This window comes from Pedobacter sp. CFBP9032 (assembly GCF_034045265.1).
GTDB lineage: Bacteria > Bacteroidota > Bacteroidia > Sphingobacteriales > Sphingobacteriaceae > Pedobacter.
Genome location: NZ_JAXCWE010000003.1, coordinates 403,699 through 461,369 on the forward strand (window position 1 = coordinate 403,699; position 57,671 = coordinate 461,369).

The 57,671-nt window shown below is 38.2% G+C and carries 50 protein-coding genes and 1 other RNA gene (2 of these 51 only partly in view); 22 read left to right on the top strand and 29 right to left on the bottom strand.

Translation table 11 applies throughout. The features are described 5' to 3' along the window. A protein-coding gene (locus SOM16_RS08315) for a peptidase domain-containing ABC transporter (protein ID WP_320463534.1) crosses the window boundary here: on the bottom strand, positions 1–1,486 show its 5' portion. 716 nt of this gene lie to the left of the window's left edge; only the first 1,486 of its 2,202 coding nucleotides appear in the window; the start codon lies at positions 1,484–1,486; its stop codon lies off the left edge, out of view. 84 nt (positions 1,487–1,570) lie between these two features. Between SOM16_RS08315 and SOM16_RS08320 the strand changes: the two genes are divergently transcribed. From SOM16_RS08320 to SOM16_RS08330, 3 genes are read left to right on the top strand one after another with little or no spacing between them, the layout of a single operon-like run. Further along, positions 1,571–3,016, top strand: coding sequence for an ABC transporter permease subunit (locus SOM16_RS08320; protein ID WP_320463535.1), 1,446 nt, complete (start codon positions 1,571–1,573; stop codon positions 3,014–3,016). After that, the gene (locus SOM16_RS08325; RefSeq protein WP_320463536.1) at positions 3,003–4,427 is read left to right on the top strand and encodes an ABC transporter permease; all 1,425 of its coding nucleotides are present in this window, start codon (positions 3,003–3,005) and stop codon (positions 4,425–4,427) included. Before SOM16_RS08320 ends, SOM16_RS08325 begins: the two co-directional genes overlap by 14 nt. A 33-nt stretch (positions 4,428–4,460) precedes the next feature. Further along, the gene (locus SOM16_RS08330) at positions 4,461–6,713 is read left to right on the top strand and encodes a TonB-dependent receptor (RefSeq protein WP_320463537.1); all 2,253 of its coding nucleotides are present in this window, start codon (positions 4,461–4,463) and stop codon (positions 6,711–6,713) included. Between the two features lie 69 nt (positions 6,714–6,782). Here the strand turns inward: SOM16_RS08330 and lysA are convergent, their stop codons facing one another. Further along, on the bottom strand, positions 6,783–7,955 hold the full coding sequence (gene lysA / locus SOM16_RS08335; RefSeq protein WP_320463538.1) for a diaminopimelate decarboxylase: 1,173 nt from the start codon (positions 7,953–7,955) through the stop codon (positions 6,783–6,785). A gap of 318 nt (positions 7,956–8,273) precedes the next feature. Beyond that, positions 8,274–9,587 (bottom strand): aspartate kinase, encoded by a 1,314-nt coding sequence (locus SOM16_RS08340; protein WP_320463539.1) that lies wholly within the window; start codon positions 9,585–9,587, stop codon positions 8,274–8,276. 262 nt (positions 9,588–9,849) lie between these two features. On the opposite strand from SOM16_RS08340, the gene SOM16_RS08345 reads away from it, so the two are divergent. After that, the gene (locus tag SOM16_RS08345) at positions 9,850–11,586 is read left to right on the top strand and encodes a phospho-sugar mutase (RefSeq protein WP_320463540.1); all 1,737 of its coding nucleotides are present in this window, start codon (positions 9,850–9,852) and stop codon (positions 11,584–11,586) included. Positions 11,587–11,679: 93 nt separating this feature from the next. On the opposite strand, the gene SOM16_RS08350 is transcribed toward SOM16_RS08345, so the two are convergent. Next, the gene (locus SOM16_RS08350; RefSeq protein ID WP_320463541.1) at positions 11,680–12,411 is read right to left on the bottom strand and encodes a hypothetical protein; all 732 of its coding nucleotides are present in this window, start codon (positions 12,409–12,411) and stop codon (positions 11,680–11,682) included. Between the two features lie 318 nt (positions 12,412–12,729). Between SOM16_RS08350 and SOM16_RS08355 the strand changes: the two genes are divergently transcribed. The 9 genes from SOM16_RS08355 (at position 12,730) to SOM16_RS08395 (ending at position 19,772) form a co-directional block, all read left to right on the top strand. Further along, on the top strand, positions 12,730–13,014 hold the full coding sequence (locus tag SOM16_RS08355; protein ID WP_320463542.1) for a hypothetical protein: 285 nt from the start codon (positions 12,730–12,732) through the stop codon (positions 13,012–13,014). A gap of 146 nt (positions 13,015–13,160) precedes the next feature. Next, complete coding sequence (locus SOM16_RS08360) at positions 13,161–13,931, top strand: MbnP family protein (protein WP_320463543.1); 771 nt, start codon at positions 13,161–13,163, stop codon at positions 13,929–13,931. After that, on the top strand, positions 13,931–14,968 hold the full coding sequence (locus SOM16_RS08365) for a cytochrome-c peroxidase (RefSeq protein ID WP_320463544.1): 1,038 nt from the start codon (positions 13,931–13,933) through the stop codon (positions 14,966–14,968). Before SOM16_RS08360 ends, SOM16_RS08365 begins: the two co-directional genes overlap by 1 nt. Then, positions 14,958–15,908: a hypothetical protein gene (locus SOM16_RS08370; protein ID WP_320463545.1), complete on the top strand. Its 951-nt coding sequence runs from the start codon at positions 14,958–14,960 to the stop codon at positions 15,906–15,908. The genes SOM16_RS08365 and SOM16_RS08370 overlap by 11 nt, the downstream gene beginning before the upstream one ends. A 10-nt stretch (positions 15,909–15,918) precedes the next feature. Beyond that, positions 15,919–16,374, top strand: coding sequence for a hypothetical protein (locus tag SOM16_RS08375; RefSeq protein WP_320463546.1), 456 nt, complete (start codon positions 15,919–15,921; stop codon positions 16,372–16,374). A gap of 142 nt (positions 16,375–16,516) precedes the next feature. Next, entirely contained in the window at positions 16,517–17,167 is a 651-nt protein-coding gene (locus SOM16_RS08380; protein ID WP_320463547.1) for an SCO family protein, read from the top strand. Between the two features lie 89 nt (positions 17,168–17,256). Beyond that, the gene (locus SOM16_RS08385; protein WP_320463548.1) at positions 17,257–17,679 is read left to right on the top strand and encodes a cytochrome c; all 423 of its coding nucleotides are present in this window, start codon (positions 17,257–17,259) and stop codon (positions 17,677–17,679) included. A gap of 45 nt (positions 17,680–17,724) precedes the next feature. Continuing rightward, positions 17,725–18,112, top strand: an RNA gene (gene rnpB, locus SOM16_RS08390) — RNase P RNA component class A. Between the two features lie 250 nt (positions 18,113–18,362). Continuing rightward, the gene (locus tag SOM16_RS08395; RefSeq protein WP_320463549.1) at positions 18,363–19,772 is read left to right on the top strand and encodes a sigma-54 dependent transcriptional regulator; all 1,410 of its coding nucleotides are present in this window, start codon (positions 18,363–18,365) and stop codon (positions 19,770–19,772) included. Between the two features lie 149 nt (positions 19,773–19,921). On the opposite strand, the gene SOM16_RS08400 is transcribed toward SOM16_RS08395, so the two are convergent. The 6 genes from SOM16_RS08400 to SOM16_RS08425 all read right to left on the bottom strand — a co-directional run bounded on the left by SOM16_RS08400 (position 19,922) and on the right by SOM16_RS08425 (position 26,774). Then, on the bottom strand, positions 19,922–21,712 hold the full coding sequence (locus SOM16_RS08400) for a chloride channel protein (RefSeq protein ID WP_320463550.1): 1,791 nt from the start codon (positions 21,710–21,712) through the stop codon (positions 19,922–19,924). 37 nt (positions 21,713–21,749) lie between these two features. Further along, positions 21,750–22,472, bottom strand: coding sequence for an RNA pseudouridine synthase (locus SOM16_RS08405; protein WP_320463551.1), 723 nt, complete (start codon positions 22,470–22,472; stop codon positions 21,750–21,752). A 415-nt stretch (positions 22,473–22,887) separates the two neighbouring features. Continuing rightward, entirely contained in the window at positions 22,888–23,577 is a 690-nt protein-coding gene (locus SOM16_RS08410; protein ID WP_056870373.1) for a response regulator transcription factor, read from the bottom strand. Between the two features lie 103 nt (positions 23,578–23,680). After that, on the bottom strand, positions 23,681–24,793 hold the full coding sequence (locus tag SOM16_RS08415; RefSeq protein ID WP_320463552.1) for a TlpA disulfide reductase family protein: 1,113 nt from the start codon (positions 24,791–24,793) through the stop codon (positions 23,681–23,683). After that, the gene (gene gatB / locus SOM16_RS08420) at positions 24,793–26,250 is read right to left on the bottom strand and encodes an Asp-tRNA(Asn)/Glu-tRNA(Gln) amidotransferase subunit GatB (RefSeq protein WP_320463553.1); all 1,458 of its coding nucleotides are present in this window, start codon (positions 26,248–26,250) and stop codon (positions 24,793–24,795) included. The genes SOM16_RS08415 and gatB overlap by 1 nt, the downstream gene beginning before the upstream one ends. Positions 26,251–26,468: 218 nt before the next feature. Further along, entirely contained in the window at positions 26,469–26,774 is a 306-nt protein-coding gene (locus tag SOM16_RS08425) for a hypothetical protein (protein ID WP_320463554.1), read from the bottom strand. A gap of 294 nt (positions 26,775–27,068) precedes the next feature. Here SOM16_RS08425 and SOM16_RS08430 point away from each other — a divergent pair, with 294 nt between their 5' ends. From SOM16_RS08430 to SOM16_RS08445, 4 genes are all read left to right on the top strand, one after another. Further along, the gene (locus SOM16_RS08430) at positions 27,069–27,425 is read left to right on the top strand and encodes a response regulator (protein ID WP_320463555.1); all 357 of its coding nucleotides are present in this window, start codon (positions 27,069–27,071) and stop codon (positions 27,423–27,425) included. A 32-nt stretch (positions 27,426–27,457) separates the two neighbouring features. Continuing rightward, on the top strand, positions 27,458–27,745 hold the full coding sequence (locus SOM16_RS08435) for a hypothetical protein (RefSeq protein WP_320463556.1): 288 nt from the start codon (positions 27,458–27,460) through the stop codon (positions 27,743–27,745). 168 nt (positions 27,746–27,913) lie between these two features. Further along, entirely contained in the window at positions 27,914–29,119 is a 1,206-nt protein-coding gene (locus tag SOM16_RS08440; RefSeq protein WP_320463557.1) for a glycosyltransferase, read from the top strand. A gap of 8 nt (positions 29,120–29,127) precedes the next feature. After that, entirely contained in the window at positions 29,128–29,940 is an 813-nt protein-coding gene (locus SOM16_RS08445) for a galactosyltransferase-related protein (RefSeq protein WP_320463558.1), read from the top strand. On the opposite strand, the gene SOM16_RS08450 is transcribed toward SOM16_RS08445, so the two are convergent. The 5 genes from SOM16_RS08450 to SOM16_RS08470 all read right to left on the bottom strand — a co-directional run bounded on the left by SOM16_RS08450 (position 29,941) and on the right by SOM16_RS08470 (position 35,774). Next, positions 29,941–30,996 (bottom strand): glycosyltransferase, encoded by a 1,056-nt coding sequence (locus SOM16_RS08450; RefSeq protein ID WP_320463559.1) that lies wholly within the window; start codon positions 30,994–30,996, stop codon positions 29,941–29,943. It abuts the gene before it with no gap. Further along, entirely contained in the window at positions 30,996–32,324 is a 1,329-nt protein-coding gene (locus SOM16_RS08455) for a bifunctional PIG-L family deacetylase/class I SAM-dependent methyltransferase (RefSeq protein ID WP_320463560.1), read from the bottom strand. Before SOM16_RS08455 ends, SOM16_RS08450 begins: the two co-directional genes overlap by 1 nt. Then, a complete protein-coding gene (locus SOM16_RS08460; protein ID WP_320463561.1) occupies positions 32,311–33,462 on the bottom strand; it encodes an acyl-CoA dehydrogenase family protein in 1,152 nt (383 codons plus the stop codon). Before SOM16_RS08460 ends, SOM16_RS08455 begins: the two co-directional genes overlap by 14 nt. After that, entirely contained in the window at positions 33,459–34,553 is a 1,095-nt protein-coding gene (locus SOM16_RS08465) for a glycosyltransferase (protein ID WP_320463562.1), read from the bottom strand. The genes SOM16_RS08460 and SOM16_RS08465 overlap by 4 nt, the downstream gene beginning before the upstream one ends. Positions 34,554–34,874: 321 nt before the next feature. Continuing rightward, positions 34,875–35,774 carry an SDR family oxidoreductase gene (locus SOM16_RS08470; protein WP_320463563.1) on the bottom strand — a complete coding sequence of 300 codons (900 nt, stop codon included), beginning with the start codon at positions 35,772–35,774 and terminating at the stop codon, positions 34,875–34,877. Positions 35,775–35,994: 220 nt separating this feature from the next. On the opposite strand from SOM16_RS08470, the gene SOM16_RS08475 reads away from it, so the two are divergent. From SOM16_RS08475 to SOM16_RS08490, 4 genes are all read left to right on the top strand, one after another. Then, complete coding sequence (locus SOM16_RS08475) at positions 35,995–36,204, top strand: hypothetical protein (protein ID WP_320463564.1); 210 nt, start codon at positions 35,995–35,997, stop codon at positions 36,202–36,204. 113 nt (positions 36,205–36,317) lie between these two features. After that, a complete protein-coding gene (locus tag SOM16_RS08480; RefSeq protein ID WP_320463565.1) occupies positions 36,318–36,770 on the top strand; it encodes a PA2169 family four-helix-bundle protein in 453 nt (150 codons plus the stop codon). Between the two features lie 142 nt (positions 36,771–36,912). After that, a complete protein-coding gene (locus SOM16_RS08485; protein WP_320463566.1) occupies positions 36,913–37,173 on the top strand; it encodes a hypothetical protein in 261 nt (86 codons plus the stop codon). After that, positions 37,174–37,674 carry a 2'-5' RNA ligase family protein gene (locus SOM16_RS08490; RefSeq protein WP_320463567.1) on the top strand — a complete coding sequence of 167 codons (501 nt, stop codon included), beginning with the start codon at positions 37,174–37,176 and terminating at the stop codon, positions 37,672–37,674. A gap of 382 nt (positions 37,675–38,056) precedes the next feature. Here the strand turns inward: SOM16_RS08490 and SOM16_RS08495 are convergent, their stop codons facing one another. The 6 genes from SOM16_RS08495 to SOM16_RS08520 form a co-directional block, all read right to left on the bottom strand. Then, a complete protein-coding gene (locus SOM16_RS08495) occupies positions 38,057–38,692 on the bottom strand; it encodes a nitroreductase family protein (protein WP_320463568.1) in 636 nt (211 codons plus the stop codon). Positions 38,693–38,721: 29 nt separating this feature from the next. Beyond that, positions 38,722–39,144, bottom strand: coding sequence for an organic hydroperoxide resistance protein (locus SOM16_RS08500; RefSeq protein WP_320463569.1), 423 nt, complete (start codon positions 39,142–39,144; stop codon positions 38,722–38,724). Between the two features lie 36 nt (positions 39,145–39,180). Next, the gene (mdlD, locus tag SOM16_RS08505) at positions 39,181–40,500 is read right to left on the bottom strand and encodes an NAD(P)-dependent benzaldehyde dehydrogenase MdlD (protein ID WP_320463570.1); all 1,320 of its coding nucleotides are present in this window, start codon (positions 40,498–40,500) and stop codon (positions 39,181–39,183) included. Between the two features lie 88 nt (positions 40,501–40,588). Continuing rightward, positions 40,589–41,008, bottom strand: a complete 420-nt coding sequence (locus SOM16_RS08510) for a MarR family transcriptional regulator (protein ID WP_320463571.1) — start codon at positions 41,006–41,008, stop codon at positions 40,589–40,591. 2,005 nt (positions 41,009–43,013) lie between these two features. Continuing rightward, positions 43,014–47,675 carry a DUF3320 domain-containing protein gene (locus SOM16_RS08515; protein ID WP_320463572.1) on the bottom strand — a complete coding sequence of 1,554 codons (4,662 nt, stop codon included), beginning with the start codon at positions 47,673–47,675 and terminating at the stop codon, positions 43,014–43,016. A gap of 779 nt (positions 47,676–48,454) precedes the next feature. Next, complete coding sequence (locus tag SOM16_RS08520; RefSeq protein WP_320463573.1) at positions 48,455–48,748, bottom strand: hypothetical protein; 294 nt, start codon at positions 48,746–48,748, stop codon at positions 48,455–48,457. Positions 48,749–48,779: 31 nt separating this feature from the next. Between SOM16_RS08520 and SOM16_RS08525 the strand changes: the two genes are divergently transcribed. Beyond that, entirely contained in the window at positions 48,780–49,220 is a 441-nt protein-coding gene (locus SOM16_RS08525) for an Hsp20/alpha crystallin family protein (RefSeq protein WP_320463574.1), read from the top strand. A 72-nt stretch (positions 49,221–49,292) separates the two neighbouring features. Here SOM16_RS08525 and SOM16_RS08530 read toward each other — a convergent pair whose 3' ends face one another. The 8 genes in view from SOM16_RS08530 to SOM16_RS08565 are tightly spaced (at most 25 nt apart) and all read right to left on the bottom strand, a layout consistent with a single transcriptional unit that may run on beyond the window. Then, on the bottom strand, positions 49,293–50,231 hold the full coding sequence (locus tag SOM16_RS08530; protein WP_320463575.1) for a phosphatase PAP2 family protein: 939 nt from the start codon (positions 50,229–50,231) through the stop codon (positions 49,293–49,295). 1 nt (position 50,232) lies between these two features. Continuing rightward, positions 50,233–50,853, bottom strand: coding sequence for a sterol desaturase family protein (locus SOM16_RS08535; protein ID WP_320463576.1), 621 nt, complete (start codon positions 50,851–50,853; stop codon positions 50,233–50,235). Positions 50,854–50,857: 4 nt separating this feature from the next. Beyond that, entirely contained in the window at positions 50,858–52,141 is a 1,284-nt protein-coding gene (locus tag SOM16_RS08540) for a DUF4833 domain-containing protein (RefSeq protein WP_320463577.1), read from the bottom strand. Positions 52,142–52,150: 9 nt separating this feature from the next. Continuing rightward, a complete protein-coding gene (locus SOM16_RS08545) occupies positions 52,151–54,706 on the bottom strand; it encodes a DUF5686 and carboxypeptidase-like regulatory domain-containing protein (protein WP_320463578.1) in 2,556 nt (851 codons plus the stop codon). Next, entirely contained in the window at positions 54,707–55,081 is a 375-nt protein-coding gene (locus tag SOM16_RS08550; RefSeq protein WP_320463579.1) for a GtrA family protein, read from the bottom strand. Positions 55,082–55,086: 5 nt separating this feature from the next. After that, positions 55,087–55,542, bottom strand: coding sequence for a phosphatidylglycerophosphatase A (locus tag SOM16_RS08555; protein ID WP_320463580.1), 456 nt, complete (start codon positions 55,540–55,542; stop codon positions 55,087–55,089). Further along, positions 55,542–56,867, bottom strand: a complete 1,326-nt coding sequence (locus SOM16_RS08560; RefSeq protein WP_320463581.1) for an inositol-3-phosphate synthase — start codon at positions 56,865–56,867, stop codon at positions 55,542–55,544. The genes SOM16_RS08555 and SOM16_RS08560 overlap by 1 nt, the downstream gene beginning before the upstream one ends. Positions 56,868–56,892: 25 nt before the next feature. Then, on the bottom strand, positions 56,893–57,671 hold the 3' portion of the coding sequence (locus SOM16_RS08565) for an NAD(P)-dependent oxidoreductase (RefSeq protein ID WP_320463582.1). It continues 199 nt past the right edge of the window; 779 of the gene's 978 nt are visible here — the last part of the coding sequence; its start codon lies off the right edge, out of view; its stop codon occupies positions 56,893–56,895.

Consider the following 57,671-nt stretch of genomic DNA (forward strand, 5'->3'; position numbering starts at 1 on the left):
CCCGATTTAATACAATAGCTACTGGCCCGTTTACCAATAATTCTTGTGCCACTTCAAAATCTTCTTCTTCCTCCTGTTGTACCTCGTCTATCCGCAACAAACTGAACTTTGCATTTTGAGAAACCCTCGAAAATTCCACCAGCTGATTAACAGGTGCATTCAACTGACCACAGATATAGGTTATTGCCAACATTCCACCTAAGGTTACCTGATCGTGAATTACTAACATTGCTGCTGCGTAAGTAATGAGCACATTCTTTACTTCGTTGATAAAAGCGCCAACACCCTGCATCCGCTGATCGAGTTGCAAAGCTTCCAGTTTAAGATCATAAGATTGATCTTGCAGGCCTTCCCAAAGCTGTTTCTTTTCTTCTTCACTTCCCGTTAATTTGATCTCCTGCATGGCATAAAAAATCTCGAGCAGTAATTGCTGATTAGCGGAAAGCACCTTAAATTTTTTCTGATCGATGATTTTTCTTTTCTGCTGGAAGGAGTTAGACCAGATCAAACTTGCGCCAGCACCCACAATAAATAACATAAAAATCTTCCAGTTGTAGTGAAGTAAAACACCTCCAAGAACTACTAAGGTAATGGCCGATAAGATAAAATTGATGAGTGAATTGGTGAGGAATTCTTCTATGCGTTGATTATCATTTACGCGCTGCATATTATCTCCAGCCTGCCTGTTATCAAAAAATGAAAAAGGCAGTTTCATCAGTTTCGCTAAAAAATCTTTAAGCATCGTGATACTCGTTCTGGCACCGATCCTGAATAGTAACCTTCCCCGTACAAAGTCCATCAGCATCCGGCCAGAGAAAAGCATAAGCTGACCTAAACATATCAGAAGTAACAGATTAGTATCCTTTCCCTGAATGCCTTTATCTACAATCATTTGAGTAAGTAGTGGAATTACAAGTGAGAAACCACTGGCGAGTGCTAAGCTAACTGCAATCGGAAACCAACCTTTACGGTGTAATTTTAAGTAAGGTACCAGGTTCCATAAAGATGTTTTATAATCTGGCTTGCTTTCTATTTCATTAAATGCAGCGGTAGGTTCCAGTAATAATACACGCCCCGTTTGGTCCTCATCGTTTATACTCCAGCCTGCTAAAAATTCTGTAGCATTTAATGTGATTTTGCCATTAAGTGCCGGATCAGCAATATAAAAAGATTCATCATTTACTTCATAAACCACTACATAATGTTCTTTATTCCAGTGTACTATAAAAGGAAGTGGAAGTTTGTTTAGTTTATTATATTCTAGTGCTGCAGCCATGGTTTTGAAACCGATATTTTCTGCAGCATCAATGAGATCAAGCATAGTTGTACCCTGCTTCCCTATTTTACACAACTTCCTTAACTGTTGCATGGAAAAGTTTTTACCGTAATATCCTGCAATCATTTTAAGGCAAACCGGGCCACAATCCATGGCATCTGGCTGCTTATAAAAAGGATACTTTCTCCTGCGGATAAAATCTTTAATCATGCCTGAATTCGAAATAGTAAATGCAATGTAGTTGCAAATATGTAAAATATAATGCAACTTTGATGCATTATTAAAATATCTTTAATGAAAAAAAGGAACTTTTCGATTTGGCAGATGCTGATTAAAAAAGAGCTTCTGGAGGTTTACCGAAACAAAATCATGTTTATATCGGCTATGATGATCTGGATACTTTTTATCGTTGCCACGGGTTGTACATTTTTGGATTATCAATCGGCACACAGCCAAAGAAAAGCGGCCAATATGCTCTTTAGACAACAATGGGAGCATCAACAGCGTAATCCGCATGATGCTGCTCACTTTGGAACCTATCTTTTTAAATCCATCAATCTTTTAAATGTTTTTGATACCGGCTTAGACGATTATTCAGGAAATACATACCGCGTTGAAGCCCATGTGCAACACGAACCTAATGCCGCAAATGCAGAAGAAAATGATGGTTCGATGCGTTTCGGTCGGCTTACAATTGCCTTGATTTTGCAATTGCTAATTCCACTGCTCATACTCTTCATTACAGCAACCAGCATCACTACAGAAAAGGAAAACGGGACGTTAAAAATGCTATTGGCACAAGGTTTAAGTACGTCAAAATTAATAAGGGCGAAGGCCGTTTCGAATTACCTATTCATTGTGGTATTGGTACTCCCAATTTTTTTATTGATGATGTTAATGCTCTTATTCTCTTCTGATTTTAGCAATCTGCTTCCGAGATTACTTTGGTTAATCTTTGCATTTCTATTGTATTTTTTCTTTATCGTATTATTGGGTACCCTGATTTCAGCATATAGTGGTCATTCGGGAAAAGCACTTTTAACTGCTTTGAGTTGCTGGATTTTAATGAGTATTATTTCACCGAAATTGCTAACTGGTATTGCAGACAGACGTTATCCGCCCATGTCTCGCGTTAATTTCACTGATCTGGTTGAACAAGGTTACCGAAAAGGATTGAACGGGCATGATCCGTATGCTGCCCGTGGGGATCGATTTGTAAAAAATATACTTAAGAAGTATCATGCAGATTCTACTAAAGCGTTGCCCTTTAATATAGAGGGCTTAACGTTGCAGTATCATGAAGATTATCGTACCATGGTGTTTAACCACTATCTGGCACAGGTAGAACAGCAGTTTGATCAGCAGCAAAACTTTTTAAAAATCGCCGGAATATTCAATCCGTTTATTTCCATCAGGCGGATTTCGATGGCACTGTCGGGTACCGACTATTACCATCATCAGTATTTTTTCAAACAGGCACAAACCTATCGTAATCACTTAATCAGGAAGCTAAATGTGCAACTGGCCATGCATAGTAAAAATGTAAAGGGAGAATACACCGTTGGCCCTCAGTATTTTGCAAAGCTCAAAGAATTTAAAGATCCGCTTCCGGCGATTAATAAAGTCTTAAAATTTAATAAAAACGCGTTATTTTCTTTAACAGGATGGATTATTCTTCTTATGCTACTGCTCCGTTTTGTGGCTTCACGTTCTTTAGCCCGAAATTATGAACCTGCTTAAAACGGTATTTTTATTCGAATTGCGGATGCTTCGCAGGCAGCGTTTGGTGTTATGCCTGATTGCTTTTTTCTTTTTAACTGGCTTATATAGTATCTATTATGGTCATCATTTTACTAGGCGACAACTCACAGCGATTGATAGTCTGGAACAAACCTATCAAAGTAAATTTAAGGAAATCGCAGCCAGTTTTACAGCAGATACCAACAGCGTTGAAGGTAAGCTTAGTTTTACGCAGGCGGGGATTCCATCGGTAATCGAATACAAAAATCCTTTAAATGCTGTACACAAACCATCAAAGTTAATGTCGCTTGCTGTAGGCCAACGGGATATATTGCCTTATTATGATGTTATTACCAGGAGGAGAAATACAGTGCAGGCGCCAAATGCAGAAATTGCCAATCCGGAAATGCTTGCTTCCGGTAATTTCGATCTTGCTTATGTAATCATTTATCTTCTTCCCTTGCTGGCTATTGCGCTTTCCTATAACACCTGGTCGAAAGAAAAAGAACAACAAACTGATCGGCTATTGGCCGTACAAGGCATGTATTTTGAACGCATCCTCTTTTACAAATTAAGCTTTCGTTGTTTATTGGTTATTTTATTGGCCTGGATACTGAGTATAATCGGAATCATTAGTGATGCTGTATTAAACGCTTTTGATTGGGGTACTTCGGCTTTATGGCTGTTAACTGTGACTGCTTATCTGCTATTTTGGTTCTCGATATGTTTATTCTTAATCAGACTGGGTCAGCGTTCTACCGCGAACGCACTTTATCTCCTGGGATCGTGGTGCTTTTTTCTCCTTGTCTTGCCGGCTATTACAAATGCATTGGTCCGCCAATCTTATCCTATTCCGCTAAAAACAGATGAAGCTGTTGCTTTAAGAGAGAATAGCGAAGCCATTTGGGCAATGCCGAAACAAAAGCTTATTGATATTTTTTACTTTAATAATCCACAATATAAAAACTTAAAAACAGCTGCAGATACCAGTGAAAATAGCACCGTTCGTTTCGTTGCCTACTACGATCTTTTAGGAAGGAAGATGACCAGTGTAACAGAAGGTTACAACCAATATCCTCAAAAGCAAAACACCATTTCTGCCAACTTAAGCTGGATTAACCCCGCCACTAAAACGCAGTACTTGTTAAATTCAATAGCAGAAACTGGATTAGCAGACCACTTATCCTATGAAAATCAAGTGAATCGCTTTCAAAAAACCTGGGTTGATTTTATGACTACATATATCATCCACGATAAAAACCTGAGCTTAACAGACCTGCATCATCTACCAAAATTTGAAATGTTGCCAACGCCTGGTAAAAGTAAAAACATCTTAATTGGAATTTTAGGTCTTCTGATGATATCTGCTTCTATCCTGCTCTTAACCGCAAAAGTCAAATCAACATTATAAACGCAATACCATCAATTTAACAAAATCACAGAAATGAAGAAAAAACTTTACCTCTCCTTGATTATCCTTATTTACGTTACCCAGCTATTTGCCCAGCAGCAGCGTAAAACAAAACCCACTTTAGATTCTAACCGTACACAGCAGTTAAGAGAAATTAGTATTGCCGGAAAGAAAGCTGTTAAGCTGAATAAAGATACTTTGCCTGCGGCATTAAGGATGCAAATTCCATTGCTTCAAATGCCCCAGAACATCATCAGTATATCTTCTGCATTGATACAGCAACAGGGAAGTTTTCAATTAAAAGATATGGCCAGAAATGCCAGCGGAATTTATTTTGGCTATAATAGTTCGCCTTTTGATAATTCTGCCTCCATTAAAATCAGAGGGTTTAATGCCGCTACCACTATCAATGGAATGCCCAGCCGATTGGTGCTTGGCGCAACGCTTGATGACGAAGCCTTAATCGAAAGTCTGGAGTTTATTAAAGGTCCGGCAGGATTTATAAGTGCTGTGGGTGAACCCGGCGGAACATTAAACATTTCGACCAAAGCGCCAAAGGAAAGGTTATTGAATGTGCAACTTACGGGAGGCAATTATAATCTTTTTCGGTCAACAGTAGATATTGGCAGTAAAGCATTGGATAAAGGTTTCTCGTATCGATTCAATGCGGCCTATCAACGTCAGAACGCTTATTTAAACCATATGGAAACGGAGAAATATGTAATTGCTCCGGTGCTTCAGTATAATTTTAATCCAGGCACTTACCTGATTGCTGAATACAATTACATTCGCGGCGAAGTGAAAAATGGTTCATCAATCAATAAGCTTAGGCAAGATAATGATGTGTTGCAGGATCCAATTGGTGTAAATTATAGTGCAGGCATCGGACTTCCGTTAAGTGTGGCACAAACACATACCGGAAGGTTTGTAGCCGTTCACAAGTTCAATTCAAACTGGCAGTTAACCTCACAATCCAATTATGTTAAAGCACCTTCCACCCAATGGTATATGGTTTCCGCTAATAATAGAACTTCTATCAGTTTTGATAGTACAAATAAAACAAGGCGCACATCCAGTAATTCTAACCTATTGGGAGAAACCTATAACACCAATCTTTTTTTAAATGGTAGGTTTAATACCGGACAATTTAAGCACACACTCTTAATCGGCGGCGATTACACGACAGGTAAAGATTCATTATCAACTTATTACGGAAGTAATTCATTTGCTTTCGACCGCAACAATCCGAATTATGAGGTAGACCCGAATTCGGTTGCGGTAACAAAAAGATCAATCAGACAGGAAAATAAAATTCATTATTCAGCGGCATATGTTTATGATAACATTTCCTTCAATAAATTCCTGTTGACCTTTGGTGCGCGGTATACGGAGTACAGAAACCGGAACATTTTAACCACCACAAGGGGACCGCGGGAACCAGATTATTACAAACAACATGCGTTTTCACCTCGTTTAGCTTTAACTTTCACACCAGATTCTACCTCCTCCATTTATTTTTTATATGACCAATCTTTTGTTCCACAAACCGGGCAGGTAGTAACTTCAACTACTGATGGTTCAGCCGCAGGACAGCGAACCGTTACCGGAACAAAAGCTATTGAACCTCAGTTTGGAAATAGTTTCGATCTTGGAATTAAAAAGAAATGGTTTAACGGGAAATTATTAACTACCATTAACGGTTTCCATTCTGCCAAGCAAAATGTATCTGCAAGAGATTTTAGAAGTTATACCGCTTCGGCAGGTACAGTTGCCTATTACCTGCAATTGGGTGAAGTGGTAAGCAATGGAATTGAAGTTGATGTGATTGGAAATATTACCGACCGACTATCCTTAGTGGCGAATTACACTTATGTGGATGCAAAAATCACTAAGGACAATAATCTCGATCCAACGCCAGATAACCCTTCTATTGTTGGGCAAAAAATGCCTGATGTGCCCCAGCAAATATTTAATACCTGGATTCAATACAGCATCCCATTAAAAGGATACAATAAAATTTCGCTAAGTGCCGGACAGACTAGTATTTCGAAACTTTCAGCGATTAGCCAGCGGGATGTTTTCTTGCCGAATTACACCAAATTTGATGCTGGGCTGAGTTTTACTAATCCAAGGTATTGGGTGAGGGTAATTGCAGATAACTTAGCGAATAAACGTTATATGGCTTCCGGCGATATCACGACAGATTTTCCATATACCGGAAATAACTATTTCTTTGTGGAAGGAGAACCCTTCAACATCAGGTTCTCTGTTGGGATCAGGTTCTAGATGCTGATCAACCAAATAAAAAGATCGCCGATACGCTTGCCATTTTGCGCTATGTATCGGCGATTAATATTAAATTTCGTTACTATAAACAGATGTTATCGCATCTCTTAGATTGTATTTGGAAGCCATAACTTCTCCATAGGCACCTGCGCTGCGGATGGCGAAAATATCACCCCTAAAAGATTCGGGTTGTTCTACCTCTTTACCAAAGCAATCCGTGCTTTCGCAGATTGGTCCAACGATATCGTATTTAACAACTTCGGATTCCTGGCCTGAACCTTCCGCCTTGCGACTTAAATTCTCAATTTTATGATAGGCTTGATATAGTGCTGGTCGCATCAATTCGGTCATGCCTGCATCTAAAACAACGAAGTTTTTCTTTTTTCCGTTTTTAATGTATAACACTTTTGTAATTAACGATGCCGATTGACCAACAAGCGCTCTCCCTAATTCGAAGTGTACTTCCTGCCCCGGTTTTACTTCCAGAAAATCATCAAATATTTTGAAATAAGATTCGAAGTCAGGTATTTGATGATCAGGATGATAGTAATCGATACCTAAACCTCCACCTACGTTTAATACTTTCAATATAAAGCCTTTATCTTCAAACCAGGTAGCAAACTCATTTACCCGAACGCAAAGATTTTTATATACATCCAGGTTGGTAATCTGAGAACCGATATGGAAGTGAATGCCAATAAATTTCAGGTTCGCAGATGCTTTCAAAGTTTCGGCGCACTCTGGCAAATCCCAGGAATTTATTCCAAATTTATTTTCGTCTAAACCAGTGGTGATGTTGTGGTGCGTATGTGCATCAACATTCGGGTTAATGCGGACAGCCACTTGTGCTACTTTTCCTTTTGCAGCAGCCAGTTCATTTAGCACTTCCAATTCCTGAATCGATTCTACATTGAAACAGAAGATATCCAGGTCCAATGCTTCATTAATTTCTTTATCAGATTTACCTACTCCTGCAAAAACGATTTTCTGGTGATCGAAACCTACTTCTACTGCTCTCCTCACTTCTCCAGCACTAACACAATCTGCGCCGAAACCTATTCCTTTAATCTCCTCCAGCAGAACAGTGTTGAAATTTGCTTTCAAGGCATAGTGAATGTGAAATTGATACGGTGCTGCTGCTGCTGCACAGGTGCGAAGCGTTTTTTGCAGCAAATCGGTATCATAATAGTAGAAAGGGGTTTCTATATTATTAAACTTTGATATATCTTTATCGGCGAACATGTTCAAATTCCTTATTATAATTTTAATTTTATTCTTTGGGCTGGTGTACTTCGGTAATTACCTCGATTTAAAGAATGGAAGAATTACCCAAAAGCAATACAATGGAAAGATCCGGTTTTCACTCGTTTTGCTCCTCATTGTATTGTTTCTCTTATTTATCAAAAAATGAAGATTATAGCCGCTATATTTATTGTGTTAATTATCTCTTTAGGCTTATTTAATTCCTATAAGAAATATAAAAATGAGCTTCTTCCAAAAGGCTTTTTAGCACTCCATTGCTTACTTGGCCTTTTTGTCATTTTCGGTGCGCTTTATCTTTTATTCGAATAAGCGGTTGTGCAAACTTCTTAAGGCCTCTGTTTTATATTCGCTCAGAATCAGTAAAGAGACATTATAATTGCTTCCTCCATAAGAAATCATCCGGATTGGAATGTGTTTTAGACCTTCTAAAACCCTGCTGGCGAAACCATGTTTTTCTGAACCAAAATCGCCCACCACGCAAACAATACTGTGGTTGGTGTCCACTTCAACTGTTCCGAAACTTTCCAACTCTTCGATAATTTTGGGAAGATTTCCAATTTCATCAATGGTTAGCGAAACTGCTACCTCAGAAGTGGTAATCATATCGATTGGCGTTTTATAGCGCTCAAACACTTCAAAAACACGACGAAGAAAACCATAAGCCAGCAACATCCGGCTCGATTGAATGCGAATAGCAGTAATTCCATCTTTCGCAGCGATGGATTTAATTTTTCCCTTTTCACTGTTGTGGGTAATCAACGTCCCGGCAGCAGATGGCTCCATGGTGTTTAATAAACGAACAGGAATTTTATATTTCTGCGCAGGAAAAACAGATTGCGGGTGCAAAATTTTCGCTCCAAAATAAGCCAACTCCGCTGCTTCATCAAAAGATAATTGTGCAATTGGTTTGGTTCCTTTTACCACCCGGGGATCATTATTATGCATCCCATCAATGTCCGTCCAGATTTGAACTTCTTCTGCTAAAATTGCAGCGCCAAGCAAAGAAGCGGTATAATCACTTCCACCACGGCGTAAGTTATCTACTTCACCGAAGCTATTGCGGCAAATAAATCCTTGCGTGATGAATAATTTATTTCCTTTATGTTGTTCTAAAAGCGGCGTTAAATGTTTTGTGGTAAATGGAATATCAGGCTCGTTATCTTCATCGGTTTTCATAAAATCCAATGCAGGTAACAATACAGATTCAATACCTATTGATTTTAAATAGATATGATATAAAGTGGTGGATAGTAATTCGCCCTGCGCTAACACTACTTTTTCCTCTATGGAGGTAAAAATATCATTCGTTAAAACGGCTAAAAAGCTGAAATGATAATCAATTACTTCGTTGCCCATTTCCTGAAAATCAGCAGCAGGCAAAAGTTCAATTACGAAATCCTTATACTTCTGATATAAATTTTCTACGGCGGTACTTCCGTTCTTCTTATCTCCGGCTAAAAAATAATTAGAAATTTCTACTAAACTATTTGTAGTTCCAGAAACAGCTGATAACACTACAATCTGTTCTTCATTTGGATTTATGATATCCAATAACTTCGTCATACGCTCGGGACTACCAACAGATGTACCCCCAAATTTTAATATTTTCATCTACTTAATTATTATTTTATCTGTGATAAAAACTGCCAAAACTTTACATAATTCACTTCAGATTGTGAAAAAGTTCAGATGGCCTTATTTTAATACCGGAATTTCTTTATTATTGTATCGGGGCGTGAAAATAAGCAAAACAAGCTTAAAAGCAACATTCCCAACAAAATAAAATTTGGATAAATCGAAATAAATGAATTTCGACCAAACTTCAACCTTGAAATTTTGTTCAACACCAGATATTTAATTAAAAAAAAGCTCAATGCAAGCAATTGACCAATCTACACAAGCCACCATTAACCAATGGTTAGGCGGTAATTACGACGAGAATACGAAGGCAGAAATTCAGGCCTTAGTTGATCAAAATGCAACTACGGATCTAATCGATTCATTTTATAAAAGTTTAGAATTCGGAACTGGTGGTTTACGTGGTATCATGGGTGCGGGTTCGAACCGGATCAATAAATACACTATTGGAACAGCCACTCAAGGTTTAGCAAACTATCTAAACAATAAATATCCGGGCGAAAAAATCAGCGTTGCAATTGCACATGATAGCCGTAATAACTCTGATTACTTTGCTAAAATTACTGCAGATGTTTTCTCTGCCAATGGCATTTATGTTTACTTTTTTGAAGAGTTAAGGCCAACGCCAGAACTTTCTTTCGCCGTGCGTCATTTCGGTTGCAAAAGTGGTGTCATGTTAACCGCATCGCACAATCCAAAAGAATACAATGGTTACAAAGCCTACGGTGCAGATGGTGGACAGTTTACCTCGCCTGATGATAAGCTGGTTATTGATGAAGTAAACAAAATCAGCAGCATTGATGAAGTGAAGTTTGATCGTGTAGAAGCGAACATCGAATTAATTGGCGAAGCAGTAGATAAATTGTACTTAGACGGCATTACGGCACTTTCCATTTCACCTGAAGCCATTAAAAGACAACACGATTTAAAAATTGTTTACTCTCCTATCCACGGAACGGGAATTACACTAGTACCAAAAGCTTTGGAGCAATTTGGTTTTACCAACGTCACACTTGTAGAAGAGCAGAGCAAACCTGATGGCAATTTCCCAACTGTTGTTTATCCAAATCCCGAAGAAAAAGATGCGCTGACATTAGCCATGAATAAGGCAAAAGAGATTGATGCAGACTTAGTGTTGGCAACCGACCCGGATGCAGATCGCGTGGGGATTGCGGTTAAAGATAATAATGGAGAATGGGTGTTATTAAATGGTAATCAAACCGGAAGCTTGCTAATTAATTATCTGTTAACAGCATGGCAGGAAGCTGGTAAATTAGACGGCAACCAGTTCATCGTGAAAACAATTGTAACCTCAAACCTGATTGAAGAAATTGCAAAGAAGAAAGACGTTACTTATTATAATACCCTAACAGGATTTAAATACATCGGTCAGGTAATGACTGAACTGGAAGGAAAAAAATATTTTATTGGTGGTGGTGAAGAAAGCTACGGTTATTTAATTGGCGATTTAGTTCGTGATAAGGATGCTGTTGTTTCTGCTGCTTTCATTTCTGAAATGACTGCGTATTACAAAGATAAGGGTGCCAGCTTATATAATGCCTTGCTTGATATGTATGTAGAATATGGTTTATACAAGGAAGACCTGGTATCACTAACCAAAAAAGGAAAAACTGGTGCAGAAGAAATCAAAGCCATGATGGTGAAATTCAGAGAAAATCCACCTGCTTCATTAGGAGGCTCTAAAGTTTCCATATTGAAGGACTATGAATTGAGTCAGGAAACTGATTTAGCAACAGGAAAAGTTACAAAACTAGATTACCCTACTTCTGATGTGTTGCAATTTATAACAGAAGATGGAAGTATTGTTTCTGCCCGCCCGAGTGGTACAGAACCAAAAATTAAGTTCTATTGCAGTGTAAATGCGCCATTAGCTGATCGTGCTGATTTCGCAAAAGTAAATGAAGAATTGGGTGAGAAAATCAAAGCGGTAATGGCTGATTTACAGGCATAACGCGGCCGAAGATTTACAGATTACAATAATCCAGATGCATAAAATTGTATCTGGATTATTTTTGTTTAAAGATCTGCGAATTTGTGGGCTAACCTATTTTATTAAATTAGAAATGTTTTGTTTCGACACATAAATTATAGCCGGTTCTGCCTTTTCATTATCTGAATACTTACCCGAATTTTTATCATAAATAGCACTTGTAGCCGAAACATATAGTCTTCCTTTTTTATCAAGATACAGATTGGTGATCTGATTATTAAATGGTAATGAAAGTGTTCTGGTATTGCCATTTTCAATTATTTCAACTGTACTTTTTAAAACACTATTGTGATTGGGATTCCCATTTATAGGTTCTAAATTTTCTTTTAATTTGATCGTTATTTGGTTATTTGGATAAACAGTAGCATATTCTTTTGATCTATTTATCGACTTCGCTCCTTCATAAAATGATTTCCAGCTTAAACCGTTATCTAAACTTAAATATTGTGAAAATGATGTCAACAACTGTCCGGACTGACTATTTAAAGATTTAGAACTTAAAGTAAATATGCTATCGCCTTTCACTAAAAGACCATAAAAAGGTTGATGAGTGGTTTTTACATTTACCCATGTTTTTCCTTTATCATACGTTTGACGAATATCGTATAAGGTTGAGACGGTAAGTGTATCATCTAAATTCCCGTAAACAGCATGGGCTTCTTTTCCATTTGCAATTTCGAGCCTGATCCAATCCGGATCACTAAAGGCTGGAGGTACATCTGGAACTTCTTTTTTGGCGCATGATGACAATACCATCATCAACGCGATAGTTTTAAATAATTTCATAGGTTTCATTTTTGTGTATGGCAAGATAGAAAAAATTACTTTATCTAAAACTCATGTAAAGTCTGCTGCAAAAATTCAAAAATATATTAGAGTCAATAAATCTTCAAGACTTTAAATCTCTGAAAAACATCACCTTATATCAATTTAAGTTCTACTTCAAAATTTAAATCAGCCAATGTTTATTTTCCTTTGCTGTAACCAATTTCTTTAATACTTTTGCAGCGCAATACCATGCTCAAAAAAATCTTAATATATCTTGTCATTATATGCACCGTTAGCAACGGTTTCATGCAATTGGTGATTTATTCAGGTTACCAGATGAACAAGGAATACATTACTTCTGTATTTTGTATTAATAAGGCACACCCCGAACTTCATTGCGATGGACAATGTTTCCTGGCTAAAAAATTGAAAGATTTAGATGGCAAAAATAAACAAACTCAGGAAACACTAAAAAGAATTGTAGAGGCTGATCCTGAATTTCAGGTGCTAACGCTGAATCACCATCTTCCCTACTTTATCATTAAATCTGAAAGCCTTTACCTGGAAAAGCCTGTTAAAGACCTTTCTATTTCAATTTTTCATCCTCCGAAAACGGTTTAAGTAAATCTTTTATTTTACGATCGTCAACCTGATCCGATAGCTATCGGATTTGTTTTATTGTCTTATTTCTTTTCAAGATACGGATTCAATTTCAGCAAGACGAACGTCATTAATTTCTTATTTTTTACTTACTAATTTTCATTAGCATGAAATTATTACCATACTTATTGGCATTGTTATGCCCTATTATACTGCTGTCATCCTGTAAAAAAAATGAAGAGGAAATCGCAACCGATACAAAATCAAGCTTCACGCTGGAATTCGAACACCAAGTAAATGGAGCAGCACTGAATTTAAATACGACCACCTATAAAAATGCAAAGGGTGAAGATTTTAAAATCAATGTATTTAAATATTACGTGAGCAATGTTAAATTAAGCAAAACCGATGGAACAACTTATCTAGTTCCAGAGAGTTATTTCTTAATCGATGAATCTAAACCATCGTCTAAACTAATCACGGTCAACAATGTACCAACAGGCGATTACACCAAGATTGAATATACCATTGGTGTAGACTATGCCCGCAATTTCGCAGGTGCCCAAACTGGAGCATTAGATCCCGTGAACGGTATGTTCTGGACCTGGAATAGCGGTTACATTTTTGTGAAGCTGGAAGGAACTTCGCCACAATCCAAAGCGCAGAACAATGCTTTAACCTTCCACATTGGAGGCGTTTTAGATCCTAACAATACAATCAGAACATATGTTACAGAGATAAATAGTGCAAATCCATTGCGAATCAGGACAGATTCAAAGCCAGATATGCATTTTATCGTAAATGCCGCTTCCTTATTTACCGGAACAACGGACGTGAGTTTCACTACCTTAAACTTTACGATGGGTGGAGCAAATTCTGTTATTGTAGCTGACAATTATGCAAAAGGTATGTTCCGTTTAGATCACATTCATAATTAATGGCAAGGAAAATAGTCGTCTTCGCAGTGCTTATATTGAGCATTGCGTTGATGTATGCCTGCAGTAAAAATGAGGATGAAAATAAGCCAGAACAAAAACCGGTAATATTTTCTATCCCCGCAAATTTCCCTGCCCCTGCATACAATTTTGAGCAAAACAAATTAAGCAACGCTGGCTTCGCTTTGGGTAAAAAATTATTTTATGATGCCAGGTTATCAGCAGATAAAAGTGTGTCTTGTGGCAGTTGCCATCAGCAATTTGCCGCCTTTGCAAACCTGGATCATAAAGTGAGTCATGGCGTAAACAATTGCCAGGGAAAACGCAATGCTCCGCCTCTTTTCAATCTGGCCTGGCAAAAGGCATTCTTTTGGGATGGTGGGGTGAAAAATATCGAAACATCACCATTAAATGCCATTACGGATGCATGCGAAATGGGCACGGATATGGAAGCAATAATTACCTTGCTGAACAATACGCCACCTTATCCAGAATTATTTAAACAGGCTTTTGGTACTACAGCAATTAATTCTCAGTCGATCATGAAGTCGTTTACGCAGTTTATGGCGGTGCTGGTTTCAGGAAACGCCAAATATGATCAGGTAATGCGTAAGGAAGCAGGCGTTTCATTTACTGCTGAGGAACAATCAGGCTATATACTTTTTAAAGAAAAGTGTACTTCATGCCATGCCGAACCATTTTTTACAGATTTTTCTTATCGCAGCAATGGTCTCGATTTAGTTAGCTCAGATGAAGGTCGTTCGCATATTACGGGCGTACGAACTGACCTTGGAACATTTAGAATCCCGAGTTTAAGAAACATCGAATACACTGGCCCTTATATGCATGATGGTCGTTTTTACAGCCTGGACGAGGTTTTGGAACACTATAGCTCCGGTATAGTGGCCAGTGAAAATCTGGATCCAATGCTAAAAAACGGCATACCATTAAGTAGTCAGGAAAAAATACAAATTAAAGCATTCTTAAAAACCTTAACCGATAATGAATTTATCAAAAATAAAATATATAGTGAATCGTAAGTTAGTCTTCATTGCATTTTTAGTCATCAGTAGTAACGTTTTCGGTTGCGACATTTGTGGTTGTTTTATGGGGATCACGCCTTATTACAATCGAAACAGTATCAGTGTATTATATCGTTATAGATCTTTTAATGGATACGATGGCCAAGCGCATTCATTATTCCCCAATGGCGGAAAATTCTTTATTCCGGCTAGAAGTCAGGATGCTCCAATTACAGGGCATGCAGGAAATGAAGCAGATTATGAATTATACCGATCGATGGAAATACGTGGTAAATATTTTGTCAACAGCAGATTGGAAATAAATGCTATACTTCCTTACGTATATAATAGTGAGCGATATAATGGTTATACCTCTACAATTGGTGGTATGGGCGATGCTAATTTCTATGCTGGGTATCATTTGGTTCAAAAACTCGACGAGAACTTTAAACAACAACTTATTGCTGGTGCCGGAATCAAATTGCCTACTGGTAAAAACGATTTTAAAAATACGGCTGGCATCCGTTATTCTTCTTTAATGCAGGGTGGCACCGGCAGCACCGATGGTTTTGTTTACCTGAATTATATGGTTGGGTTAGGAAACTTCGGTGCCAGTTTAAATACATCCTACAAGGTAAATGGTAAAAACAGCAGGCAGGAAAGTATCGCGAACAGTACCACGAGTTTCCTTAATATATTCTATAAGCAAAGAATTGGGAAAGATGTGCAAGTGATGCCTTCCGCACAATTCTTCTATGAATATTCTGGTGGAGAAAAGTACAACGGTGTTAAAACCGGCGAGCACGTGATGAATAATTTAATGGGCGGTGTCGGGGCCGATATTTTTTATAAGAATGTGGCCCTGAATGCGGGAATACAAAAAAACATCTGGGAAGCGGAAACCGACCACCCCATGAGTGCAGGTAAAGTTTATGTCGGAATTACTTACAATTTTTAATAAAATTAATATGAAAAATAAAATAACACTAGGATTTTGCTTAATCGGTATTCTTTTAAGCGCTTGCAAAACAGAACCAGATGCTAAAGCAGTAAAAGAAGAAGTGCTTAATATCCACGATAAACTGATGATTGATGGCGGAAAAGTGATGACAAATAAAATGAAGTTAGATTCAGTTTTGAAGTCTGGCAAAATGAAATCTCCTCAGGATTCCGTGAAGATTGCTGATCTGATTGAAAATTTAAATCAAGCTGATGAACGTATGATGGATTGGATGCATGGTTTCAAAGATGATTTTAAAGGTAAAACTGAATTAGAAGATTTAAACTATTATAAATCTGAAATGGTAAAAATCAGGAAGGTGGAAGACGATTATATAAAGGTTACCAAAGCATCAGATTCAGCGCTAAAAGAATATCATGTGGTACCGGCTACAAAAATGAATATGGAACATCATAAACATTAAAAATTCTCCCGCGGATTGAACAGCCCTTCGCGGAACTTTAAAATAACTGCGTTTATCTTTTAATCTTCGGGAGGCATTAAAAACAAAAATTAATTCCCTCCTGCACAACAGAGGTCGTATATTTACACTTTAATAAAAAATCATGAATAAAATTATTTCTTCGATGGCAATTTGCCTGCTATCTATTGCCATACTTTCATCTTGTAAACAAGATAAAAAACTTCCGTTTTATGGGGAGCGCCATGCAGAAACCGTTAGAGATGCAGCCGGCGTAGATAAGATAGATACGGTTTATCAAACCATTCCGGATTGGTCTTTTTTAAACCAGGATAGCCTGATAACAACTAATAAAGCTACAGATGGCAAAGTTTATGTGGCAGATTTCTTTTTTACATCTTGTTCTACCATTTGCCCAACGATGCACCGAAACCTAATGAAAGTTTACAACGATTTTAAAACCAATCCTGAAGTCATGTTTGTATCCCATACTATAGATTTTAAATACGACAAACCTTCGGTTTTAAAAAAATATGCACAAAAGTTAGGCGTTGATGGCAATAAATGGCAATTCCTTTATGGCAGTAAAGACAGCGTCTATACTTTAGCAGAGAAGAATTATTTAGTAGCTGTTGGTGAAGATAGTACTGCAAAAGACGGTTATATTCACCAAGGTTATCTTATTCTTATTGATAAAGACAGACGTATCCGGGGTGCCTATGATGGTACCAAAGAAGATCAGGTCGAACAATTGAAAAAGGATATTCCTGTTTTATTGGCAGAATATAAAAATTAGAATATTTTGCCACGGAAATACAGATTAACACGGAAGTAAAATAATATTTTTTGTTTTCGGTCTTTCTGTGGCAAATTAACAAAACACTCATGCGCAGATACATTACCCGTTCTATCTTTCTATTTGCTATCATAGCGATAATTATTTCCTGCCAAAATCAGGAGACTATAGATTTACAAAATTACTTATCGAATGGCAAGGACATTTACAAAACCAAATGTCAGAATTGTCATGGCGAAAATGGAGAAGGTTTGGGAAAACTTGCTCCTCCTTTAACTGATTCGGTTTTCCTGGCTACTAATAAAGCTCGTTTGGCCTGCATCATTAAGAACGGAACAGCTGAGAAATTAATAATCAATGGCAAAGAATATCAAGAAAAGATGCCTGCGTTTCCGGAGTTAGCTGATATTGATGTTGCACAGGTGATGGTGTACATTACTAATTCATTTGGGAATCACCAGGGTTTTGTGCCCTATAGTAAAGTTTCTGTCCAACTACAGCAATGTAAATAATCTTTTTTTGAGGGCATTTCAATTTAAAAAGGCATCTTTGCGCAAAATGCAGGTTGTTCTATCGCTGTTTCGATTAATCGGAAGAGAGGAAAGTCCGGGCAACGCAGGGCATCCCGCTTTCTAACGGAAAGGGATTGAGGAATGAAAACCTGAATCACGGATTAGTGCAACAGAAAATATACCGCCCCTTTTTCGCTTGCGGCTTTGGGGTAAGGGTGAAAACGTGCGGTAAGCGCGCACGAGCATTGCAGGCGACTGTAGTGGATTGTAAACCCCGGGAGTTGAAAGACCAAATAGGCTAACGCATGTAGGGCTGCCCGTCCGATGTTAGTGGGTAGGTCGTTAGAGATAAATGGCAACATTTATACTGGATTAATGATAGAAGTTCTGAGTAATCAGAAAACAGAACCCGGCTTATAGACCTGCATTTTTTTTATTTCTTGAATTGATAGTTTATTTTCATTCTACCCTTTTTATCATTAGATCAATACAAACGAGGTGTTTTCTCTCAAAAATTACCCTGTTCTTTAAGGCTTTTATCAATCTCTTGAAAAGGCATCAGGATATTGTAAAATACATAAAACATTTTGTAAGATTTACCGTTTATAGCCATAATTGTTGTAGGAAAAAGTATACATTAATTTAAAAATAATATCTTCGCATTTAACTATAATAAACACTAAATGGCCAAACTATTAATTATTGATGATGAGCGGGCAATAAGAAGCACTTTACGCGAAATCCTGGAGTATGAAAATTACGATGTTGAAGATATAGATAACGGTATCGACGGCCTTGAAATGATCAAAAGGACCAATTTCGATCTGGTGCTCTGCGACATCAAAATGAATAAGATGGACGGTATGGAAGTGCTGGAACAGGCACAATTGTTAAGGCCTGATTTACCTTTCATTATGATTTCAGGTCATGGAACGGTTGAAACTGCCATTGAGGCCAGTAAAAAAGGAGCTTTTGATTTTATTTCAAAACCACCTGATTTAAATCGCTTATTAATTACGGTTCGTAATGGTTTAGACCGTGGCAACCTGGTTACCGAAACAAAAGTTTTAAAGCGCAAAGCCAGCAAAACCCGAGAAATTTTAGGTAAATCTGATAGCATTTCGAAAATTAAAGAAACCATCGAGCGCGTGGCCCCTACTGAAGCCCGGGTATTGATTACCGGAGCCAATGGAAGTGGTAAAGAACTGGTTGCAAGATGGTTACACGAAAAATCTAATCGTGCAGATAGTCCGCTAATTGAAGTGAATTGTGCGGCAATTCCTTCAGAACTAATTGAAAGTGAATTGTTCGGACATGAAAAAGGTTCATTTACCTCGGCAGTAAAACAGCGCATTGGTAAATTTGAATTGGCAAATGGCGGAACTTTATTTTTAGATGAGATTGGTGATATGAGCCTTTCTGCCCAGGCGAAAGTGCTTCGTGCTTTACAAGAACATAAAATTTCACGCGTTGGTGGTGAAAAGGAAATAGAAGTAAACGTTCGGGTATTGGCTGCAACAAACAAAGACTTATTAAAAGAAATTGAAGATGGCAACTTCCGAATGGATTTATACCACCGTTTGAATGTAATTAATATTCATGTTCCACATTTAACTGAGCGTACAGATGATATTCCAGTAATTGCGCAAAACTTTCTGGAAAGCATTTGCAGTGATTATGGAATGCCAGTTAAAAAGATAAACGATGGTGGAATGGCAGCGTTACAAGCTTTACCATGGACTGGTAACGTAAGGGAATTACACAATATGATTGAGCGTTTAATCATTTTAAGTGATAAAGTAATAACAGAAAATGATGTCCGTGCTTTTGCTAACCCTGGTGGTGGTACAAATATCGGCGCTGCAACCAGCACGCAAATTGCAGGTGCAATTGGTAGCTCCGGCATGTCATCATCTTTCGATAGCTTTAACAACTTCCAGGATTATAAAGATCATGCAGAAAAGGAGTTTATCAAATTTAAACTTGAAAAAAATAACTGGAACGTATCAAAAACTGCTGATGAAATTGATATCCAAAGAAGTCATTTATACAGTAAAATTGAGAAGTTTGGATTAAAAAGAGATACCCAATAGCGCACTGAGGAAAAATCAGTAGTATTAAAGAATTAAAAAGTTGGAATGGAAAGGTTTACCTAATTCATTCCAACTTTTTTTTGCTAAAGATTATTTCTAAATCTGTTTAAATGCCACGAAGTCAAAAGCCGTATTTAGGATAATGGCGTTTAACTCATATAATCATTCTGCCGCATTAGCAGTGCCCTATATTTGTTGAAAATCGCAGTTTTGGAAACGAACCCTTTGTACACATTGTTTTCATTAACAACAGGCAAGAGCCATGCATTTTCTTGTTCCATTTTGTGTAAGACGGTTTTCAGGTCATCACTTTCCAATACGGTAGCCGGTGCATTTTGGATCAGGCTCGTGCTTGATAAATTGGCTTTATCAGGATTGTTAACCATTTCATTGAATAGTTCTTCTATGTAAATAATCCCTTTAAAATCACCCAACTCATCGGTAACTGCACAAATGTTCTTATGGGATTGAACGATCTCATTCATTTTTTCGGCAATCAGATCGTTCATATGTAATTGAGGATATGTTTTTTCGATCAAATATTTTAATTTCATCTGATTCAAAACCGTGGTATCTCTATCTTCATGAGATAGTAATTCGCCTTTATCAGCCAAAACCTTTGTATAGATAGAATGTTTTTGCGAGCTGCGATTAATTGCATAAGAAATTGCAGTGGTAATCATCAGCGGAACCATTAATATATAGCCGCCTGTAATTTCTGCAATCAGGAAAATTCCGGTAAGGGGTGCATGCATAATTGAGCCAAGCGCTGCTGCCATTCCGGCTACGATGAAGTTAGATACATTTAAATGTGCTAAACCTGAAAGATTAACAACGTATGCAAAAACAAAACCAATCAGTCCGCCCATAATCAAACTTGGTGCGAACGTACCACCGTTACCTCCAGCACCTAAAGTGATGAGTGTCGCCAGCGATTTCATAAAAATGGTAACCACTGTAAATAAAATAACTAAAGGTGCAATGGTATTATAGTCTTCAAAAATACTATTGTTAATAACAGCCAGGTAATTCCCCCTTAACAAGTTCTTCATGGTAATATAACCTTCCCCGTAAAGTGTTGGGAAGAGAAAAACCAACAGACCAAGCATTAAGCCGCCAACAACCACTTTAGTATAGGGATGTTTAATTTTGTAAAACAATCCTTTTACTGCATAATTTGCTTTAGTAAAATAAATAGAAAATAGACCGATCAGACCAGCAAGCAATACATAATAAAATAAGGCATCAATACGCCAGCCTTCTGTAACCAGAAAAAACAGCTGCTGAGTATAGAAGATTCTGGCAACGACGGCTGCAGTGGCTGCAGATAATAATAGCGGAATAAAAGCTGGAATGGTAAACTCTGGCAAGAGAATTTCAACGGCAAAAACAATTCCTGCAATTGGGCTATTAAACGCACCCGCTATCCCTGCGGCAGCTCCACAGGCAACCAGCATGGTAATTTCGCGATAGGATAAACCAAGAAAACGACCCAAATTAGATCCTATTGCCGAACCACTGGTAACAATTGGCGCTTCCAAACCTGTTGAACCTCCAAAGCCTACTGTAATGGCAGCGGTAATTACCTGTGAATATATGTTATGTGCTTCTACCCTGCTTGAATTTTTTGAAATTGCATAAAGCAAAGGGGTAAGACCGGTTTCAAATTTACTTTTCCTGATGAAATACTTGATGTATAAAACCGTTAGAAAAATTCCAATCATTGGAAAAATGAAGTATAGATAATATTTGTACTTCCAGTGCCAGTCTGATTGAAGAAATTCTTCAATATGATGCGTTAAACTTTTTATAGCCGCTGCTGCAAGTCCGGCGAGAATACCAACTATTACAGCGAGTATGACCAGGAAATTACGATTTGAGATTTTAGACTTTCTATATCGGTTAATATTGTCCAGGTAACTTACAAATCTGACGTACATATCGTTAGTGTTTCATTTCCATTACTGGAAGTAAGTGTTAGGCATCGAACTTATCTAAGAGCTTAATTAAAGTCGCGAAATCTTTAGGATAAGGTGCGTCAATAATAATATCCTGGTCATCCAGGCCTTTAAAAACCAAATGTCTCGCATGTAAAGCAAAACGTTTCATAATCGGCTGTTCTTCTTCACCTTTAGTAAGTTTGTATCCACGCTTAATTGAGGATAGAAATACTGGTTTGCCCTTATACATATCATCTCCAACAATCGCTGCACGTTGTGTAGCGAGGTGAATCCTAATCTGGTGCATTCTTCCGGTAATCGGTTTACATTCTACAAGAGTATAATGCTTATAATATTTTAAAGAATCAAAAATCGTTTCTGCCCTTTTGCCTTCGGCACGATCTATTGTTACATTTTTATTTCCATCATTTAAAATGGGCAAATCCACCAATAGCTGATCAAATATTACATGTCCATCTACCACAGCATGATAGGTTTTATTCACCTTTCTGCGTTCGAACTGCATAGATGCATGGCGGTAAGCCTCCGGATTTTTTGCAATGATTAAAGCGCCGGAAGTTTCCTTATCCAAACGATGACATACCTGTGCATCATCACTATATTGTTTGGCTAAACGCAAAACATTTGTTTCGCCAGATCCTCCTCTTTCATCAAGTGAGGCTAAAAAAGGTGGTTTATTGATGACAATAAAATCGTTGTCTTCGAAAATAATAAGGTCTTTAAAATTTGGGTACTTCAACTGCGGTAATATTAATGTGCGGCAAAAATACGGATTTATTTTTATTGGTTTAGAAATTAACCATAGATAATAAGGATAAACCCAAATAAAGGGCCTTAACTATTCAATACATGCTTAGAGGACGAAGCAATCTTAATGCGCATATTACCCGTAAATCAACTTAAGAAGTTCTATTGGCCCGTGGGGAGGAAGAACTTCGTAAGTTTAAAAATGTAGTTTTCATGCTATTCAAAACAACCTGGCGAAAATAAGCGCTAATTTTATCGGTAATATTTGACGGCAGCTCGTGTTTGATATGGTATAAGCCGCAATGAGCTCGCCAGGAAACGAAGCAATTAGGGAACAAATAAAATCAAAAAGCCGCAGGACCTCTGATTAATCAGCGAATCTGCGGCTTAAATATGTACGGGACTTTCTATGAAAGCTCAAACTTATAACCAACGCCTTTAACTGTTGATACGTAAGTTTCACCTAATTTTTCTCTAAGTTTACGAATATGAACATCAATTGTTCTATTGGTCACCACTACAGAATCTTCCCAGATATTTTTAAGAATCGATTCCCGGGTATAAACCTTACCGGGCTTTGATGCTAACAAGTACAATAATTCAAATTCTTTCTTTGCCAATACCACCTTGTTACCGCCCTGAAAAACTAGATAAGCTTCTCTATCGATCACTAAATCACCTATCTCTAACTTATTTTCTGATACCTCTTCGGTACCTGAATTACGTCTTAAAATTGCATTGATGCGACTCACTAAAGCGCGGGGCTTAATTGGTTTTGCAATATAATCATCAGCGCCAACATTAAAACCAGCGATCTCTGAATACTCCTCGCTCCTTGCAGTTAAAAACACCATAAAAGTATTTTTAAATTCCGGAATTGCTCTCATTAACCTGCAAGCCTCAATTCCATCCATTTTGGGCATCATGATATCCAAAATAATCAAATCAGGATGAACCTTTTTTGCTACTGTAATTCCTTCCTGACCATTAGAAGCCGTGAAAACCTGATAGCCTTCTTTCTTCAAATTGTATTCGATCAGTTCCAGAATGTCTGGCTCATCATCAACAATTAATATTTTCTGACCTGCGTTATTCATAGTTAAATATTTGTTACGAAAGTAGTGTCTCTGATGCAACTATCCGTTAACCCTAAGTTAAGAAATTGTTAACGACTAAAATTAGTTTAACATTGAATTTGTTTTATCGTAACGTCTTGCCTAAAAACGCATCCAGTTCGTCGCCACGAAGGTTTTTTGCAGCAATTTTTCCGGCAGGATCAATTAAGTAAGAAGTTGGAATTGCCTGAACCTGGTATTTCTTAACCGTTTCCCCATTAAAATCTTTCAATTCAGAAACGTGAGTCCACATTAAACCATCTGCTTTCACAGCGCCTAACCACGCTGCCTTATCCGTATCTAAAGAAATTCCTAGAATATCGAAATTTTTAGCTTTGTATTTATTATAGACTTTAACCACGTTTGGGTTCTCCTGGCGACAAGGCTGACACCATGAAGCCCAAAAATCTACCAATACATATTTACCTTTATAATCAGATAAACTTACAGGCTTTCCATCTGCAGTGTTGATGGTAAATTCTGGAGCCACCTGCCCTACCTGAACGGTTTTTAAGGAAGCCATTTGTTTAATAAAAGCATCAACCGTTGTGTTTCCTTTGATTTCATCTTTAATTTCGTCAGCAAAAGCAACCAGTTCAGCTTCAAATTCTTGTGGACTTAAAGTATTCATCGCATAAAAACTTGCTAAAGTACCTTTGTTTTCTTTTGCGAATTTTAAAATGGAAGTATTTAACTGATTAATATAAGATTCATATTGAGGCTTCATCTCCTCTAAAATAGTGGCTCTGTTTTGCGGCTGCGTAGCCACCTTAGCTTCGAAATCGGCTTGTAATTTCTCTACCTGTTTAGCGAAATTGTTTCTTAGTGTATTTAGTTCTGATAGTTTTTCAACCTCATTGGCGCCAGAAATTTTATAGGCCATTGTTTTATCTGCTAAATCTGCTTCCAGCTTGATGTCATCTCCGTTTTTGGCGATCAGCATAAATTCATGGTTCCCTACAGAAACCCTAAAGAAATCTACAGATGGCGTTTTCCTTATAAATTTAAATTCTCCTTTTTCTGATAAATTAGTAGAATCTATGGCAACCATCTGGCTGTTTTGCATCCCAAAAAGGAATACCTTTTTCTCTGCCCCCGGATTTTTGAACGTTCCATCAATGTTAAAACTGTCTTTCGGTTTACATGCGGTGAAAGCGATTGCGATCAACACAATCAGGCTTAGATTTTTTAATCTCATTATTTAAGTTTTTCTAATATCAATTCATTTAATTTTTTAGCGTCCGCCTTACCTTTGGCTAATTTCATCACCTCGCCAACAAATAAACCTAAAACGCCCTTTTTACCTTTTTTAAAGGCTTCCACCTGCTGTGGATATTTATTTAATACATCATCTATAAAGCCGCCCAATTCATCACTATTTTCAGTAATAAGCAAATTTAATGATTTGGCCAATTCTTCCACATCCGATTTTTCATCCGCTTCTACTGCAGGCAATAATTGCTGGATGGCAATCTGCTGTGTTAATTTCTTATGATCTACTAAATTAATTGTAGCAGCCAACTGTTCAGGTGTAACCTTATAATCAGCAATTGCAATGTTCCTGTCGCTTAAAACTGCTCTGATCGGGCCAATTAACCAATTAATCAATGTCTTTTGGGTATTAACCAGTGGTAGCGCCTGATTAAAATATTGAAGTAAGTTCAAATCTTCTGCAAATAAGGCTGCATCTGCTTTGCTAATTTCAAACGCTGCAACCATTTGCTTAGAAATCTCATCCGGTAATGCCGGCATGGCCGATGTAATCTCCGCTAGCCAATCATCAGAAATATAAATAGGTTGCAAATCGGGATCAGAAAAATAACGATAATCGTTTGCCTCTTCCTTTGTGCGCATTGGTGATGTAGTGCCTTTATCAGCGTCGAAATTCAGCGTACTTTGAATAATTTTACCACCATTGCTAACCACTTCAACCTGGCGGCCAAATTCAAATTCCATTGCTCTGCGTACATTGCGCATGGAATTCAGATTTTTCACTTCGCAACGGGTTCCAAATTCAGTGGTTCCATTTTCGCGGATAGAAATATTGGCATCGCAACGCAAACTGCCTTCTTCCATATTTCCATCGCTCACATTTAAATGACGAACTAGTTTCCTGATTTCAGTTAACAAGGCCGAAGCTTCTTCCGCACTACGGATATCTGGTTCTGTAACAATCTCGATTAAAGGTACTCCAGCCCGATTCAGGTCAACTAAAGAATAATTTTCATCCTGATCGTGAATACTTTTTCCTGCATCTTCTTCCAGGTGAATGCGATTAATTCCTATTCTTTTTGTCGACCCATCATGCAGTTCCACATCTAAAAAGCCGTTGATGCAGATGGGTTGATTATCTTGTGTGATTTGATATCCTTTTGGTAAATCAGCGTAGAAATAATTTTTCCTATCAAAGTGATTCATCTGATTGATTGTACAATTAAGCGCTAAACCAATCCGGATAGCCTTTGCAACAACCTCCTTATTTAGTTTTGGCAGTGCACCTGGCAAAGCAAGCGATACAGTAGAAATATTTTGATTTGGTAAAGCCCCGAAAGATGCGCTATCAGCAGAAAAGATTTTGGTATTGGTGTTTAACTGAACATGTATTTCAAGTCCTGAAACAAGCTCGTAGTTGTATTCGGGTTTCACTAAACTCATATAATAATGATGCCTTTAAATGTATTATGCTCGCAAATATAGGTAAAGAATGTTAAAACAAATGACCACATCTTAACTGGTATGTAATGGTGATGTAGATTTCATTTGCAAAAAAAGGCTAACCTATTTATCTACCAAAAAAGGAAGTAATTTTAAGATGTTGATTTTGCTATTAAAGAGGGAGGTTACTTCGTTGATTCAGTATAACGCGCTCCTGCTTACTGATCTATGGTAATTAAATTAGTTCTCCAAAGTATGTAGCCCAAACGACCACAGCATTCTGCCACGAAATATTCTATATCAGCAGGAACATCATTTACAATACGGTAGCGTATTTTGAATTTTGGGTTATAACTGAGGTAAACCACCAGGTCATCCTTTGAAAAACCTTTTCCGGTTAATGCTTTTAAATGCACATCAGCCAGCTCCTTTGCTGCACGTTGCAAACGATCATTCATGATTTTTGCTAAATGTTTTGCAGGAACAAAATCAGTCTCCAAAATTGCCAGCACGGTCACAGTCATCTTGCAAATTTATACGCATTATTCACTTATGCAAATGCATACCGTTAAATTACTGACATACAGGGAAATTATTTTTCTTGAGTAAAATCCACCAATCAATTAAAATTTGGCAGTTTTTGAACCCAGATGATCAATTCAAGGCAACTAATCTGGCTTCAATTAATTCATTATGAATACGTTTGGTAATGCTTTAGATGATCATATTGCCCTGTAAATACCTGAAAGATTGAAAAACAGTATTTTAACACCTGAAAGCCAACTTAATGACGGTAAATTTCATATATTAGCTACGCTGTGAAAAAAATCCTGATCATAGAAGATAATTTATCTAACGCCGAAATGATTTCTTCTGTTTTTACCGAAGAGGGATTCGCTACGAGGGCACTCACAGGCCCGCAGGGTTTAGCGGAAATGCTCGATATTTTTGAGCCAGATTTAATACTCATGGATATTCTACTTGCTGGGGCAGATGGAAGGGAACTTTGCAACGAGCTTCGGGCCAATAAAAAAACGGCGGAAACAAAAATAATATTAATGACTGCAGCCTTGCTTCATCAAATTCCGGATATCCCATGCCAGCACGACGGTATTGTAACTAAACCCTTTGATATTTTTGACCTGCTGAAAAAGGTGAACGAAATGCTCGAATAATTATATTTTGTTCTTTAATAAAACCTTTCTGAATGATAGCCTGTTATGAAGCCATGGAACCATTTAACCTCTTTGTTACCCTTGATGGTGAAAACACTGAACTAACCATTACCGAAGCTGATGGACACTATGAAATTACGCATCAGGGTCATATCATTGCCGCACTAAGACCTCCGGGTGAAGACTGGCAATTACTACCTCTAGATGAACTTATTGAAGAAGTGCCACTATTCGAGAGTGACCTAGATCCTGAAAGCCATAAAATCGCCCTTCATTCCCCAATAATTAATCAGATCGTTGCAGAAATTGAAAGCCGTTAACCTTTTCAATATTTCAAAACACACTTCAAATATCTAAATAAAGTATCTATATAAATAGTATAACACATTGAATTTCAATATGATGTTTTTACTATTTTTTATGGAGTCGAATTATAAAACTTTGTGATAAATAATGGTGTTGTCTTATCAAACATCTATTTAAGCACTATGATTGTACCCTTATTCGACAAAAATAAAATTCTCTTTTCTACCCCTCCAAATCCTTTATTACGCTTATCTGTTATTATTCCCGTGAAAAACGAATCCGAATGTATTCGGGAAACACTTGATGCAATCAGACTACAACGTGATCCGGCAGGCAACGAAATTGATTATAATGTTTTTGAAGTTTTGGTATTAGCAAATAACTGTACGGATCGAACTTTTGAAATTTGCAAGGCTTATCAGGTTGCTTACCCAAAGTTTGCCTTGCACATCGTTCAGATCACTTTAGCAGGTGATGCAGCGCATATTGGAACTGCCAGGAGGTTATTGATGGATAGTGCTTACCAGCGACTAATACAGGTAGCTGGCGATCGTGGGATTATTGTTTCTACAGATGGCGATAGCCAGGCAGATCCTACATGGATTTATCACATTTTAGACGAGATGGAAAATGGAGCAGACGTAGTTGGAGGTAGAATTTTACCTCGGGATACGCCAATCCAATCTAAATTACATCATTTAAGAGATGTCACTTATCGCTTATTTACCAGCAGACTGGAATCCGTATTAGACCCTTGCATAGCTAATCCCTGGCCACGTCATTTTCAATGTTATGGCCCGAGTTTGGCCGTAACCTGTGAAATTTACGATCGGTCTGGTCGGCTTCCAGCCATTCCTTATCTTGAAGATGAGGAGTTTAGAAAAAGGTTAAAGCGCATTGATGCTAAAATCAGGCATTCACCACATGTAAAAATTTATACCTCCTCCAGGTTGACCGGACGCGTAGAATTTGGTTTCTCTGTGCAGCTTAAGCAGTGGCAGGATATGAGCACAAAAGGTGAGCAGCAACTCGTAGAATCTTTAGATACCTTAATCTTTAAGCTGAATGTTAAAAATTCGCTACGAAAGCTTTGGGCCAGCACTTCATTATGCCCGGCATTACAAGCAGAATTAAAATCCGTATCAACCGCACTTGCAATTGATGTTCAAACTTTAAAGACCACCTTGCAGAATAGTCCGTATTTCGAAAGTTTTTGGGAACAGATAGAGGAACATCTTTTGTCTACGGAGCATGCAAAAATTATTATGGAGCCTATTTCGAAAGTAATCAGTTCGGTGAGGCAATATTTTTCTAAATCATTTGCTCAAACAGTTCAGTCACCTTTAATGGTAGGCAAATCAACCGGAATACAAAGTATTGCAGTTTAAACCGGCATATGAGTTCAGTTTTAACTATTGTGGCCGGGCGGGAACTTGCTTTAACTAATTTAATTAAGGGGCTTGCAAAAAGTACGGTGTTGCCAGATGAGTTGGTGATTGTTTTCATGAACGAGCCTGTAAGAGAAATGCCCAAACATACTTTTCCTATCCGTTGTTATAGTCTTAACCAATCTGCACATTTACCGCTTGCAGCAGCACGGAATCTGGCAGCGAAGCAGGCAAAAGGAGATTTTCTGATCTTTCTGGATGTTGACTGTATTCCTTCAGCGACGTTAATTGCAGATTATCAAAGGCATATTTCTGGTGAAACATTGCTGAGTGGACGAGTTAGGTATCTTCGCGCCGGCGCAACAAGTGAGAAAGAGTTTCTATCCAAGATGGAAGACCTGAGTACTCCAGATCCTATTAGGGCAGGCTTGGAAACCATTCCCTATTCACTCTTCTGGTCGCTTAACTTTGCATGTTCAAAATCTACTTACCTCAAAATCAGAGGCTTTGACGAAGGTTATGAAGGTTATGGCGCAGAAGATACAGACTTTGCTTTTTCTGCAGAAAAGCAGGAAGTTGCCCTTCAAAGTGTAGCAGCAAAAGCATATCATCAATACCATGAAAGTTTTTCGCCCCCGCTTAATCACCTGGAAGATATCGTAGGTAATGCAAACCGCTTCTTTCAAAAGTGGAAGAAATGGCCTATGGAAGGTTGGTTAAACTCCTTTGCGCAAATGGGTTTAATTGAATGGGATAAACAAATTATTCATCTTTTAAGAAAACCAACAAAAGCTGAAATCAAGGCTACTTTAAAAAAATAATTATTGGAAAATTCTTTCTCCAACTGCGATAATCGCCAGGGCAGCATCATCTATTGCACTTTTCGAAATCATTCCTTCCCAAGTTGCTTGTTGTGCCTGTAATTCATTCAGCAGCACAGACCAGTTGGTCGTAAAAAAATCTTTAGGGTTAACAATTTTTACGCCAGGAAGAGCAGATATTGCATTAGCCTTATCCAATTGTTCTTCAAAAGGACGAGTTTCAGGGATACCGATAAAACGTTTTTGAAGACTGGCCATTTCCATTACGGTGTTATGCCCGGTATTGCCTATTACCACACTACATAAATCCAATATTGATTTTGGCTCATCTAAATGTCCGCAATATTCAATATTTGGAAATGGGTGATGCTCACCCTTTACCCTGCCAATTACATGAAAATAAAAATCTGAACAAGCATTAGCCAAATGTTCTACAAATTGAGCATCGATAGATGTTCCCCCACTCCCTACAATAATGGCTACATGATGATGCTTTTCAGCCTCGCTATGTCCTTTAGAAAACCTGGAAAAGCCACCTACATATTCGGTCTTATCAATAATCCATTGGGCGGATTTTTGCGAAATAGATTTTGAAAATGGCGCTATTAACAACGCTGCACTTTGATAAGCCATTAAATGAGGTAAATCTTCCCGCAGGCCATGTTGCCTCATTACAATAGTTGGCACGCCTGCAAGCCTGGCAAGTAACGTTACCTCTACCGAAACATCTACGATTAATAAGAGTGGTTGCTTCTTTTGAAAAAAAGCCGTCATCATTGCCACCCGATCGTTTACACCCTTTATATTTAATGGCGCATAGTGTAAAACATCAACCGTATTGCCATTCTGGGCATAGAGATCTTCCTCAGCAGGGATATCCATTGGAAGGTGAATTAACTCGATATTTTCTGGTAACAAATGAGCATAAGGCTGAAGATTACTACCGAGCAGCGTAACCTCGAAACTTGTTAATTTGTTTAAAATTTGTGCTACCCTGGTAAAATGACCAGAACCATGGTGATGTACATAGAAAGCGATGTTGAACCTGGCAGGCATTAGCTTTGTTTTTGATAGACATCCAGACGATAATCATTCGTTCGATTCCCATTTAAATGCGAAAGACCTGCATCTGCAAAGCAATCATGCACCTCATCTCCGGTTAAAGGATAGTCAGCAACAAAATGTGTCCAGTGTACCAGGATCAAAACGCCATCTCTTTCTAGTGAATCTAAAATAAGTGTTCTGGCTTTCAGGAGATCTTCTTTTGAGAGGTAATAGCCCACTTCACTCATCACTATCAGATTAAAATTTTGCTTTGGATAATCTATTGGAATTCCGCCATGGATAAAACTCACTTTTGTATCACCTTCCATTCTAATTCTGGCTTTATCAAGTGCCGTTTCGCTAATATCCATTGAAATTAAGTGGTCGCATTTACGGCTTAACATCTTGGTGAGCACACCAATAGAGCAACCGACTTCAAGTGCTCGTGCGTATTCTCCATCTGGAATAGCCGCTACTGTGGCTTCATACTTTGATTTTTCATATTCGCTTGTTTCGAACGACCACGGATCTGGATTTCCACCATAAAGCGCTTCAAAATATTCTTTCGAAAGGGTTTCGGTTGGATTTGATTTTTTACGCTCCATAAAATATTCTTTATCAATTAAAAAATTGCTGATTACGTCTTCCGTTAAGATAAATCCCTTTGGATCGTCATGGATCAGCCGGGTTGTTTGTGATTGATGCGCATCAATAGCAGCACGTTTATGATTCAGATGCACGGTAATGTCTAAATATTTCAGTTCGCCTTTTTCTAATTGCGGCAAATCACGCTGGATAGCCTTTTCGTATAACCAAATCGGATACTCCCAAATAACGGGTTTATAAGCAGGTACCTTTTTCAAAGCAGCAAAAAGCAATTGGAAAGTTGCCCGGTGATCGCGATGTGGATCAAGCTCATACGGAACCAAGATTAATTGTGGAAGAAATGAAGCGAGATCTTTATTTAACCTTTGAGATAGTTGATCAAATCCCTCCTCTCCTAAGGCAGGCATAGCCGAATCTGCACTTTCATAACAAGAAAGCTTCTCTGCTCCTAACCCTAGAATTTCCATTGCGGTAATCATTTCAGCTTTACGCAAAGCTGCAAGGCTTGCTGCCGGATAAGTAACTGAGTGAGGATGTGACATACTGCCATCGGTAGTGAGAATTATCCGCACATCACAACCATTTTGCACCAATGTTCTTATTAATCCACCACAACCCAGCGATTCATCGTCAGGATGTGGAGCCAGTATCAGGCATTGCTTAATTGGATGGAGAAATTTTTCATCAACACTTATTGCAGAAGCCCTAAAAGCGGCCTTATCAAATGTCATCATCAAAAGTAAAATCGTGTTCTATAAAAAATTCAGCGGCCTTTAGTCGTGTGGCATCTGGCGCTGGCTGACGTAAATAAAATGTGAGATCACGGTAAAGACGTTCCAGTTCAAAGGGTTCCATCAATCCACGGGCACCAACGCAACGGTTGCTTTCGTCCATAATCTTTATACAAATATCTTCAATTACGGTTCTGGTCATATTTGCAAACGCTATCAGTGCCTCATCATGCGAACCTGCTGCTACCCACTTATCGTAATACTTACCTGCACGGTTAAGCCAGAGTTCACCGGTTGTTAACGCACTCATCATATTATAAATACGCATCTGTTGGAAAGGATCCGCTGTTCGTTTTAAATCCTTAAGGTAAGAAAGCGTATGCTCAACAATGGCTTCAGCACCACCCAGATGTACGGCTGCAAAACGAATAGCACCAGCGTTGAAATAAGGTTGGGTAAGATAGGTTCCGGGCCTTGCCAATAAATCCTGTTCGCTAATGGTATAATCACTAAAATCTACTTTATAACTGCCGGATGCTTTCATGCCTAGCGGCCTCCAGCTTTTCCTGTCAATCCGTTCTTGTGGAAGATTTTCCATATTAACGATTAATAATTGCCACCCCTTTTCTCCATTACGGTCGATATCACCAGAAATTAAAGCACGGTTAACGATTTCGGCACCAGAACAGAATGTCTTACTTCCTTTAATGATAAAGTCAGATCCATCAGCAACAAGTGAAATTCCATCAGCTGCCTGCGTATTCCAAACACCAAATAAATGTCCTTCATCCGCTACTTCCTTATACCATCTTCCCCGTTGTTCAGGGGTAGCATATAGATGAATGAGATAGAGTGTGTTAACATGCCCTTCAAAAATCCTTCCTACAGATAGATTTGCTTTTCCAACGGCCTTTAGCAAGCGCAATAGTTGAGGAGTTTTAGGCAAATTAAAATCTAGCGGATGCCCAGGCAAAACAATAGATAAAGCGCCACATTCGTGAAGCCATTTAAATTCTTCTACTGGTCCATTGGGATGATGCTCTGTTACAGCAGCTCTTTCGGCAATCTTTTGTAAAACCAGATTGATCGAAGCTTCGTTGGTTTTCTTAATTGATAAATCTTCTGTAATGCCTGGCATCATATTTTTAAAAAATCTTTATGAGTTTTTCTTTGTGCAACTTCGGATAACATATCTTCATATTTATCCATCATTTTTTCGATGTCAAACCTTCCTCTTGCATAATCACTAACTACTTTTCGATCTAATTTCAGACAGCTTTTTATCGCTTCTGCCAGATCATCTACGTTAGGAAAATCTACTAGAATCCCTGCCTCTTCCGCTACTATTTCTGGTAAGGCACCCATTTTAAAACCAGCTACAGGCGTACCGCAACTCAAAGCTTCTGCGACCACTAAACCGAAAGGCTCCTGCCAGCAAGGGCTTACAATACAAACACTTGCACCACAAATCAAGGCGTTTAATGATTTCTGATCCTGAATTCCCAATAACTCAACATTCTCATCAAGCAATTCAGAAACTTTCTCGTTAAAATACCGCTGATCCGCAATTCCACCGGCTACTTTAAGTGGGATACCTGCAATTTTTGCAGCTTGAATGGCCAGATGCAGACCTTTATCCGGATGAATTCTCCCGAACCAAACCGCATACTGTTGTTTACTAGTTCCTCCGCCAGACTTCCACTGATTGAGGTCAATTCCATTTTCTATTACTTCGCAATTCGAAACAATTTTATCCCAGTTAATGGCGCTTTGATTAGATACGGTAACATACTGGATAACAGGATTTTTTCGCTCTGCTTTAATGGCAAGTTGAAGTTCATAAAATGGCGGCGTATGTAACACTGTCAGCATCGGCGTGCGCAAGGTATTCGCCATGGTAATCGGAATATAATGTAAGCTGTTGTTGAAAATAATATCCAAATTATAATCATCAATTCGGGTCATTAATCCAAAATAGGCATGATGTTCGGCAATGTATTCGGAGGGTAAATCCTTCAATTTAATCCGCATTCCGGTTTTATGATCGTAACCTTCATCAGACAATATTGGATCAACAGGGAGATTTTCATCAGAATTTGAACTTGCAAATAATATCACATCATGCCCACGAGCAACTAATCTTCTGGTAATTTCATACGTAAACACCTCCAAACCACCAGCAAAAGGGGCTATAATCGGGTGTTTTAAGTGAGCGATAATTCCTATCCTCATATCAGTTTTAACATTTTATTTATGGCTTAATATCTTTCAATAAGACACTTTTTTTTGGTGAAAGTTTTAATATTTCTGATCATAACCCATCTGCATCATAAAAAGTCATATTAGAAAAAGGTTAGATCTTATCCCACAGTTTGAAACACTCAGGTACTGAGAAGAAAGCGTAATATATTTCGGTTGGTGGGATATGCGACCAACAGAAAACGTATCAGGATCAAAAAAAAGGTCGTAGCATTTCGCTACGACACTTTAAAGCACCTTGGTTTTCAGACCCGGATGACATTTCGAATTGATCTATATCACCCCTATTTCTCTTTATGGATGTCCGTTTCCTCCTGCTGCGCCGTAAATCTGACCAGTGGCATAACTGGCATCACTATCCGCAAGTTGTACGTAAATTGAGGCCAATTCTGCTGGTTGCCCCGGGCGACCAAGTGGCGTAACCTCACCAAATTTTTCAATCGCATCCTGTGGCTGGCCACCACTTGTTTGTAAAGGTGTCCAAACCGGACCTGGCGCTACACCGTTTACCCTAATCCCTTTTGGACCAAGCTGTTTGGCAAGTGATTTTACGAAGGCAACATTAGCGGCTTTAGTTTGTGCATAATCAAACAGGTTTTCTGAAGGATCATAAGCCTGTACTGAACTCGTGGCAATAATTACGGCGCCTTCAGGCAGAATTGGCAGCGCTGCTTTAGTGATCCAGAATGGTGCGTAAACGTTGGTTTTCATCGTGGTATCAAAATGTTCTGCACTAATATCTAAAAGCGAATCTACAGCTTGTTGATGACCAGCGTTATTAACCAGAATATCTATTCCGCCTAATTTTTCAGCAGCTTCAGCCACTAATTTTTTGCAAAATTCTTCAGTGGTAATGTCTCCGGGGATTCCAAATCCTTTTCTTCCGGCTTCTTCAATAAGTGCGAGTACCTCATCAGCATCTGATTGTTCCTGTGGCAAATAATTAATCACCACATCTGCCCCTTCTCTTGCATAAGCAATAGCCGCCGCCCGGCCGATACCTGAGTCTCCCCCTGTTATCAGCGCTTTGCGGCCCAAAAGCCTGCCTGATCCTTTATAACTTTTCTCTCCATGATCTGGAATGGGATCCATTTTAGAAGCTAAACCAGGCACTTCTTGTGGCTGCTTAACGAATGGTGGTTTTGGATATTTATTTAATGGATTTACTAATGGTTTTGAATTTTGTTCAGACATGTCTCTTAATTTTTTTCAGGCCAATTAATTCCCCAAATCAATACCTGGCCATGTGTATTCATCTGGAAGATATGTAGCAAAGAAGCCTTATATCTATAATTTCAACACTAAAAAATTGTTAATTGTTCAGATAAATTTATAAAACCATAGCAATCAGTGTTCATTCTGATTCAAGAACAATATTTTATAAACCTAATGATATACATTTTGTTCTCCATTTATGGATAATAAGAAAAAACAAGATGGTCATAACGATGCTAGAGTAGATCTGAATGATCCAAATGAAATTTCCTTTGCCGCACAAGAGGCAGGTGTAACTTCTGAAAATTACAAGGAATATGCAAAGGCTGCAGGTACAGATGGCCGGCTAGCCATTGCTAAATACATTAAAGATCATATTGGTATTCAAACTAAACAATTCAGCAATTAAGAATTTCTTTTATCTAAGATTGATCTATTAAATGATTTTAAATTGTCCATCAAAAATTCAAAACAATTTACCATGGCACTCCGTTGTTAAGGTCTACTTACAAATAAAAAAACATGGAAAATAATAACGAGATTATCAGTGACCTTAAAGGTTTAGTTTCAATTGTTAATGATGGAAAAGAAGGCTACGAATCTGCTGCCGAAACTACAGAAAGTCTTGACTTAAAAGCAATTTTCTTAAAATATGCCGCAGAGCGCAAAGCTTATGAATTAGAGCTTAAAGCACATTTGGCTGCTCATGGTGGTGAATCAGATAATAGCGAAGGTGGTATTTTAGGTGCCATTCACAGAACATGGATTGACATTAAAGAAGCTTTGAGCAGTAAAGAAGATGCAGCTATTTTAGGAGCTATTGAGACTGGTGAAAAAGCAGCAATTGAAAAATATGACGCTTTATTACAGGATACGGCCACTCACGCTGACCATTTAGATCTTTTGAACAAGCAAAGAGATGGTATTCAGAACGCATTAACTGAGATTACTTCTTTAAAAAACGCAAAGGCGTAATGTCTGACTACGTTATCCACTTCTAAAGATTATCATATTAAGCCTGTTGACCATTGCAAAAACTGAAACTGTTTAGTAATGTTTAACAGGCTCGATTTTTTCCTCTTAAATTTCGTTTGTTAAGAATTTAAACCTGACTGATATGGAGAAATATACTATTATATATGATGCGGATGGTGCCACTTACGAATTTTTAGTTGGGCAATTTCCCTTCCGGGATGGAGAAACCTGTAAGTATAGCGTATTTTATGATGGTAATGTCATTGCCTCATTTGAACCAGACCGAAATAATGTATTGAATATCTGTAAAAACAATTCTGGTTTTAACGAAGAAATACTTAGTCAACTGGCTGATGAAATAGAATATCGCCATCCAAATGTTATATCCTGTTCTGAAGAATAGATGGATACAAGTACCTATATCCTGACGTTGAGACTTGATGTTGAAAGTCAGGCTTTCTTTAACGAACAGCGCCAGCGTTATTTTCCTCCGGCAATTAATTATTTGGATGCCCACCTCACGCTTTTTCATAAGCTACCTAATGAAGATTATGTCGTTAAAGGCCTTTTGGAAGTAATTCAGAAACCCTTTCAACTCGAGGTAATAAAGCCAATAAATATTGGAAATGGCGTTGCCTATGCTTTGAGTAGCCCAACACTTAATAACTTACATCAGCATCTTTCTAATACATTTAGGGCAGATTTAATTCCTCAGGATCGCCAGGGCTACCGACCGCACATCACCATTCAGAACAAAGTAAACCCCTTGTTAGCAAGAGAACTGCTAGCGAAAATACAGGCAACTTTTAGTCCATTTATGGTTACGGCAGTTGGGTTAGACCTTTGGTACTATCTCGGTGGACCCTGGGAGCATGCCAGAAGTTTTCCTTTTGAACAGCAATAATTAAGTGCTCGTCTTTTTGGATTTAATTTGGTGGTGAAGTATTTTCTAGAGATTTAAAACGAGAAATATTCAAACAGCAGAAGCTGCTGTATAAATCCCATCAATAAGAATCAACTTGCGCAGTTTCAGTGGCCTAATGGCGAAAATACTTCGAAAGTTTTAAGGTACGGTCATCAAAACTTTTGAAATGCTAATGCATTAAGACCTTTTAATTTTTAAACAGTTTCTTAAATCTGCGAAATCACTGAAATCAGGGGGTATTGGAAAGAGGTTTATTTAAAAATAGCCAGTGACGATTTGTTTCACCGAAAAGATTCCCATAAAAATCTAATAATAGGTAAAGAAAAATAAAGGGAAAACCTTGGCCTTCCCTTTAAAACACTTAACGATATTCGATTACAAATTCAGATTTTGGATTGCGGACTTTTTTCATTCCGGCTAACCAATCACCTTCGCTATCGCGATATCCTAAATATAATAACGTTACACTACGAAGTCCCTTTTCTTTTAATCCAAGTACTTCATCTACTAACGCACTGTCAAAACCTTCAGCAGGTGTGCTATCTACCTTCAATTCGGCAGCCATTGCAATAGACATTGCGAAACCAATATAAGATTGATGAGCTGTGTGTACAAAGTTCTTTTCAGCAGCCTCGTTCAAATAAATACCTTTAATTTTATCCGTATAGCTAGAAAATCTACCTCTTGGCAAATCTCGCTCATCAGTGGTACGGTCATAAATTGCATCGATACGCTCTTCAGTATAATTATCCCATGCGGCGAATACGAGTACGTGAGAGCAATCAACCATCACTTCAGGGTTAAGGGCATTTTCACTAAGCTTTTCTTTAAGATCCTGGTTAGATACCACCAAAACCCTGAATTGTTGTAATCCTGATGAGGTTGGTGCTAATCTGGCGGCTTCTACAATTTTATCAATATTTTCCTCGCTTACTTTTTTCGATGGATCGTATTTTTTAGCGGCGTATCTCCACTGTAATGATTCTAATAATCCCATTTTTTTATTTTAATTTGATTATACTTTTATTAATGATTAGTAACAGCAATGCTTACTTCAATGTTTCCACGTGTTGCATTAGAATACGGACAAATCTGATGTGCCTTATCTGCCAATGCCTGAGCCTCTTCTGCACTTACTCCCGGAATGTTTACCGCTAATGCTACAGCTAAACCAAAGCCGCCATTATCAATCTGACCGATGCTTACATTTGCCTTAACACTGGTTTCTCCTGTAGTTACTTTACCTTGTTTAATAGTCAGATTTAATGCACTATCAAAACAAGCTGCGTAACCTCCGGCAAATAATTGTTCAGGATTAGTGTAATTGTCATCGGCACCACCCAAGGCTTTTGGCATACGTACCTCAACATCAAGAATTCCATTATCGCTTTTAATATGCCCGTTACGGCCTCCTGTTGCAGTTGCTTCTGCAGTATATAAAACTTTCATTGTGATTTTATTTTATGTTAATTAATATGTTATTGATTATTTAAGTTGTAAAACGGCTCTTAAATGGCTGAAGGTTTCGAAGCTGAACTTGCCATGGTATTTACCAAAGCCAGAAGCACCAACACCACCAAAGGGAAGAAGGTGTGAACCTACATGGATTAGCGTACTGTTAATTTCTGCATCACCACTGGAAGTATGGTCCAATACATCATCTGCAAATTCCTGATCTTCAGAAAAAACATACAATGCCAATGGTTTTGGCCTTTTATTAATTTCATTCAGTGCGTCATCAATGTCTGTATAAGTTAGGAACGGAAGAATCGGACCAAAGATTTCCTGTTGCATAACCGCATCTTCCCAAGTTACATTATCTAATAGAGTGGCCTCAAAATGACGGGTTTCTAAATCGTAATTTCCGCCATAAACTAATTTATCTTTAGCAGCGGAAATGTATCCGGCCAGGTTTTTAACCTGATTTTGCGAAACAATTTTTCCAATTTTCCCTAGTGTCTCACCTTCATAAGTATTTTTTATATATTCCTTCAATTTATCAATTAGTTGATCTTTAACGTCTTCGTGTACATATACATAATCGGGTGCAACACAGGTTTGTCCGCAATTTGCCCACTTGCCCGAAGAAATGCGTTTTGCCGCCAAGTCAAGATTGGCATCATGGTGAACAATGCAAGGCGATTTCCCTCCAAGCTCCAGGGTTAATGGAATGAGTTGCTTTGCAGCAGCAGCCATTACAATCTTCCCCACATTAGCGCTTCCAGTAAAGAAAATATAATCAAAAGGAAATGCCAAAAGCAAAGTATTTTCTTCAATTGCACCTTGTACCACAGCAACATATTCAGGTAGAAAGGCTTCAGAAACAATCTTTGCAATTACATGAGCAACTTCAGGTGTATTTTCTGAAGGTTTAAGTATTGCGGTATTTCCAGTGATCAAAGCACCAATCAGTGGACTAAATGTTAGTTGAACCGGATAATTAAAAGGGCCAATAATATAGGTAACGCCAAATGGCTGGTGTGTGAGTTTGCTTGATACAATTTCGCCACCAGGACGAGGTTTCGATGGCACACTAACTGGTTTTGCCCATTCTTCAATATTGTCAATACAGTAATCCAGTTCATCTAATACGAGCTGAATTTCTGCGTATTCTGCTTCTTTTCTGTTTTTGCCCAAATCTGCCATTAATGCATCACAAATCGCATCAGTATGTGCTACAAAAACTGATCTAAATCGCTTTAATTGTTCTATACGAAAAGAAACAGCTTGTGTTTTTCGCGTGGCGAAGAATGTCTTTTGATCTTGGAATATTTTATAAATTTTTTGTTCGTCTATTAACTTCATATTTTCTTTTTTCTGATGATTGACAAGTTTTATTGGGATAAAACATTGAACATCCGGTACTCACTAACCTACTATTGATCTGGTTTAATCACCTTAATAATGCTTTATTCACAATTTTCTTCAACAATTGAAGTTCATCTATGGAAAGTCCTAACGCAGCAATCAGCTGTTCAGGAATCAGCGCTGCTTTTTTCTGCATTTTCTCACCAATTTCTGTAGCGGAAATCAATACCACACGTTCATCTATTTTGCTTCGTTTCCGGTTTAAAATCCCTTTGTGCTCCATTCTTTTCAATAGTGGCGTAAGTGTTCCACTATCGAGATAAAGTTTTTCACCCAGTTGATTTACCGTTTGCTGTTTCTCTTCCCAGAGGATTAACATCACCAGATATTGCGGATAAGTTAACCCTAACGCTTCTAAAAATGGTTTATAAAGATTCGTTACTTCTCTCGAAAACGCATATACCGGAAAGCAAACTTGATTTTCTAACTTTAAAAGGTCATTCATATTCGATAACTATAGTGCAAATATATATTGTGCACAATACAATTGTGTAATATCCATGTCAAGCTTATCATATAAATTTATCATCAGACAAAATCATTAATTTAACAATGGTGATAAAGCAACTGAAACGGTAAATGAAGTGGTTATAAAACGCGCAGGAAAAATTTCAATCGGCTGGTGTCTCACCAAATAAAAACCCATACCTATAAATACAATGGATTAAAGAGTGATGATCAAAGTCGATACAAAGCGCAGATAAAACGTTTCTCGTAATGAGGATAGCGTGATACATATCATTAGCCGCAATGAGATTGCCACGAAACGGAGAAAAACCGTTTCTCGCAATGACGACCGTTTTTGTATGGCGTGTTAACATAGCGCATTAGTATAGCATATTAATTTCCTCCCTGAACGTCCTTGCGAGAACATTCTCCGATCCTTCATCGGTAATGTTCGTGGCAATCTCCTATTTACTACACCATCAGCCGCAATGAGGTTGCCACGAAATGGAGAAAAACCGTTTCTCGCAATGAAGATAACATTAGTTTAATATATTAGTTTTTTCACTCTTTTGACGTCATTGAAATAACTAGCGCGGCAGTTTAGTCTATAGGTTCTCTGCCCCCTGAACGTCCTTGCGAGAACATGCTCCGATCCTTATCGGTAATGTTGGTGGCCATCTCTTATCTTCTATAGCATTAGCCGCAATGGAGTTGCCACGAAACGGAGAAAAACCGTTTCTCGCAATGACGGCAGCATTAGTTTTGTGTATTAGTTTTTTCACTCTTTTGACATCATTGCAATAACCAGCATGGTAATTTAGTCTATGAGGTTCTTTGCCCCCTGAACGTCCTTTAGAGAACATGCTCCGATCCTTCATCGGTAATGTTCGTGGCAATCTCCTATCTGCAACAGCATAGCTGCAATGAGGTTGCCACGAAACGGAGAAAAACCGTTTCTCGCAATGACGGCAGCATTAGTTTCGTGTATTAGTTTTTTCACTCTTTTGACGTCATTGCAATAACTAGCGTGGCTGTTTAGTCTATAGGTTCTCTGCCCCCTGAACGTCCTTGCGAGAACATGCTCCGATCCTTCATCGGTAATGTTCGCGGCAATCTCCTATCTGCAACAGCATAGCTGCAATGAGGTTGCCACGAAACGGAGAAAAACCGTTTCTCGCAATGAAGACCGTTTATATAAAGTTTATGATAACTACTGAAGCTTAAAGATTTAAAATGACAACAAACATCATTACGCTATCCGTTGGTGTTTCACCAAATGAAAACCCATACCTATAAATACAATGGATTAAAAGAGTGATGATCAAACTGATACAAAGCCCAGATAGAACGTTTCTCATAATGAGGATAGCCTGCTACACATCATTAGCCGCAATGGGGTTGCCACGAAACGGAGAAAAACCGTTTCTCGCAATGACGACCGTTTATATAAAGTTTATAATAAAAAGTGAGGGTTAACAATTTAAAAGGATAACAAACATCATTACAATATCGGTTGGTGTTTCACCAAATGGAAACCCATACCTATAAATACAATGGATTAAAAGAGTGATGATAAATGTTGCCACAAAGCGCAGATAAACGTTTCTCATAATGAGGATAGCGTGCTACTCATCATTAGCCGCAATGGGGTTGCCACGAAACGGAGAAAAACCGTTTCTCGCAATGACGACCGTTTATATAAAGTTTATAATAAAAACTGAGGGTTAACAATTTAAAAGGATAACAAACATCATTGCAATATCGGTTGGTGTTTCACCAAATGGAAACCCATACCTATAAATACAATGGATTAAAAGGGTGATGATAAATGTTGCCACAAAGCGCAGATAAAACGTTTCTCATAATGAGGATAGCGTGCTACTCATCATTAGCCGCAATGTGGTTGCCACAAAACGGAGAAAAACCGTTTCGGGCAACGAAGAGCGTTTATATAAAGTTTATGATAACTACTGCGGCTAACGATTTAAAATGATAACGAACATTTAAGAAGCTAAATTTTCTTTTAACACCTCTCCATCTTTCCTGATCGTACCTGCACTTACATTTATTTCCATTGCACGTAGTAGTTCTCTCTTCATTTCTTCAGTAACCCTGCTAAAGCCAAACAATTTGGCTATCAAAGTTGCTGCTACGTCTGGCTGAATGGCAATGGATTCACTTACAACTTTAACAACTGCCAAACTCATTTCTTCCGGAGCAATGTAGGTTAATTTTTTAGATGCGCTGTTTAAACTAGATCGATCACGAATAGTCGCTTTCTCCATTTCCGGATGCCATAAAAAATCATCTTTTTTGGTAACCAGGCCTTCGGTTACTGTGTAATTAACCGCTGCTTCCAGCGTATAACGGATTCTCGATCCTATTTTTGAAATACCAACGGCTTCAGCAATCCTTTTAAATACCTCCTCAAAATGCACCGGACTCTCCTTTTCCACTACCGTAGCAATCCAGTTTCCCAATTTACCAAATGGGATAAGGTGTAATTCATCAATAGGCAGATCAATTGCAAGACTGGCCATTTCATAAGCAGGAATCCGTAAATCCACTTCTTCTGGTACTTCTCTAATCAGCACATTCAGTTCCTGATGAATGTCTTCTTCAACCTGATCATCCAGCGATGTTTGTGCTTTTACTGCTGATATAAATTCGAGTAGCCGCTCCAACTCCCTTTTTGGATTTCGATACCATTCCGTGCTCCAGAGATGAATCATTTTCCAACCAATTCCGTGTAATACCTGTTTACGTAAGCGATCGCGATCACGGGCTGATTTAGATTTGCCATAAGATTCACCATCACAATCAATTCCTATTAAATACCTACCGGGATGATCTGGATCAACAATCGCCAAATCAATATAAAAACCTTCAGACCCTACCTTATTTCTCACCGTGTAACCTGCTGCTGCTAACCGGTCTGCAACCATTTGTTCAAACGGACGTTCAGCGAGTATAGGTACATCCTGATCCACATCAAATTTCCCATATTGTGCAAAATAAAGAAAGCTCTTTAAGGCACGAATACCAAATTTTGTAGTAGCAGTGGTTATTATATCATCTGAAGTAATATTAGCAAAAACCTCACACCTGTATTTCGCCCTGGTGATCAACACATTTAGCCGTCTTTCTCCTCCCTCGTTATTTAAGGGCCCAAAACTCATTGGCACCTTTCCGTCTTCAATCCGGCCGTAGCCGATACTAATAAAAATCACATCCCGCTCATCACCCTGAACATTCTCCAGATTTTTTACAAAGAAAGGCTCATCACTGTGACTTCTGAAAAAGTTTTCTACCTCAGGATTCTTCCTCCGTTTCAATTCCAATGCATTTTGTATGGCTTGCATCTGCGAAGTACTAAAGGCCACTACGCCTAAACTTTGCTTCGGATGCTGAAGCGCATGCTGGATTACAGCTTCCGCAACCGTTTCTGCTTCTTTCGGATTGCTCCTGGTTTTCCCACGATCATAAACTGCATCCGGCAGGTGATGAAAGGCCAAACCCATTTTATACTTAGACCCCGGACTGGGGAATACCACCAATTTATTTTCGTAAAATTCGTGGTTAGACAAGCTGATCAAGGATTCATGACGACTTCGATAATGCCAGCGCAGCATTCTTTGTGGTGCGCCCTGGCTATCGGTCATTCCTAAAATACTCTGCATGTCTGCCGTTACATTATCCTCATCTTCCGTTTCGGTATTTAACTTATCAAAGAAACTAGTGGGCGGCAATTGTTTCGTATCTCCAACCACCACCAATTGTTTTCCCCGCAATATTGCGCCCAAAGCCTCTACCGGACGTACCTGGCTGGCTTCATCAAAAATAACGAGATCAAACTCAATTTCGCCTGGCGGCAAAAAGCTGGCGATCGACATCGGACTCATCATGAATACTGGCTTAATGGCCTGAATAGCCAGGCCCGCTTCCTGCATTAACTTTCTGATCGGTAAATGCCTGGCTTTTCGGTTGAACTCTGTTCGCAAAACACTCATTTGTCCTCCACCCTCTTGCTTAGGCAAAGCCTCATAATGCTTTAGTGCTACACGTGCACGGTTATAAACCAGATTAAGTACATCCAGTGCTTTAAATTTCTCAATACTATCTTCATGACTTGCTCTGTCAAAACCACGCAAAGGTGGATGCTCAGTGATTGCCTTTGTTATCAAGTGTTCATACCAGGTTTTTTGTAAGGCAAGCTTTAAGTACGAATCAGCATGCTCCCAGATCGTGGCAAATTTTGTTAACTCACTAAAGCCTTCAGTTTCACTTACCTCTACTAGGTTATTCCATTGAATAGCATGATGGATTTCTACAAAATGATCAGACCATAATTGCAATAAATTTATTTGTGCTTTAAAACTCAGAAGCACAAGTTTTCGATCTTCAGCTACCAGACGATCATCAAAATTGAGTTTAGTTAAAAGCGGAGCAAAATTGGCTTGCTGATCTGAGGCTGCATTTTTAAGCTTTTCAATCCAATCAGAAGCAATTCCTGGATGATCGTTTCTAATTAATACATCTAATAATGTTTCCGGATAAATCCTGTTGGAGATGTCTTTTTGTACTTTAGCAATAAATTGAAGAATTTGATTTAATTCCTGCCAGCGGGTCTTTAATTTTTGCCAGCGGCTTCCGAAAATTCTTTGCGCCAGTGGTTCATACTCTGTTAGCTCAACATTCAGCCTGTTTACCTCCAGAATATCATCAATGTATTTTAGTTTACCTTCAAGATCACCGGGTAAAGACACTTTAGCAAAAGAAGCCAGCTCTTTAACACTTCTTTTATAATCGCCAATGATGAATTTATACCACTTTTCACCATGTAGGATCAGGTTTTGACGAATCTGAAGTACATTCTGATTCCATGCTTCAGGTAATAAAATTTCCTCATAGGACTGCTTTAAGTTTGCGAGTTTTTCACCTGTTTCCAGCAAATCGCGAATGTCTTCATAGTTGGTACTCCAGGCTGGATCTTTAATCGCTATTTCTCTTAAATCAGGTCGGGAAGCGATAACTTTAGCCAGCGAAATCAGGCTTTCAATTTCTGCCGAAGTCCCAGGTTCTGGAATTAATAACCAGGCGGCAGCATCCTTTACAACCTGTTCTAAAATTTTTGTTTTAGCTAGTGCATTGCTGATTAGCGATTGATAAGCCTCCTGCTCGTGGGTGAGCAAAACTTTAAGTTGTGTTCCATAAAATATCAGTTTAGCCGGCACGCCAATTTCTTTTAACCGGGCTGAGATCTCTTCGGCTCTTTTTTCAGCGCGACTCATTTTGATCATATCCCAGGTGTGCAGATCAGCAATCGGGATATTAATAAGTTTGATGTTGGAATCCGCAATTTGCAGCAGGTAGCCGATCACTTTTTGTGCGGATAACCCACTTTTGTCAATTTCACCATTAATTGAATAACAGTAACCATTTAACTTGCCCTGATAGGCATCCAATTCTGTTAATTCATTTTGCAGATGGGTTAGCGCAGGTTTTCCAAGTTCAAGAACACGTTTCAACTCTGCATGTAATTCCTTTTTATTTGATTTATGGCTATGAAGTTCTAAACAGGCTTCCCCTAAATGGATAGAATCAAGACGGCGTTTCACCACTTCCAGGGCAGCCATTTTCTCCGCTACAAACAGTACTTTTTTTCCTTGCCCAACGGCATTAGCAATGAGATTAGTGATTGTTTGCGATTTGCCTGTACCCGGAGGCCCCTGAATAACCAAATTTCTGCCTTCATGTACGGCAAGCATGGCCAATACCTGAGAACTATCTGCATCCACTACATGAAAAAGCTCATGTGCATTTGTTTCTTTGTCTAAATTATGATCATCATTGGCTGTAGGTTCTGCATCAGTAAAGCCCGCACCAAAAAGTGAATTCAAAATCGCATGCGTAGCTGGTTTGCTATCATCCGGCCATTTGTTGCTATCCAGATCATGGTAAATCATAAATTTGCCGAAGGAGAAGAAACCAAGTTCTATTGCATCCTGATCTATATCCCAAAGTGTGTGGTGTTTTACCCTTACTGCTACGTCATCCACATAGGCTTTAAGGTTGAAATCTTCAATATCATCCAGATCAGGAATGGTGATGTTAAAGTCTGCCATCATCTTGGCCTGTAGCGAAAGGTTGGCTCCAATTTCCCCACCAGTATATTTTAATCTGAAACGCTCGCTGGCACTTGATCTTTCTAGTGTTACCGGAATTAAAAGTAGCGGTGCCTGACGTGGCTCTTCGGTATTTCCCTGCTCATACCAGTTTAGCATCCCCAGCGATAAGTATAAAATATTAACACCTTGCTCTTCTATACTTGTACGTGCGAAATAGTAAGTATTTAAAATTTTAGTTTGAAGTTTCTGCTCAGTTTCATCGGTTTGCAAACGGGTATCATTGTAAGCGTTTGCAAGTTCCTCTTTAGTAACCTTTGGCCATTCGATGGTATCATCATCGTCCTTACCGGGCCTGCTTAGAAAAGTCATGGCCTTATTCTGGCGAACAATAATTTCAAAGATAGAAACAGATTTTTCCTGAATTACATGAATACCACGTGCCTTTGGCATTTTATAATTCAGAAGCGTATTGCGCATACCTAAATCCAACAATTCTTTTCTCGACGCTTCTAATTTTGGAAGGATGGATTCCTGCATGTTTTATTTCTTATATATAGATCTTTCTAATATCTTTAAATTTACTGGATATACCAATATATTTTTGGAGTGATTAGTACAAAGCACGTTTGCTGAATAAAGTATTTTAAATACGGTCGCCTAACAAATTTATTAAACCCTATAGGAATAATATCTCGGCTTCGTAATCCATATTTGGATGATACCAGCAATCTTCCATGCCCTTCAGAAATATTGTTATTGAGAAATATCAACATATTTACCCAATGGGAAACTGAAAATATTAATTCATCCTGCCTGCAAATGCTTTTGACCAATGGACTTTAAAGCCTAATAGACGACATATCCTATGGAATTTAAGTAAATTAATATTAAAATAATTTTAAAATACGTATAAATACACCTAACTATTCTGTTACATTTGTTTTCTTAAATTAGATGATGACGAATCTAATGACAGGCCTGCAGTGGATTCTGTAGGCCTGTTCTACTTTATTAGATAAATATTGTTTTTATATTTGAATATTGCTATACTTGTATCAGGCAGTTCAGCCTGAAAGATTAACGATGACAATCTTTCCTCTTTCGGATGAAAGTAACTAATGAGTACAAACTTAAAATCCCTCCTGATCATTATTCTAGAGGGATTTTGTTTATCCAGCCATCAGCATCCCATCACTTTTATTTTTTCGGTTGGTAAGATCCCAACCAATAGATAAGTCGTCAATTATGGGGAGGCTTACAGCCGACACCAAGCAATCTTAAAATTATAATTGTTTAAGCGTGAATTAATATAGTGGTTAGCAACTTATTAACCAGCCTAAATTTTGTCCTGCAATCCCCATTGCATTTACAGGCATGCGTTTTTCGGTTGGTGAGACACCAACCCAATAGCTGGTATCAATCTTTTTAACTAACCACATTTTAAAATCTGAAATATTTTCAGTCTGGAACTGAAAATATTTCACAAAAAATGAAAATTTTTCAGATATCACAGGGCTATTAACTGGAAATAACGCTTGGCACAACACTTGATTTAGCCTTATCGTGCTTGCGAAAGCGAGCGAATTAAAATTAATTGATTTATAGTCCATTTATTATTAAACCATTAAAAGGAGAAAAACTATGACATTGGTTAAATTCAATCCAGAAAAAAAGAACAATGTATTATTGCCAGGCTTTAATGACATTTTCGAATCCGTTTTAGAAGACAATTTCTTTTCAAGCCGACGGATGAGCAACGTTCCATCGGTAAACATTTCAGATTCGCCAGATGCTTATCACATTGAATTAGCTGCTCCCGGCCTTAGAAAAGAAGACTTTAAAGTGAATGTAGAAAGAGATATGCTAACCATTTCTACTGAGAAAAAAACGGAAAGTAGCGAGGGAGACAAATCTTACACCAGAAGAGAATTTAATTATGCTGCTTTTACCCGTTCATTCACCTTACCAGAAAGTGCGGATGTAGACCGAATCCAGGCGAGCTACCAGGAAGGCGTACTTAAACTCCACCTGCCGAAAAAGGAGGAAGCAAAAGCGATCTCCAGACAAATTGAGATTCGATAATGAAAATTGCCGCGAGAGCGGCATTTTTTTCTACCAAATGTCGATAAATTCAGAATTTTCATTAAAGGGCAATTAGCGAATTTTGTTAACTAGCCACCTCAGGTTATCTCTGAACATGGTATTGGTTAAAAAATGGTTAAAGCTCGCAATGGCTACAGTGGCACAAAGAATCCCTGCAATCACATCCAGCAAATAATGGTGACTATTGTAAATAGCAGCAAACCAAATTCCCAAGGCTAAACCGGCGAAAAAGATATTAACCGCTCCTAACTTATTTTTTAAACCGTAGTATAATACAATTAAAGGATAAGAAGAATGCAATGATGGCATCGCTGCGAACACATTTGAACCTTTACTATAAATGCCTTGAAAAAGATGGATGCCAAAAAAATGATCAAAACGGGCGAGGCCACCTGTATTTCCAACTGTACCGGGGATAAATTGAAAACCATGTTCCTGAACGTACCAAGGGGGTGCCGCAGGATAACAGTAATAAATTACAAAACCCAAAAGATTAACCCATAAAAAAGTAAGGGAAAAATAAACGAATTGTTTCTTGTTTTTAAAAAATAAATAGGCTGCAAACGCCAGTGGCACAGGAACCCACATCAAGTAAAAGAATCCGGTTATCACATCTAAAAAGTGATTGGTATTCAGTTTCCAATATTCATTAGGCGTGAGTAAGACGCCATTAAAGCTAATGCCAAAAAGTTTTTTTTCAGTTTGATACAAATCCTCAATATGAACTGTATTGTAGAGGTGGTTCGGAAAGGCTTTCATGTAATCGAAAATAACCCAATACACAATGAAAATAGAAAAGCCAAGAATAAACTTTCTGGTACCTGCTGAAATATAAAACAGGGTGTTGAAAATAAATATCAGGATAAGCTGATCGGTTTTAAAACCCACCAGCCAAACTGATAACAGAAGGTATGCAAGGGATATAAGTGCTGTTGTATATAAAGTTTTCAGCGCGAAGAATGGATTTCCTTCAAGGGTATTTTCTTGCATTTTATTTTTTCTCAAAATTTGATTGGAAAATTTTATCCCAAAAAGTCCAGCTTACGCCATAGCCCTTAGTAGAATCTGAATAATGGTGAAGCATGTGGTGTTGTTTCAGGCGTTTCCAAAAGGCATTTTTAAAATTGGCATGATGTAGGGCATAGTGAACCATATCATAAAAAAGATAACCCAATATAAAGCCAGAAAAAAAAGGATAAACTTTGGTTTCAGGCAATAGCCAATCAAATAGGAAATAAAACCCTAATGCCATAGGGATACTGGCCGAAGGTGGCATCACCAACCGGTTGGCATCGTTGGGATAATCGTGGTGTACGCCATGAAAAATGAAATGGATTTTTTTACCCCATTCCGCATCAGGTTCGAAATGAAATACATAACGGTGCAAAATATATTCAGTAATGGTCCAAATGGCTAAACCACTTAAAAACCATCCAATAAAGCTTATAAATGACATATCTACTTCCCAAAATGACTTATAAAACAAGAAGCCAATAACAGGGATATAAACGATTAATGGTACGTAGTATTTAACCTTTGACAGGCTTTCCAGAAGATCGTTCTTAAACATCCTGATGGATGATGATGAATTTGAAACAAAATTCTTTTTCATAATTTTAAACTTTTATTCGCTCAATTAAAACTTTAGATGGATTGTTAGCATCTAAACCTTTAATTTCGACATATTTAACATTGGGTAACCAAAATGATCCCCCTTCTATTCTTAAAAAAATTCTCTCTATCTGAAGTTTCTTATTATTAATAGTAGCGAAAACATGGTATTTTTTATCTCCGGCAGATTTATTCAAATACATCGGCAAATTTTTGTGCGCGGTAAAGCGAAGCTCAAATTCTCCTTTGCCTAAACTTTTGGTCAAAATTCCATAAGCAAATTTACGTTGAATAAAACTCAGGTCTTTCTTTTCGCCCTGGTCTCCATAGCGCATCCAGAATACATTAACGGGCTCTTTTACATTAACTTCACCATTCTTATCTACATTTAGCTGGCAGATAATGGTATTGGTGTTTGGATCGCGTTGTAAGTAAAATAATTGATTACTAATGTCTTTCGGAACAGGGAAATGAAGAGGTGAAGGATCCTGAGCTTGCGCAGGCATCGCGCCTAAGCCTATAAAAGCCACTGATAAGCTAAAACCGATTATTAAAGCAGCTTTGTTATTTATTTTCTTCTCTGCCAGTTCTTGCGCCTCCAATCCTTTTTTTGCTTCCTGCAACCTTTTCACCGCTGTAATGTTGGTTAATAAAGCCATTATGGTAATGGGAATGGTAAAAATAGACATCGTTTCGAAAACGTGAAAGGAAATTCCCGGCACATAGATTTTATAATCACCACCTAAAAACTGACCTGCTATTCCGCAGGCTATTGCAAATACACCAATAGTAACCACGCGCTCCGGGCGTTGCATCAAACCTCCCTTGCATTCTACACCCAGCCCTTCTGCCCTGGCCCGGGTATAACTCACCATCATAGAACCAATTAACGCGATGAAGGCGAATAGTGAACTCAAAAAGTAATGATGGGAAACCAGGTAATAACAAATCCCGAGAAACATAATCATTTCACTATAACGATCTAAAACAGAATCATATAAAGCACCAAACCTTGAGCTCATGTTGCCTAAACGAGCAACCTGGCCATCCAGCATATCAAACAGGCCGGCGAAAAGTACCAAGGCACCACCCCAACCAATGTATGACATATCGCCACGGTTAGATTTTTCTGCACCAAGTACAAAGATTATGGCTACGCCGATATTGAGTATTAAACCAATCGTGGTTACTGCATTTGGTGTTAATCCTATCTTAATCAATCCCTTAACAAAAGGATTGATCACTTTGTATATCCCCTGTTGTAAATTGTCTCTTAAATTTGCTTTCATAATCAATTTTTAAAAATCGAACTTTACCCTTGCTCTTATTCCCCATTCAGATACCGATGGGTGGTTTAAATAGTTAAAACGCTTAACCAAATCAACACGAAGCAATTTAAAGATATTTCCGACACCAACACTACCTTCAATATAAGGATCTTTACCCAAAGCATAGGTTCGTTTAGAACCATCTTCATAATCTGGCAGTCTATATAACCCTGGAGTTACTGCCGGATTGTTTTCATCACGCAAACCACCATATAAAGCTTTAAATGAGAACACTTCTCTTAATTTCAATTTCTTTATTAATGGAATTTTATTGAAGAAAAAGCCATTAAAGTTATGGTCTATATTAATGCTCACATAATGATCACTTACGAACTCCAAAAAGTTCATCAGGTTATAAGAGGTTAACTGATAGGCATAAGTTTGATTCGCTCTGTGGATATCCAACAATGGAAATGGAACTTTTCCTGCAACATACCCACCTTCAAAAGCAACATCACTATACCCTAATTGAGAAAGGTAAAATCTTTTATCAATACTTCCCATTATATTATGGTAGTTATATTCTCCACCCAATACACCTTTTAATCCTGCTGTATACCGTAGGTTAAATACCGGATAACGGTCTATAATTGGTGCCCGATAGATTTTGCCCTGATAAAATTTCTCATTCGGCGCATAACGCAACGCCAGGGAAACCTCACTGGTGGTCACCCGGTTCACCAACTGCCCGGCATCATTCTGATAGGATAAGCCACCTGCAGGTGTCTGACTCCATTTTTTCAGACCTAAAGCATAAGAAAAATGATTTTCATATTCCTTAACATAATCAACTTTGTAAAAATCGTTATAAAGCAACATATCATTTACGCCACGTTTGAAAGATAATAAAAAGTTATCTTCCTGCACAAACTGCAATTCCTGCCCTGGAATTTTAGTATCCCTTTGAAAACTGGCCCTGATATAATTCTGAGGAAATTCGTAAATAGATTTATTATTGATAGAGTAAGTTCCCGAAAGGAAAAACTTCCATTTTTCATCTTTAAACCCATAAGCGGCATAATTTTCAAAATAGAACCTTTTACTCAATTCTGGGGTAGTACGCCCACCTAGCCGCAAACGAAATCCTTCTACATTATTAAAGCTATAGAAAGTATTTACCGGGCCGATCTCATAAGGGCCATAGTTCTGATAACCAGCAAAAAGCAATGTTACAATTTTCATCGTCCTTTTAAAGGAAGGGAGATTTTGCAACGTATCAATATTGCCGTAAATTTTCAGCTGATTGGCAGATATGGTATCCAGTCTGTTTTGCTTCCAGTATAAATCATTGCGTTTATTTGCATCGGCCAATACTACCTTACTTTTTCCCTGGAAAATCGTATCGGGTAATTTAGTATCAAACTGATATTTTTTAAACGTAACTATACGTTCGCCGGTAAAACCGATACCCTTGGTTTTGCCAATCCCAAAATCAGCAAGCAACTTGCTTTGAGACAGGTTATATTTCCCTACAGTATTAGGTTCGAAATCCAGGTCTATTTTTAATGCCCTTACAAAATTCAGGTTAATTGCTTTATTAACGCCAAATGTTGCACCAGTTACTGCATATTGCCCATCATTGGTTACGTATAATTTTCCTTCAAACAACATATCACCAGCATTTCGGGGCGTAAATGAAAGTTCAATTACCTGTGGCTTTTGGTTTTTAAGCGTATCGGTAATAAAAAATTTGTAAAAAGCCGGGGCTCCATCTGCAATAGGACTTAAAAAGTCATTACTAATTACAGAGATGTTGTTCTGATAAATATCAATGTCTTGGTACATCCTGTCGAAATAGGCTTTCATACCTTTATTATCAATGTACTTGGCATCAAATTCCACTTGTTTTTGCGCTACCACTACAGACTTCGATTTCAACGGATCTTTGCTGAGGTAGTTATCAGATAAGCTTTCCTGAATATAAACAGGCAAAAGGTTTTTTCCACCAATTAAGGTAGAGTCCTGTTCCTGAAACAGGAACTGATAGTTACGAAACATTTTTTTGCTTTTAAACTTCTCAGAAACGTTACTTACGGAGAAGAGCATTTTTTCATATTGTTGATAAGCTACTGTTTGGTAGCTTTTAATTCTATTATCGTCTTTATGCGCAATTACTTGCCTGATTAACTCAACTGCGGGATTATCTTTGTTGCGGTATCTTGTCTTCTTCCCTCCTACAACCATCACTTCATCAAGCGAATTGGCGCTCGGTGTAAGCGATACATCAAGCGTTTGGGTACCAGAAGGTAATACGTTCTTTGCAATGGTCTGGTAGCCCACATAATTAAAACTTAATGCAGTTTGCGGCCCTGAAGAACTAATGGTGTATTTGCCGTTGATATCGGTTTGCGTGCCGATTTTGGTATCCTTAAAAAAAACTGATACATAGGGTAAAGTTTCTTTGGTAGTGGCATCGCGCACGGTGCCCGAAACCATAGTTGATTGCGCTAAAACGTTTCCTGTTAACAATAAAATAAATATTGAGAGCAGAATAGTAGAAAATCGGATACTAGATGGACGTTTCATTTAACGAGAAAAAATAAACTGTTTTTGCATTATATAATTGTAGCTAGTGCCAACAGCTACTGATACCAGCACTTTGGAAAGCATGTAATTGAGATGAAAGAAATTTGTAAGTAGATAGACACCTGCGGTTACCAGGGCTAAATTTCCGAGCCAAACTAAAATATATCTGAGTACTTGCCGCTTTATTGCCTTGGTATCGGCAGCAAAAACCCAATGTCTGTTTATGGAAAAATTAATTATTCCACCAACTATTGTTCCTGTAATACTGGCGGCCAGGTACCATAAACCAAATAAATTTACAGCAGCCAGCGTTACTAAAAAATCTGCAGCCGAAGCAGTTAATGACGATGCCTGGGCTTTAAGAAACTGAAGCATGGCTTTTAAAAAATCTTGAAAATGATTACCAACTGAAGAATAACATTAGCATAAACTCCAGCAAGAACATCATCAGCCATTACGCCTAAACCACCAGGTAGATCTTCCATCCTGCGGATATAGAGTGGTTTTAAAATATCGAAAAAACGAAAAAGGATCAGACCTGCAACAATATATTCCCACCTTACCGGTACACATAGAAGCGTGATGCACATTCCGGCAACTTCATCTATGACTACCCTTTGGTGATCTTTTCCCCAAATCTCTTCAACAACATCTGCACTTCTAACGCCTTGCAGCGTAATCAAAATGGTAATCAGAATGGCATCGAGTCCGGGATAATTATATCCAGTCTGGAAAAAGTACCAGCAAATGCAGGTCGCTATTGCAGCGTAAGTACCTGCCCCTTTGCCAATGTAACCAATTCCCAGACTGGTTGATATAATTTTATGAATTAACACTATGCTGTTTCTACAGTTTCTTCTTCGTAATCCTGGCCTAAATGCGTGATTAAATCTTCACCCATAATATAGCGTAACGTATTTTGAAGTTTCATCAATTGCTTGAAAATATCATTTTCTGCAGGTACACCCGGAATTGTTTGTGGCGATTTCAAGTAGAACGATAACCACTCCTGGATACCAGACAAGTTTGCACGTTTAGCCAAATCCATAAATAAAGCTAAATCTAAAACGATTGGTGCAGCCAGGATTGAATCACGACATAAGAAGTTAATCTTAATCTGCATTTTGTAACCTAACCAGCCAAAAATATCAATGTTATCCCAGCTTTCTTTGTTATCACCGTGTGGCGGATAGTAATTGATTCTGATCTTGTGATACATATCACCATATAAATCAGGATTAACATCAGGCTTGAAGATATCTTCCAATACACCTAATTTAGAAACCTCTTTAGTTTTGAAGTTATCAGGATCATCCAATACCAAACCATCACGGTTACCTAAAATGTTATCAGAGAACCAACCATTTACACCCAATGAGCGGGCTGCTAAACCAGGTGCTAAGATTGTTTTCATTAAGGTTTGACCCGTTTTGAAATCTTTACCAGCAATAGGGGTATTGGTTTCTTTTGCCAATTCAATTAGCGCAGGAATATCAACTGTTAAGTTTGGTGCACCATTTGCAAAAGGGATACCTAATTTTAATGCCGCATAAGCATAAATCATACTTGGCGCAATTAGTGGATCGTTATCTTTCAAACCTTGCTCAAAAGCAGCAAGAGATTCGTGTACAGCAGATGGCTCGAAGTAGATCTCAGTTGATCCACACCATACCAATACAATACGGTCGCAATTATTTGTTGCTTTGAAGTTTTTGATGTCTTCCATCACTTCAAGCGCTAACTCATGTCTTGTCGCAGCCTCTTTTACGTATGTTCCAGTCAGATTTTTAACGTAGTTATGATCAAATGCCGCTCTCATAGGCTTAATTGCCTGTAATTCTTCACGTACATCGCGCAAAAGGTTCGCATCTAAAACTCTTGCATTCATCGCTGCTTCGTATACGTTATCTTCATATACATCCCAACCACCGAAAACCAGATTTTCTAAATTAGCCAAAGGCACGAAATCTTTAATTTTAGGTTCCTTTTTATCCGTTCTTTTACCAATACGAATGGTTCCCATTTGCGTTAATGAACCAATTGGTTTTGACAGGCCTCTTTTAACTGCAGCTACGCCGGCAATCATCGTTGTTGCAACAGCACCAAGTCCTGGCATCAGGATCCCAAGCTTGCCATCGGCCGATTTTACGTCTTCTTTCATTCTATTTTCTATTTAAGCTTTTAATTTATAACCATTTATTTTCTTTGTACCAGGCAATGGTTTCATTTAACCCGGTTTCCAATTGGTACTTTGGCACAAAACCAAGGTCTTTTTGTATGTTGTCGATATCACAAACCCAATTTGCAGCCGTGATTTCATTAACTTTATCAATATTTAAGGCCGGCACTTTGTCAAAAAAACCAAGTGTTTTTTCTAAAGTCCATGCGAGTCCTTTAATTACCGGCATAGGTATTTCCAGTACGAAAGGCTTTTTATTAAGTGCCTTTCTAACATAGTTGGCAAGAGAAAACTTGCTGTAAACATTGCCGTCAGAGAGGTTATAAGTTTTATTTACCACATCAGTCGCCAATGCCTCAATCATTACCTTAGCCAAATCAGTTACATATATAAAAGAAAGCTGCTGTTCCTGTTTCCCTGCATGCAATTCAAAGCCAGAATTTATTCCCTTAATCAGGATAAAAATGTCTTTCTCCCTTGGTCCATAAACTGCAGTCGGTCTGAAAACAATTAGTGGCAGATTTAAAATCTGACTCAGGTACGTTTCTGCGAGTGCCTTGCTCCTGCCGTAATTCGTTACCGGGTTAGATAAATTATTATCTGTGTTATTTTTTAAAGGTCCACGGGCGGCCAGGCTACTTAAAAACTCAAACTTCTCAATTTTATGAGTTGATAATGTGGAAGCTACCGCCAGGTTCCTGGTGTAAGTGGCATTTGTGTGGAAATATTCTTCCCGGTTTTTTGCTTTTGTTGTGGCTGCCGCGTGTATAATATAGTGATACTGAT

Excerpts from the sequence above, each read along its gene's own strand:
- SOM16_RS08330 (WP_320463537.1), top strand. The coding sequence starts at position 4,461 with ATGAAGAAAAAACTTTACCTCTCCTTGATTATCCTTATTTACGTTACC.
- SOM16_RS08540 (WP_320463577.1), bottom strand. The coding sequence starts at position 52,141 with ATGAAAGCAAATTTAAGAGACAATTTACAACAGGGGATATACAAAGTG.
- SOM16_RS08550 (WP_320463579.1), bottom strand. The coding sequence starts at position 55,081 with ATGCTTCAGTTTCTTAAAGCCCAGGCATCGTCATTAACTGCTTCGGCT.
- SOM16_RS08545 (WP_320463578.1), bottom strand. The coding sequence starts at position 54,706 with ATGAAACGTCCATCTAGTATCCGATTTTCTACTATTCTGCTCTCAATA.
- SOM16_RS08360 (WP_320463543.1), top strand. The coding sequence starts at position 13,161 with ATGAAATTATTACCATACTTATTGGCATTGTTATGCCCTATTATACTG.
- SOM16_RS08500 (WP_320463569.1), bottom strand. The coding sequence starts at position 39,144 with ATGAAAGTTTTATATACTGCAGAAGCAACTGCAACAGGAGGCCGTAAC.
- SOM16_RS08495 (WP_320463568.1), bottom strand. The coding sequence starts at position 38,692 with ATGGGATTATTAGAATCATTACAGTGGAGATACGCCGCTAAAAAATAC.
- SOM16_RS08560 (WP_320463581.1), bottom strand. The coding sequence starts at position 56,867 with ATGAAAGAAGACGTAAAATCGGCCGATGGCAAGCTTGGGATCCTGATG.
- gatB (WP_320463553.1), bottom strand. The coding sequence starts at position 26,250 with ATGAGTTTAGTGAAACCCGAATACAACTACGAGCTTGTTTCAGGACTT.
- lysA (WP_320463538.1), bottom strand. The coding sequence starts at position 7,955 with ATGTTCGCCGATAAAGATATATCAAAGTTTAATAATATAGAAACCCCT.
- SOM16_RS08400 (WP_320463550.1), bottom strand. The coding sequence starts at position 21,712 with ATGTACGTCAGATTTGTAAGTTACCTGGACAATATTAACCGATATAGA.
- SOM16_RS08345 (WP_320463540.1), top strand. The coding sequence starts at position 9,850 with ATGCAAGCAATTGACCAATCTACACAAGCCACCATTAACCAATGGTTA.
- SOM16_RS08485 (WP_320463566.1), top strand. The coding sequence starts at position 36,913 with ATGGAGAAATATACTATTATATATGATGCGGATGGTGCCACTTACGAA.
- SOM16_RS08385 (WP_320463548.1), top strand. The coding sequence starts at position 17,257 with ATGCGCAGATACATTACCCGTTCTATCTTTCTATTTGCTATCATAGCG.
- SOM16_RS08355 (WP_320463542.1), top strand. The coding sequence starts at position 12,730 with ATGAACAAGGAATACATTACTTCTGTATTTTGTATTAATAAGGCACAC.
- SOM16_RS08425 (WP_320463554.1), bottom strand. The coding sequence starts at position 26,774 with ATGACTGTGACCGTGCTGGCAATTTTGGAGACTGATTTTGTTCCTGCA.
- SOM16_RS08455 (WP_320463560.1), bottom strand. The coding sequence starts at position 32,324 with ATGATGACATTTGATAAGGCCGCTTTTAGGGCTTCTGCAATAAGTGTT.
- SOM16_RS08440 (WP_320463557.1), top strand. The coding sequence starts at position 27,914 with ATGATTGTACCCTTATTCGACAAAAATAAAATTCTCTTTTCTACCCCT.
- SOM16_RS08490 (WP_320463567.1), top strand. The coding sequence starts at position 37,174 with ATGGATACAAGTACCTATATCCTGACGTTGAGACTTGATGTTGAAAGT.
- SOM16_RS08515 (WP_320463572.1), bottom strand. The coding sequence starts at position 47,675 with ATGCAGGAATCCATCCTTCCAAAATTAGAAGCGTCGAGAAAAGAATTG.
- SOM16_RS08410 (WP_056870373.1), bottom strand. The coding sequence starts at position 23,577 with ATGAATAACGCAGGTCAGAAAATATTAATTGTTGATGATGAGCCAGAC.
- SOM16_RS08365 (WP_320463544.1), top strand. The coding sequence starts at position 13,931 with ATGGCAAGGAAAATAGTCGTCTTCGCAGTGCTTATATTGAGCATTGCG.
- SOM16_RS08470 (WP_320463563.1), bottom strand. The coding sequence starts at position 35,774 with ATGTCTGAACAAAATTCAAAACCATTAGTAAATCCATTAAATAAATAT.
- SOM16_RS08435 (WP_320463556.1), top strand. The coding sequence starts at position 27,458 with ATGATAGCCTGTTATGAAGCCATGGAACCATTTAACCTCTTTGTTACC.
- SOM16_RS08415 (WP_320463552.1), bottom strand. The coding sequence starts at position 24,793 with ATGAGATTAAAAAATCTAAGCCTGATTGTGTTGATCGCAATCGCTTTC.
- mdlD (WP_320463570.1), bottom strand. The coding sequence starts at position 40,500 with ATGAAGTTAATAGACGAACAAAAAATTTATAAAATATTCCAAGATCAA.
- SOM16_RS08445 (WP_320463558.1), top strand. The coding sequence starts at position 29,128 with ATGAGTTCAGTTTTAACTATTGTGGCCGGGCGGGAACTTGCTTTAACT.
- SOM16_RS08450 (WP_320463559.1), bottom strand. The coding sequence starts at position 30,996 with ATGCCTGCCAGGTTCAACATCGCTTTCTATGTACATCACCATGGTTCT.
- SOM16_RS08340 (WP_320463539.1), bottom strand. The coding sequence starts at position 9,587 with ATGAAAATATTAAAATTTGGGGGTACATCTGTTGGTAGTCCCGAGCGT.
- SOM16_RS08465 (WP_320463562.1), bottom strand. The coding sequence starts at position 34,553 with ATGAGGATAGGAATTATCGCTCACTTAAAACACCCGATTATAGCCCCT.
- SOM16_RS08380 (WP_320463547.1), top strand. The coding sequence starts at position 16,517 with ATGAATAAAATTATTTCTTCGATGGCAATTTGCCTGCTATCTATTGCC.
- SOM16_RS08320 (WP_320463535.1), top strand. The coding sequence starts at position 1,571 with ATGAAAAAAAGGAACTTTTCGATTTGGCAGATGCTGATTAAAAAAGAG.
- SOM16_RS08535 (WP_320463576.1), bottom strand. The coding sequence starts at position 50,853 with ATGAAAAAGAATTTTGTTTCAAATTCATCATCATCCATCAGGATGTTT.
- SOM16_RS08480 (WP_320463565.1), top strand. The coding sequence starts at position 36,318 with ATGGAAAATAATAACGAGATTATCAGTGACCTTAAAGGTTTAGTTTCA.
- SOM16_RS08460 (WP_320463561.1), bottom strand. The coding sequence starts at position 33,462 with ATGATGCCAGGCATTACAGAAGATTTATCAATTAAGAAAACCAACGAA.
- SOM16_RS08395 (WP_320463549.1), top strand. The coding sequence starts at position 18,363 with ATGGCCAAACTATTAATTATTGATGATGAGCGGGCAATAAGAAGCACT.
- SOM16_RS08325 (WP_320463536.1), top strand. The coding sequence starts at position 3,003 with ATGAACCTGCTTAAAACGGTATTTTTATTCGAATTGCGGATGCTTCGC.
- SOM16_RS08475 (WP_320463564.1), top strand. The coding sequence starts at position 35,995 with ATGGATAATAAGAAAAAACAAGATGGTCATAACGATGCTAGAGTAGAT.
- SOM16_RS08525 (WP_320463574.1), top strand. The coding sequence starts at position 48,780 with ATGACATTGGTTAAATTCAATCCAGAAAAAAAGAACAATGTATTATTG.
- SOM16_RS08350 (WP_320463541.1), bottom strand. The coding sequence starts at position 12,411 with ATGAAATTATTTAAAACTATCGCGTTGATGATGGTATTGTCATCATGC.
- SOM16_RS08520 (WP_320463573.1), bottom strand. The coding sequence starts at position 48,748 with ATGGACTATAAATCAATTAATTTTAATTCGCTCGCTTTCGCAAGCACG.
- SOM16_RS08510 (WP_320463571.1), bottom strand. The coding sequence starts at position 41,008 with ATGAATGACCTTTTAAAGTTAGAAAATCAAGTTTGCTTTCCGGTATAT.
- SOM16_RS08530 (WP_320463575.1), bottom strand. The coding sequence starts at position 50,231 with ATGCAAGAAAATACCCTTGAAGGAAATCCATTCTTCGCGCTGAAAACT.
- SOM16_RS08375 (WP_320463546.1), top strand. The coding sequence starts at position 15,919 with ATGAAAAATAAAATAACACTAGGATTTTGCTTAATCGGTATTCTTTTA.